The following is a 57671-nucleotide window of genomic DNA, read 5'->3' as shown; positions in this document are numbered from 1 at the left end:
GAAGACCTTTAAATGTTTTGATGAGATCTATATTGGGATTATTTCTGATGATTTCCTGAAAGCCGAGACTTCTTTCTATGGTTGGGGAAGATTGGTCATCGCCTCTTATTTCGATTACTTTTTTATAATTTTTAGAATCTGAAAGAATATAATTGGCCGCTTCTTTACCAATCTCCACGTTATCTGCGCCAATATAAGTTGTATATTTTTCTGAGTTGATCTTCCTGTCGAGCAAAATAACCGGAATTTTTTTGGCAGCCGCTTTTTCCACCACAGGAACTAAGGATTCAGGATCAATTGGTGAAATGATTATCACATCAACCTTACGATCAATCATTTTTTGTATATCCTGAACCTGCTTATTAACAGAACTTTCTGCTTTCTGGATATTGAGCTCCACTTCGGAATGAAGTGATGCCTGGATCTCCATAGAATGGTTCATTGCCAGCCTCCACGGATGATTTCCCAAGCCTTGAGAAAATCCGATAGTAATTTTGTCTGACGTTTTCTGAGATTTTTCACAAGAAAAAAAAACAAGGAAAAACAGAAGAAATAACATTCTATAAGCCTTTAGAAAACCGAAAACTTTCAAAAATTTTATTGTTGTCATATGAACACAATATTAATAAAGATGTTGCAGACGGGCAATTTTTATTGATGGTATTTTGTATTAAATCATCTCTATTGTGTTACCATTTTTAACGATAGTAAAACTGCTTTAATTGCTAACGAAAACGTTACGGTATCTTTTGATTCCGGCTAAAGTAATTTAACCTTACATAAAAAATGGATTATTGAGAGAAATTTTTTTGTTTTGATAATGAGAGAAGACTTTGTAGAAATTATGAATTACTAACGGAAAACACTAAAAACATGATCAAATTAACTGCTATAAAATATTATTGAAGAAAATTAAACAAGCTTTAACATAAATCACTATATTTATGTTACCAAACCGGTTCATCTTATTAATATGTACGTTAAATGTATCTTGTTTTTATGTCTTTTGGGACTTTCAGCAGTTTTATCAGCCCAGACGGCAGAGCAAATTCGAATCAATATCAGAATTTTTCCTTCTCAGGTTCTGTCGATTACAACTGCAGAAGATTCAAAAAGTAGAGATTACTCCCAAACTTCCAACAGTGCAAATTATAGAAATGAATTGACTGCATCTAATCTATACGGGTACCAGATCAAATTGATTAACGCAAAACAATCATCACAAACAAACATTGCTGACATTAAATATACTGAGAATAAAGACGACTGTTCATTTAATTCAAAGCTTGTCTATTCAAAAACCTCTTCCACAATAGATCAAAAAATCCCTACATCACATCTTTCTCATAATCAAAGAGAAATCCTTAACAAATGCTTTCCATCTGAACCTAATAGAATGCTTGTTTATCTGATCATTACACAATAGCAAATTAAAATTATATTAATTTCCGCTATGCGATAAATAACAATAACTTAATTTTAAAATTATTAATTCAATTACATAATATTAAAAACATTATTTTATTTTACATTTAATCAAATCAAAACATAAATTATATTTAATCATATAATATTATGTTTAAATTTATAAAAACGCAAAGAAAAACAAGTTTTAGTATTTATTTGTCAATTTTCACAAAAAATAAGTCATTTTTCACAATCTGTATTCCTCTCAGTCGTCATACTTTTGCAATCGAAACTTAGAAACAATATAACAACAACTTTAATGAAAAAATTCATTATTACATCAATAGCAATATTAGGTGTAGGAACCCTCAGTGCACAAAACGTTACACTTAACGTAAGATTGAAACCGATTCAGACACTAGTAGTGAACAACGCACAAAAAAATGTAGACTTAAATTACGTCACCAAAAATGATTATGCAAACGGTGTGAGCTCTATGAATGCAGATCACTTAAACATTTTCAGTACAGGTGGTTTCCAGGTAAAAGTAAAAAGCGGTAACTCTGCTTTACAAAACGGTAACAAAAGCATTGAAGCTAATACAATCCAAATCATAGCAACTGCAGGTTCTGATGCAGTAAATGGAGCACAATATGCCCAAAACGTTCAGCTTTCTAATAATGAAACTATGTTAGTAAGCTCTTCAAATGGTGGTGTAGATAAAAAAATCAGCATCGAATACAAAGGCGAAGGTCAGAATAAATATCTGGACAACTACATCGCAGGACAAGATCCTACAGTATATACTACTGAACTGACTTACACTATCGTATCTCAATAAGATTCCTGGAAATCTTGAATAATAAAAGAAGTGTTGCAGTTTTTTGCAGCACTTCTCTTTCATTACATACTTCTTCATGAAAAATATATTTCAGCTATTCTGTCTTTTCTTTTTTGTATTCATCTTCAACGCAAAAGCACAAACCGGAATATCAGTTTCTCCACCCAGAATTTATTTTGAATCAGGAGCCGGCATCAGTAATACCGAAAAAATAACCGTGACCAATGTAAGTGCAAAAAACAGTCTTGATCTTGCGGTAAGTCTCGGCGACTGGGAATATGATGTGAAGGGAGAAAACCAAACACATCCAGCAAATTCACTTCCGACTTCTTGTGCCGGATGGATTACTATTAAAAAAGAAGACACTTATTTTTCATTAGCACCCGGAGAAAGACGTGATATTGAAATAACAATCACCTCACCTACTCTTGCAAAAGATAATTTATCAGCTCACACAGCTTTATTGTATGTGAGCCAAATGAATCCCGTTGACGATGTCGACAGTAAAGGAGCGAATATAAAGGTAAGCATCCGTTCCGGAATTAAAATATTTCACAAAAAACCGGAAGCAAAAAAGAAAAAAATTGAAATAACAGATTTAAAATTTGATTCAGCAAAAAAAACACTGACCTTAAATTTTGAAAATCAGGCAGAAATATGGGTCGATGGTAAAGCAACCACCGACATTCTAAACACTAGCAATGGTAAGAAAATAGCTTTAGATCCTGTAATATTTTACACAATGCCCGGAAATAAAAGAGAAATGGAAATATCACTTCCAAATCCTCTGGAAAAAGGTAAATACACAGCATCTGTACTGATGGATTATGGAGATGCAGAAAATTTAGAAATGGGTGAATTAAATTTTAGTTATGAATAGAAAGTTCTGCTTTTTAATTATGATATTTTTTGCAACCGTTCAGATGCATGCTCAAATATCATATTCATCATGGGTAAATGGCTTTCTTCAAATAAATTCTTACCAGGGAAATACAGACCCTGAAGGATACACCATGATGCTTTCCGGAAACGGAAATTTCAACATTCCTAACTGGAAAGTGACCGCACGCCTAAAAAACACAATCACTGCTAACAACGGATTATACACCTTCCCTGCCAATAAAATATCTTTCCAACCTGTTTCTTCGACAGGTCAGGCATATCCTAATCCCGTTCCTACGATAGCCGAAATAGGAATCCCTCCCAATACCATTGTAACCGAAGGTTCAGAATTTTTTCTAATTCCGAAATCCAATGCGCCATTGCGTAACCAACCAAGCCAGCCAAACGGATACTATAGCTTGCAGCTAAAATTCAGCATCACGGTAGCTGGCGGAGCTTATCTTGGAAACTACCCTGCATGGACGACATTTAACGTTCCTATGGAGTTTACCGCTTATAATCAAAACAATACGATTATAGGGAAAATGGATCATAATATTCAATTTCAGATCGCCACACTTACAGGAACACCACCTACAAGCACAGAACTTTCCTTAAAAGTTAATGGAAATGCGAGTAACGGTCTTTTGGAATTTAGCAGTATGCAGGATTATAAAGACGGTAAAAGCGTTACTTATCCGAATGCACTTACCGTAAAAGCAAATACAAATTTTCAGATAACGGTAAAAGCCATCCAAAATAATTTCACATCAGCGAGCGGAAAAACAATTCCTGTCAGCAATGTTCAGATGAATTTATTGTCAACAACGCAAAATACAGGTTCATCTTTCAATACAGTTTTCCTTAATACAGCTTCACAGATTATTGCAAAAGGCTCTTCAACACAAGGAGCAAATCTTGATTATACAATCAAATATTTCACGAAACCCAATGATGAATATTTCATCAATGCAAAACCCGATGAATATTCTGCAACCCTACAATATGAGATAACTCCGCAATAATGTTATCAGTTTTTAGTCAAAATTTCATAAAAAACTTCGCGAATTGTCTGTTATTGATCTGTTCGCTTTTTTTGTCGGCTCAAAACAAAACAGGAAACATCCTGTTTGACATTCACGAAAAATCATTTAGTGCAGATTCAAGAATCCTTGACCTTGTTGTAGTTATTGATAACAACAGGAATGAAAGTTTTAAAGGAAAATTAAAAATATCCACTCCGACAGGATTCAGATCCATTTTAGGACAGGAAATTTTTGTTGATCTTCAGAAAAATGAAAAAAGGTTTGTTTCACTTAAATTCTTCGTTGGAAACAATGCAGATGCAGGAGACGCTCAGATCAATCTTATTTTAACCAACGAGTTTGATCAGAAAATTGGCAAAAAAACAGCCATTCACCAAGTGCAAGAAAGCAGTATTCTACAGATGACTGCCGAAAATCCTCAAATCTTCAGAGACAACAACCTTGATTCTTTAAAGATCAGAATAAAAGTTTCCAATAAAGGAAACAGAACGCAGCAAACGACATTGGTTTTTAAAATTCCTGATTATAGTGACAGCAATCATTTTATCGAACAACACGGAACACTGCGCCCACAGCAGGATTCTACGTTTACTTTCAGTTTTCTGCCTTCAAAAGAACTTCTAAAACAAAGTAATTTCACTATCAACGTTACCGGATTTAAAGATCCCGATAAGGAATTATTTGGCAACACAAGAATTTCTGTACAAAGTATTTCTCATACACAAAAGTTTCAGGACGAGCAGCAAAAGGGCTTCGCAAGTACAACAAGAAATTCAATCACAGCAAGTTACAGAAGAGTCGGGAATGATCTTGATATGTATCAGATTTTAGGAAATGGCGGTTTTAATGTTGCTTCGGGATATATTTTTATCAACGGAAATATGTTTATGATGAATTCGCAGACTGATCCTATCGTCAACAATACATACATTTCTTATCGTCGGGAAAAAAGCGAATTTACCCTAGGAAACATCAGTAGACTTCTTGAAATGTCACTTTTCGGAAGAGGAATAGAATACAGTTTTCTGAATGCTGCAAAAGACAAAAAAATTGAAGTCGGTTTTATCGAGCAGAGCTTCAGTTTATTTGAAAGAAATTCTTTTTTGCAAAACGGATACGGCTTTTATGTGAAAGGAATTCTTAACCCTTACAATTTTTCTCACAACCTGTCATCAATTTATATATTTAAGAATGATCCTTACGAAAAAGCAAAACATCATTTATTAGGTACGGAATTCACCCACAACTTCAACAATCTTTGGCAGACCTCATCAAAATTGTACGGAGGAATCAGCATTTATGATCAAAATGGAGCTACAAAACCTTCTTTGGCGTTCGAATCTCAATATTCAGGGATTATTAAAAAACTTAATTTCAACGGAAATATCTTCTACAGTTCAGATTATTACCCCGGAAACAGAAGAGGAAGTTTACAGATACAGCAAAACGCAAATTTGATGGTATTCAAAAAACACTATGCTTTTGCGAATGTTTTTTATTCTAATTATTCTCCTAAATATTATTTCTACCAGACTCAGCTCTCATCAGACAATATAAAAATGGAAGCTGGATTGAATTTTGCTAAAACAGGATCATTCGGGCATTCTTTTGCATATCAGTATCAATTTGAAAAGTCAAATTCCTACAACAATTTTCTGCCGCAACTTCAAAAAAATGATTTATCAATTCAAGCACATAGAATTGTAGAAAGCACCAATTGGATGAGTGTAAATAAAAAACATTCTGCCATTTTGGCTTTGGATCTTGGTTTTGCACAATATCCTAATGAAGAAGACCAAGAGTTTCAAGGGAAAATAAATTTCAATTACAATTACAAGAGAATAAATTTCACTTCTCAATATCAAATCGGAAGTTATTATTTATCTGAATACGCTTTCTCACAACTCATAGATAAAAACGAAAAATATAAAAAACTCAACACCTCTGTTTATTATAGCAGCAACGCATTTAAAGAAAAACTAAGCATCACATCCGGCCTTTCTTACACAGACGATAATATCTACGGAAAATCGCCTTCAGCTTTTTGCAATCTGAAATGGCAAACAAGATTATATGATTTTTTTGTGAATTCATCTTTGTACAATTATTCTTCGGCAAACATGAGAAATAATATTTTCACCATTGAAGCGGGAGTTACCTTAAACCTACAGAAAGCCACTTTAAGCACAAAGAAAAAATCAGACATTTACGCTTTTGCTTTCTATGACAAAAACAATAATAATATATTTGATACAGACGAAGAAACTGCTTCAAATTACTTGATTAACATCAACAATATCGCCTTTAAAACTGATTCTGAAGGAAAAATATTATATAAAAATGTCCCTTTTGGAAAATACCCTTTAAAACAATCCATTCAGGGAGGATGGTATTATGACGACCAAATGTTAGATATCAGCCAATACAAGCTTGAAATCGCTATTCCGCTACATCAGAATGGAACTGTCGCAGGACACATCAATTATGAATTTGACCATAAAACGGCTGTTGATTTCAATCCAAGAGCTAACGGAATTACACTTAATGTTTTCCGTGATGATATTTTAATTGAAACCGTAAGTACAGATGACAATGGTGAATTTATCTCTTTCTTACCTATCGGAAATTATACCATTGTACTCAATGCAAACTCGCTTCCTCAGAATACTTACTGCGAAACTGAGCGCACTCATTTTTCAGTGAAAGCAGGTGAACTTTACACACTTCCTAAGTTTGTGATAAAAGTAAAAGAGAAGAAAATACACTCAAAGAAATTTGGAAATTAAATGAAACAATAATATAAAATTCATCTAATTAATATCTTCACGCAACTCGAATAATACATACTAATTTCGTAAGAACCGTAAAATTACATCTTTCCAGAAAATAAATAGCGTAGATTCTTAACCTCATTTTTCTTTTAGCCACTAAAATCCGACAGTACTCACCCCACTTATCATATATTTAAATAATAATTGTTTATTATTGCTAAAATAATAAATTTAAAAATTAACACAGGCTATAATTTGCTTAGATTTAATTTCATAGGCGATAATTTCCTTACCTTTATTCACCACATAAGGAAAACTTCAAAACAGCCAATATCAGGAGAATGTCATATCTTATCACATTAAATAAAATCTACATTTAATTTACTAAACAAATCACACAAGCAAAGACATCATATTGAGAAGCCATATCTGCTTTACGATAAAAACACCTACAATAGAGGATTTGCCGCGATTTAATATTCTAATTATTAAATTCATTAAATAATTAATATTATATTAGCAATTTGAGAAATTAAATATTATTTTTGAGAATTAAAATAATATCTCCCACTTCGATGTATAAAATCACAGATCAACTTAAGAAAACAGGATTCAGCATTAATCTAATTGGTGATATTATCAGACGCAACAATTATAAAAATCAATTCAGCACCTTCGAATATTTCTGCATTTTGATTGCAGAAAATGATTTTGATTTATATGTTTCAGGAGTACTGCACAATGTGAAAGGAGGCAACTCTATCTACATTGGTCCACAGAAAGACATTGAAATTTTCAATGCATATGGAAAACATATTTATGTAATTGCTTTTTCTGCTGCTTTTTATGATAAGACATCCAAAGACAGCATTTTTTTAAATTCTCAGATATTTTTTAACAGTCATTCTGAAATTTTTATCGCCCCTTATTTTGGTACTAATAAGTACAATCAGGTCATTTTGATCGAAAGACTGATGAGGTTTCAGTCAAAAAATGAGAGCCTTTACATCTCAGCCGCTCACAACGCTATTGAAGGATTAATACTAGACGCCTATTTACATTTAGATAATCAAGAGTCAGAAAAAGATGACCGCTTAGATTACATTTCATTCGCAAACAGGTTTAGAGTTTTACTGCAACGCGACTTCCGTTCTAATAAAAAAGTTTTACACTACGCAGACGAACTTAATATTTCTGTTAGAAGACTTACCGAAATCACAGAACGTGCTTACGGAAAATCTGCTAAACAGCTTATTATTGACAAGGTAAAAACAGAATGCGAAAAAGCAATAAAATCATCAAGCTTTACCATGTCTGAAATCGCTTATGACCTAGGCTTTAGTGATGAAGGAAACTTTAGCAACTTCGTTAAAAAACACACAGGTAAAAAACCTTCTGAAATACGTGAACTTCAGGTATAACCGACATCTCTTCTATCAAAGAAAAACATTAAGACAAACTCTTATTAGATTTTCGCTTCAGCAGACCTGATGCAAAAACAATTGTTGTCTACAGTTATTTTTCAGATTGTGGTCTCTGTTTTTTTTCTTCAAACCCCATTAACCTTTTCAGACTAATACGATAATAAAAATCAAAAAAAAGAGACACTATATTGATAGTTGTCTCCTTTTTTCGATTTTAATCTTTTTTACAAATTAAATATTCATAAAAATGAGTTTTTTATTATTCACTCACCAACGAATACGGTAATTTTGTTTTATTGACGAAGAATTCTTTAATAATTTTTCCTATACGAAGTCTATCGTAATCAGAAAGATTAGATCCGGATGGTAAACACAAACCATCATCAAATAATTTTTCTGCGACATTCGTTCCATAATACGGCGCATCAACAAACACAGGCTGTAGATGCATAGGCTTCCATAAAGGTCTCGACTCAATATTTTCGTTTAAAAAGGCAAGCCTTAAATCTTCACGGTTTCTCCCTACGATTTTCTCATCAATAACGATTGCCGATAACCAATGATTAGAATAATAATCCTCGCCCGGTTCAGAAAAAACTTCAACACCCTCAATATCTTTGAAAATCTCCACATAGAAATCATGCATTTTTCTGCGTGCTTTTACCCTGTCTTTTAACACTTCCATTTGTCCCCGACCAATCCCTGCAATAATATTACTCATTCTGTAATTGTAACCAATTTGGGAATGCTGATAATGGGGAGCATCATCTCTTGCCTGGGTAGATAAGAAAATTGCTTGATCTTTATCTTCCTGAGTATGGCAAACCAACGCACCTCCTCCAGAGGTGGTGATAATTTTATTTCCGTTGAAAGACAGGATACCAAACCGTCCGAACGTTCCGCACGCTTTACCCTTATATGTTGATCCCAATGCTTCAGCAGCATCTTCAATTACGCAAATACTATATTTTTTTGCAATTGCGATGATTTCGTCCATTTTTGCAGGCATGCCATACAAATGAACAACAATGATTGCTTTTGGTTTTTTGCCTTTAGATATTCTGTCTTCAATTGCTATTTCCAAAGCAATCGGGCACATATTCCAAGTATCTTTTTCAGAATCTATGAAAATAGGTGAACCCCCACAATATGCAATTGGATTTGCTGAAGCCGAAAATGTCATGGACTGACAAATCACCTCTGTACCAGATTCTACTCCACATGCAATTAATGCTAAATGTAAAGCCCCAGTACCAGAAGAGAGAGCAGCCACATTTACCCCACCGCTCAAGAAGTTCTCTAAGTCTTTTTCAAACCCGTTCACATTGGGACCCAATGGCGCTATCCAATTTGCATCGAAAGCTTCTTTTACATATTTTGTTTCGTTTCCTCCCATGTGTGGCGAAGAGAGCCATATTTTTGAATTCATACTACTATATTACTAAATGATGTGATTTTTATTATTTTTCCAGGATTCCCTACAACTGTAGCACCATCAGGAATATCTCTTATAACTACCGAACCTGCACCTACGGTACACCATTTCCCAATGGTAATTCCTTCAATTACAGAAGCTCCCATACCGATATTTGTACCCAATCCCACAAAAACACCCCCAGCTAAAGCTGCATTTGGTGAAATATGCGTGAAATCTTCCAAAATACAATCATGGTCGATTGATGCATTGGTATTAACAATACAATGCTTACCAATTTTCACCTCAGAGTTTATTGTTGCCCCAGCCATTACTACAGTACCTTCTTCAATCTTCACTCTTTTAGAAATTACTGCTTTGGAATGAATTAATTTTTTAAAATTGAGATTCTTGTAATTGGCAGCAATCTTTTTTCTTATTTTATTGTTACCGATAGAAATGATTAATTCAACATTTTTGTTTGGAATTTCATGTAGAATATCATAATCTAAAAGTTGCCGCTTTGATAGATCAATATCAATAAAAGCATCGATTTCTACATTGACATCCTCTGCGATCTCTGCAATTACCTTTCCGTGCCCGCCTGCTCCGTATAAAAACATTATTTACTATTTAAATTAATTATTTCCCTTAAAAACTTCTACCGTAGCTTGATGCGCTTGGTTTATACCTTCTTTTTTATTACTTTTTTTAAGTAAGGAACATCACTTTGCAATCTGTTGCAAACAATACATTATCGATGTACCATAATATCTAATTTAAATTTCATCGTCCAGGAAATGGCATTTCTACCATTCAACTGCGCCCAGCCTGTAATTCCGGGGTATTTATTGTGTCTTTGTTTTTGAGATTCATTATATAAAGAAAGAGATAGCGTTGTAATACGTATTAATTTAGCTTTCAAACTCTGTAAGTATTTTATTTATCTTTTCTATTATATTTGAAATCGATTAATAAATTTCCTTTATATCTTTTGTGTATTTTTTTATTTTTTGATGACAAAGCATCATGTATCAAATAACAGCATCTATAATTCCTAATTTTGGGAATTTTTAAGATATTACATCAGATGTTACCAAGCAGTTTCAAAATCTCACCAAATTCGTATAGAATTTGGCTCTGAAATCAATACTGTTTCAATAATCTCAAAGAGATCAATAATTTTCCGTTCTTTCTTTGTGTGTGTTTTGTAGTAGTAATTCCTACCTTAATTCATAAATCATAATTGAAACTAATTATTGATTACACATCTATCATATTTTAGTTTTCAAATCTTACAAGAAAGCTTCTTATACTTTATAATTTATATGGAAATTTATAATGCCAGCCATCTCGCTTATTATAATCTCCACATCTGTTGCATCAAAAATCTTACCGTTTTCACTTTTTTGTAAATAAATTTTGTTTATTTCTAATCAAAATTACATTATTAATATTAATAATTCACAATAAATAAATTATAAATCCGAATTAATTATTAATAACGCTTTATCTTTGATTATTGAATCATTAACAATTTTGCTAACATGTTATCGTTTTGTTAATGATTTGATTTTATAATTAGTCTCAACTGACATATATCGCAAGAATTGTGGCCAACATTCATCAACTTGAATCCCATAATGTGCTATATACATATTTTATCTGAACTAGTTATTTCCTTTGAAAGCCTCTACCGTAGCCTGTTGTGCCTGATTGATGCCTTCTTTTTTTATTACTTTTTTTAAAGTAAGAAACATTACCTTGCAATCTGTAGTAAACGACACATTATCGATGTACCATATATCTAATTCAAATTTCATCGTCCAGGAAATGGCATTTCTACCATTCACCTGTGCCCATCCTGTAATTCCTGGGCGTATATTGTGTCTTCGTTTTTGAGATTCATTATATAAAGAAAGGTATTGTGGCAATAAAGGTCTCGGACCTATAAGCGACATGTCTCCTTTCAGCACATTAATTAATTGTGGAAGCTCATCCAGAGAAGTCTTACGTATAAAACTTCCAATTGGTGTTAACCTTTCCGAATCAGGCAAATAATTACCCTGTTTGTCTTTTTTGTCATTCATTGTCTTAAACTTGATGATCTTGAATATCTTCTCATTTAAGCCCGGCCGTTTTTGTAAGAAAAAGGGTTTACCATCGTTCGCAAAATATAACCCAATCACTACGATGATAAATACAGGCGATAATATCACTAATCCCAAGAATGCAACAAAAAAATCAAAAGCCCTCTTCAAGTATTTTCTGTATAGCATATTATAATTAGCCTTTATTAAGATTATCTGAAACACTTTCAATCACTTGTACAAATTGTTTGCATAAAATAGATTTATCATATACTGTCTCTGCCAACATTCTTGAATTGATACTCATCTCCGCTGAAATATCCGGATTACTCTTTAAAAACAAGATCTTGTCTGCAAGTTCCTGTGGATTTTTAGGATTTACATAATATCCGCAACGATAGTCTTCAGCAATTGCTTTCGTCCATCCTGCCGAATTAACAATAATAGGCTTACCTGCCGAAAGGGAATCGAAAAGTTTATTTGGTGAATTGGTATATAGGATCGGAAGATCTAAGAAAGAGATCAGAGAAACATCAGAAAAATTGACAATTTCTGAGACATCTTTCATGGGGAACTTTCCTAAAAATTTAACGTTCTCTAAATTATGTTTTTGTACTTCCTCTATTAGTTCTTGTTCCGTAGAACCTCCACCAACAAATAAAAACTCTACATCACCATGGTCTTTCAATAATCGGGCAGATTCAATGATTGTATGAGCTCCGTTGGCTAAGCCCAACGAGCCAAAATGCACCACTTTGAAAGAATCTTTTTGAAGCCCCAGTTTTTCCATGAGCAGATTGTTTTTCTCTCTGGGCCAAAATTCATCCATCTTTGCCATATTGGGAATCATAGAAGTCTTATCAATCGGAAGATATTGAAGAACTCCATCTTGCATTCCCGGTGACAAAGCAATGACATGAGATGCATTTTTATAGATTAGCTTTTCGAGCGAACGGGTCGCTTTAATCATCCACTTATTCTTAATGGCACCCATCTGAATAGGAACTTCCGGCCAGAGATCTCTTACTTCAAAAACAAAAGGTTTTTTCTTTAACCATTTTAAGACAAGTGCAGGAACACCAATAGTTAGCGGTGTAGAAGTTGCAATTACTAAGTCAATGTTCTTTTGCATCAGACCGATTTTCGAAGACTTATACATGAATTTCACGAAAGCTTTCAGCCTTCTCGCAACACTCATGTTCTGGTCATATTCTTCTTTAAGATAAATCACTTCAATTCCATCTACATTGATTTCTTTGATTTCTTCTGCAAATTTAGTTGATGAAGTAAGCATCGTGACTTTATGTCCGTTTTTTATCAGCTCCCGTGCAAGCCAATACGACCTGGTTCCTCCAGGTTCCTGCGGCGTAAGAAAATACTGATGAATGTATAGGATGTTCATTTTTATTATTGCATATATAGTTGTCGGTAAACTTCAGCTATTCTTTTCCAGTCATGATTTTTTGAAAATTTTTCTATACTAAAATTGTAGTGATTATAATTACTAAGTAAAAGTTGTATCTTATTTTCAATTTCACGCACGGATGTATTCTCAACTTTCTCACCTATCAGATCTTCGTACAATCCGTCTATTCCCTCATTCTTTGTATACAAGATGGGTAACCCTTGCAGGAGTGCCTCCATATATACGAGCCCGAACGTTTCAGCTTTAGAAGGCATCGTAAAAATATCGCTCTTCTGAAAATATCTTTTTAATTGGGTAAGATCATCCACTCTTCCTACATAGTTAAAACAACTTTGATCTTTGATGGCACTGAGTACTCTTTTTTCATCATTCCCCTTTCCACCTATAAGCGTTAATGCGAAATTGTTTGTACTATTTTTATTTAGGTTTTTTACAGCATTTACCAGATTAATAACATTTTTACCTTTATCAAATTTTCCAATGTAAAGTAATTGAATTACATCTTTATTCTCAATCTGCTTTCTGACTGAAACTTTTGAATCAATCCAATAAGGGTCTAGACCATTGGGAATAACAGTAATTTTATTTTTGATTTCTAAAATTATAGGTGCCAATCTTTCATCATCAGACATTCTGTTTTTATATACAGCTGATATGGTAATGATCTTATCAGCAGCTAAAAGTATCTCTCGTCCATAACTTCTTTCGTGCAAAAAATATTTTAGAAACAGGTTTAAATCGGTATTTCTTACAGCTACTATAAAAGGGATTTTATACTTTTTATGAAGCTCATATGCAACCCCTCCGTCACTGTACCAAGTGTGAGCATGTATGAATGTAATTTTTGATAAATCTACTTTTGTCTCTATATCCTTAACTATTTTTTTTACTTTTTTCTGATATAAGATACGATCTGCATATTTTGATAAAATATGGCTATAGATAATCTGTGATTTATCATTTATTAAATCAATCTTATTTTTCCCTATCCTACTAGATTCACGTACCGGATTATAAACAATCTGTTCGATACTGACATAGTCAAGTTCTCTGATTAAATTTTTATACACGGTTGATCCCGAATAATCGTTTGTAATATGAAGTATCATCTACATTAAATATTTTTTAAGAGTAGTATTCATTGAAAGTAATTTAATAACATAGTTGCTTAACAAAAAAATTATAAGAATACACAACAATTCTAAAAGAAAGAAGTTTTTGATATAATTAAAAAAAATCAATATTAATAACGGATGAATCAAGTAAATACCAAAAGTATTTTCAGAAAATTTTAAAATAAAAGAGTTTTTAATTGTCAAATTATCAAAATAACGATAAATAAAAAAGGATCCAGCTATTACAAAAATAGAGTTATAATTAAAAAAGGGTAATTTATTATTTATCAAAAAAGTATAGTAAGATAATATTAATATACATAAGGAAGAAAAAATATAACCTGCAAATAATAGATGAGGTTTTACAAATATCCTTTCTTTATAAATATAGCCTAGCATTGCATATCCAATATAGTCTATAAACCAAACGCCAAAAAAATCTTTTACATTATAAAAATAATTATATGATTGATGTATAAAAGAAAAAATAATTAGTCCCCATGTCAAATAAAGGATTTGCTTCTTCGTTAAAGATCCTAACATTTGATTAAAAAATGGCGCTACAATATATACCCCTAAAATCATATATAAATACCATAAATGATAATAGGGTTTACCTTTTATTAAGTTATCCAAAAGTAATTTATAGTCGATAGATTCATGTTTTATAAATTTAAATAAAACGTAAATTGCTATGTAAATAATTGACCAAAAAAATAATGGTCTTAAAATCTTCAATATACTTTTAAAATATTTTGTTTTATCAAAAACTCTATCTGTCTTGATTAAATACCGACCACTTATCATTACAAATAAAGGCACAGCGACTCTTGAAAAAGAATCTAAACCAAGATTAAATAAAAAAACATTACTGTTAATATCTGATTTAGTAAATATAGGTCCTGAAACGTGTATAATAATAACTAAAAAACAGGCTAATACTCTTAGAGCGTCAATATTTAGATCTCTTGATTTCATAAAATTTAATATAGATTAGCTAAATATTGTAATCCCCAAACAGAATTTTCAGTTCTGTTCTTATTTTTGGTATAATAAATCTGGTAAATTGGAAGAAGTTTTTTATTATATGGTATTAATTTCATCCAGCCATCTGTTTGCTTAAATCCCATATTCTGAACTTCTTTATCAATCGAAGAGGAACCATCTACATTATCTGAGAATGCAGATGTATTTTGATTCCAAATTAAATAGACAACAGTATTTGACAGCCTTTTTAGATCATTTTCGGCATAAATCCCTCTATTTAATTGGTAGGAGGTCAATACATATTCCACTATGTGATTTCCATGACCAACATCTTGAATAATATTTCCTAGTTTTTTAGATTTAAGTCCACTTGTAAAAGCATTAGTATAAGTGGAATCCCAAACATAACAAGTGCTTTCACCTACCTTCTTAACTTGTAGATTATCCTTTAGTTGTTGATCAAAAGAAGTGTAAAAAGATTTATACTTAGCATCTTTCGTGAATTCATAAAGATAAAGGCAGGCAGTGGCCCAATTAGCTGCAATATGTAATCGTTGATGAAACAGCATAGATGCATCATTATATTTGGTCATACTTTTATTATACCACTTGTTAAAACCCTGCTGTAAACCATTTAACAATTGTGCTTGAGCGTCCGGATATAAATTATTTTTTTTAATAATAAATAGATATTCACCCAAATAACGGTAAAAATACCCTTCAAATGTAACAGACTCGCTTCCATTGATCCAAGCATTTTGGTTCTTACTACTCACCTTCATAACTCTTGATTTTGGAGCAGATCCTTTTAGTCCTTTCAAAAACATTGGTCGTAAGATATCCATATTACAATCTAAATAATACTTGTCCTTCGTTTTTTCATACATAATATTGTTAGCATTCACAAAATATCCGATTGCCATATAATCATAAGAATTATTACCTTCTGCAAGAGCTTTAACAGCTTTAAAACTATAAGGGTAATCTGCATTAAGTCTTTGTTTATAATAAGATTCAGTTATTTGAGCATAGAAAAAGAGAGAGCCCAGACAAAACGTTAAACAAATTGTTTTTAAAAAAAAATTGTTCGTTGACTTCATAATATAATATTAAAATTATTTTAAGCTTATTAGTAATCATTTATGTTTATGACTACTAGTTAAACTTCTTTCTCAAGATCCTCAATCTTTGAGAGTGCTGCACGTCTGATACGCTATATTTACTCTTTTCATTTATAGAATATCGGTTGGAGAATTCGCATCTTTTTCCCCAAATAAGTACACAAAAATCCTTTATAGTTTGAAAACATAATAAAAATTGAAGATAAATGACTATAAGTTTTATTCACTTTCATCGAAATTCATTTTTGTAATCATTTTTTTGTAATTTATATCCGCATCAAATTTATTTTCCCACATATTAAATGCTTCTGTTCTCATTTTTTTAAACTTATCATGAATGAAAAAATATTCAATTTCATTAGCTATATCTCTATTATTAAAATCTTTTTTAATAAGTAGTCCATTATTATTATTTACAATTTCAGATGTTCCACCTACGTCAGTTGCCACTGCAGGTATCCCAAATGAGAAAGCTTCCATTATACTCACCGGTAAGCCCTCGTATTCTGAAGTATTAATAAAGAAATCAAAATAAGTATTTTCATAAATTTCTTTTATTTCATCTTGTGTTTTCTGACCCACAAAACTAACTTCTATATTTTCTTTACTTTTATTATCTATGGTTTTTTTTAAATCATTCAGTAAATCTCCATCTCCAATGTGTGTCCATTGTATACTAATTTTGTTTTTAATTAAGAGCAATATTTCATATATCAAATGAATTCTTTTAAGAGAGTATATATTACTACAACTGACTAATCTTAGCTTTTCATCAGACTTAATTTTACATGATTTTGAATTATTTGCTACTCCTAAATAACTTAAATTCATTTTTGATGGATTGGTCTTGTATCTTTGGATCAACTTACCATAAATATCATTCGAAATTGGCAATAGTAAATCTGCTGATTGGTAAATCTCTCTTATCAATGGTAAATATCCATCATTTCGTTCTTCATAGAAATCTCCTCCATGCATTCTTATTACTTTTCTAAATTTATTTAGTTTTTTTTCTATAAAATAGTTTTTACCTGTCCAATAAGAGTATAAAATAACTTCATTTTCATTAAAACCATAAGACATAAATGTATTTAATTCCTTTCCATAAGAAAGTACTGAGAGAGTCCATTTTTTTAATCTTGTCCTACTTTTATAAACTTTACGATTAAAAAATTCCTGTCTATGCTGTTTCTTTAATTTAAAATTCAAAAGGAAATCAACAAATCTCCTCCACCCTTGCTGCAAAACTGGATCATACACCGTAACATTGAACGGCACTACTCTCTGTTCTTTATTGTAAGGATTATATCCCGGAATTAGAATTATTTTCTCAAATGCTTGAGATAAATATTCTAACTCATTAGCAAAATAAGTTTCACGTGAACCGTATGGATACGATGCAGTAAAACAAACTATTGTTTTATTTATTTTCATCTATTAATTTTTCAAACAATACATAATCGAACCTAAAAATATCCAGACACATACGAAGTTAACATCCAAAGTATTAATCGTATTTATAACAGGAAGTATCGAAAAAAACTGGTATTCATTAAAAGTTAATGATTATATATATTTAATTGATCCCGAGTGAATTAGTTTTATTTATTTTTTTAGCTATTTCGTTATTTATCCCGAAAGCAATAAAGAATAATAATAAATATTGATTTAAATTGGCTAAACCTTTAAAATTCAAAACTAATAGCCACAAAAAAAGAATGAGACAAAAAGCTTTAAGAATCCTTGACTGACTTTTCTTTGATAATAAATAATAAAGGTATGCCTGATAAAGCATATATAGAACAGTTAATACAATACCAAAATAAAAAATCAACCTAACGTAGCCTATATCGGAACCCATATAATAAGAGCCGTTTGGATTTTGCATTTTACCATCTCCTATTACCCAGGTTTTTAGGGTATTCGGAAACTTGTACATACTTAAAGAGCCTTCAGTAGAAGAACTCGTTAATTTTCCGGTTTCTTCGTAATTAATATACAGTTCAAAAACAAAATTAAAAACTTTTTCAACTCGCTCTTTATTTCCCATTGAAATCATTACGAAATAAACCAATGTTGAAAAAATAATAACAGAAGGAATAACTTTATATATGACTTTAAGTGCATTTTTCACATCAATTAATAAATACAAAACCAAACCTAAACCTATCGCTATGAAGAATGTACGTCCTGTCATTAGCCCGGCAATTGTAATGAATACAAGACTAACCACATATAACCATTTATTTTTATACAAATCTGTCTTTAGGTAAGGTATTATAATTAATATGAAAAAAGCGATGGAATATTTAACAACCCCAGAAAAAAATGCACTTCCCACTCCAATCAATCTCTTTTCTATTTGTCCTAATCTACTTGTTAATCCTTGGCTTGTATTTTCTGATAATAAAGAGGTATATATCTCAAAAGTTGATGGTATAATAAAGAATATTAATGAAATTATTGCCTGGAAGAAGGAAACCATTACTATTGCATCTAATAGATTAACAATGATTTTATGTTTATCAATTTTATATAACAGATAAACAATAAGATAAGCTGGAAAAAAGTATAAAAAGATATCCAGATGATCTTTAAAATAATAAAAATCAACAGGACCGTAGTTCCAGTTTTGGACTATAAAAATTGAAAGCAAAATCAAAAATGATAAAAAGTAGAAAACTTTCAAATTTTTAATTTTAAAGACTAATTTTCGGTAGGGTACATCCAATAAAATAAATCCTAATCCTAATATCTGTATTATTCTATCAGTAGGAATGGGAAATAATTTTATATATATTGGATATATATAACAAAATAAAATTATAAACAAAAATATTTTATACTTCATGAATACACATTTAAAATCACTCGAAGTTTTTTTATAGATACTAAAATGTATAATGCAAAGTTTTTATTCACTAATTTTTCAATTTTAATGAAAAGCTTATTCATCTTGTTATTAATAGAGCCCGAAATCCTCTTCTGATAAACAAGATCTTTATCTACAAGATCTAATTTTTGATTATCTGCCTCTTTAATTTTAAGCATTTCAAAATAATCACTATCGAAAAATTTTCTTTCATTGATTATTCTTATCATAAATTTCGAAAAATTTTCTGATTTTATGGAGCTCATAATTGACCCCGGAGTGATCCGGTACTGTAACAATACTTTATTAAGAATTTGTATTTTGCCATGATGCGCGATTTCATTCCAAAGAAAATAATCTTCAAAGTACTTTCCTATCTTCTCATTATACCCACCTAATTTTAAAACAAGCTCTCTATCAAAAATAACAGTAGGATGTTTGAAAGGATTTCCTACTTTTTTCAAAAACTTTTTCAAAAAAACGTTGCCAGTATAAGGTACATCTGTCATTATCTTCTTACCATCTTTATCAATCAAATCAATTGCAGAACCAAGAAGTTTCACTTCTGGATGTATGGTTAAGTATGCTATCTGCTCTTCAAACCGATTAGGTAAAGCAATATCATCGGCATCCATTCTTGCGATGTATTTTCCTTGTGCTATCTTCAAACCATTATTTAATGAATTTGCGAGTCCTTGATTATCTTGATTAATAATAATCATTCTCTTATCATCAAAAGACTCCAAAATATTTAAAGAGTTATCTGTTGAGCCATCATTAATGATAATCAACTCAAAATCTTTGTATGTCTGATTCAAAATACTTTTTACAGCATCATAAATATACAACTCACCGTTGTAAACTGGCAACAAAACACTTATAGTCATTATTTCTCAATTAGTTCAACATTTTCAAAATCTTTTAGCCAGGTATTAAAAAAGTTTTTGTTTTTACCGTAGCTATTATCAAAAACATATACTTTTTTATTCAATAAAACAGATAAAATAAAACCGTGCAATCTTGTTGAATAAACTGTATCATACTGATTAATAAATTTAATTCCTTTTAGTATAAGTTTATCTTTATAATTTCGTCCTTTTAAGCCATGCTTATCATCAACGATTAGATTTAACACGGGAATTTGTTTAATTTTACTAGATAAGATTCTTTCAGCTTTAATTAAGTAGTGTTGAATTCTTCTCCTAAAAGTTTTATTTTCATAGAAACCTGGCCAATCTGCTATCTCCACCACATTGTTCTTTAAGCTCGCCTTAATATTATTAATCAAAGATTCATCTCCTAGTTCCTTATCCATCCTTTTTAAAATTAAAGTCTTTTTTATATCATTAACTTTATAATTTTCTTCAAAGTTCAGAAAGAAGGCAAGGTCAGGTAGTTTGTATACAGTACATTTATCAAAGTACTTAACACAAAAATCATAAGATTGGTTATCTCTTGCGCAAATAATCAGATTATTATGGTTGTTATATAAGATAGCATCTTTCTTAATAAAATCTTCGTTATCGTATTGTACTGTTTGAGGAAGAATTATTATTTTATTATTTGGAAAAGATGTTATAATATGATTTCTATATTCTTGATTAGATCTCCATACATCTCCAAAATTTCCTCCACCATGTAAAAGAATAATATCTTGTTCTTTTATTTTCTTATTATTATGTGTGTAATCATTACTGGAGTATACCATTTTAAAAGGTAATTCTCTTAAATACTCTAACTCTCCCTGCCATATTAATAAATCACCAATATTTCTATGATTAGGAACGTCCAGCAAAACATAATCACCATCAATATGATTATTTAGCTTTTCTCTAACGAGATTTCTAAGTCTTTCAATATTATCTGAGTTATTGAATGTTTTTTCCATTTAATTTCTTTTCAATTTTTTTTTGATGATCTGCTTTGTATATTGTAGTTCCGACTTGCTTAAACTGAACAAAATAAACATTACTAGCAAAATTTCTAGTAATAGAATAATACCAACACATTGTAATAGATTATTTGTCACAAAACTACCAGATTTATAAGTTATTCCCGCAACAAACAAAAAAGGTAAGATAAAACCTTTAAAATAATTTATAAGTTTTTTACTCCCAAAAGAAAGCTTACTGTTTACATAGCAAATTCTAAAAATAAAAGCTATGAAGTTCAAAAATACCTGGATAGCCATCACAAAAACAGGTGATTGATCATTTTTCAATAAGATATATGCTATTGGTAAATTAAATAATAGAATACAAGAAATTATTATCTGATAATTTCTAATATTACCTATAGCATTTGCAGACATCCAAAAAGGCCCTACAATTGAATTAATCAAAGAACCTACTATTACAATCTGTGTAAAACTTACTACATAAGGGGGCAAGTTATTGCCCAACCACAAATGCAATATAACCTCAGTATAAACAAGTATTGGCATTGCAAATAATAAAAATAAATAAGTTGAGTATTTCGAAGCATTTAAAACCAAATTTTTATGTTCATCGATTTGTCCTTCTGCATGAGTTTGGATAATTTTAGGATTAAATGCAACTTGCATATTTGAAATAAAATTATAAATTACACCATTTACTTGATTTGCAATACCTAATGCAGCATTAACTGTAACACCCACGAATATATTCAAAATCATGTTTATACCTTGTGTAGATCCTAGAACTGCCACTTGTCCAAATAAGTTCCAACCTGAGAAAGAAATCATCTGCTTGAATAATCCCTTATCATTTACAACTTTCCATTTTGTTTCTATTAGGAAATTTATTCTACAGTAAATTCTATAAAAAATATTTACAAGTAAATTTACCGTCATTAATAAAACACTATAAACAATAAGGTGATCGTATCTACTAAACCACAAAAGCATATACACGATTACGAGTTTCAATATAGTTTCGCCAATTCCTAAAAAAGCATAAAATGACATACGTTCATTTGCTAGAATAATTGCATTAAATGGAATTCTCATCACATTTATTACAGTTGTAATTATTGACATCTGATACACAATGTGAGCCGCATGCATTCTATTTGTAGGAATATTTAATTTATCATTAAGAAACCATAATCCAACCGTTTCAGACAAAATCAAAATCATAATTGATATGATTATGTGAATCTTCAGACTTATATTAAACACTCGGTTTATATTATTTTTCACCCCTCTTGCAATCTCTATGTTTAAAAACCGCTGAGTAGAGTTACTCATAGCATTATTTAAAAAAGAAAACAAGACTACAACACCACCAACAAGATTATAAATACCAAAATCTTCTACACCTAATGTCTGTAAAATTAGTCTTGAAGTAAATAACGAAATCCCCATATTAAAGAGCATTCGTATGTACAAATAAAGTGTATTCTTAGCTATTTTTGATGATGACATTTTAAGAATTCGTTCTAATCGTTTCCAAATAAATCTCTTGTATATACCTTATACTGTATATCTGATAATTCGGGAGCATTACGATTAGAAATGATTACATCACATTCTATTTTAAACTTTTCCAAATCTCTGACAACTTTTGACCCGTAAAAAGTATCTTCTTCTAATACAGGTTCAAACACTTCAACCTCAATACCTTTTGCCTTGATTCGTTTCATAACCCCTTGTATCGCTGAAGCCCTAAAATTATCAGAACCTGATTTCATAATCAATCGATAAACACCCACCTTCTTGGGGTTTCTTTCTAAAATAGAATAGGCTATAAAATCTTTACGGGTACGATTTGCATCTACAATGGCCTGAATAATATTATTGGGTACAGCATCATAATTAGCCAATAATTGTTTTGTATCCTTAGGTAAACAATACCCACCATAGCCGAAAGAAGGATTATTATAATGTGATCCGATACGAGGATCCAGACCTACTCCTTCAATGATTTGTCTGCTATCTAAATGATGAATTTGTGCATAACTGTCCAATTCGTTAAAATAAGCTACGCGTAAAGCTAAATAGGTATTTGAAAACAGCTTAATTGCTTCTGCTTCTGTAGGATTGGTAAATAAGATCGAAATATCATCTTTTATTGCTCCTTCTTTCAACAAATCAACAAACACTTTAGCTCTCTCACTTTGCTCACCAATAATAATTCGAGAAGGGTATAAATTATCATAAAGTGCCTTACCTTCTCTTAAAAATTCTGGTGAGAAAATAATATTATCAAATTCTAATCTCTTTTTTAAGTCTTCCGTGAAACCAACAGGCACTGTAGATTTAATAATGATTACAGCATTAGGATTATATTGCTTAGCTTCTTTTACTACAGCCTCTACACTACCTGTATTAAAATAGTTCGTTTTAGGATCATAATCAGTTGGCGTTGCAACAATAATATAATCTGCATTTTCAAAAGCATCTTTAGCATCTAAAGTTGCTCTGAAATTAAGATCTTTGTTCGTCAAAAAATCTATTATTTCGCTGTCTTCAATAGGTGATATTTTTGCATTAAGTATATCAATCTTTTCTGCAACTATGTCTACTGCCACGACTTCGTTGTTTTGCGCTAATAGAACAGCATTCGATAAGCCTACATAACCTGTGCCTACTACGGCAATTTTCATTTGTCTATTCATGCTTCTATAGGCGGTTATCACATTCTTCCAAAATTCCTTTTACATCATACACAACACCCCCATCTTTCAACAATAGCTTTAAATCTAAATCTATAAACTCTTGATGAGCTACCGTAAGAACGATTGCGTCAAATTTATCTTTGATCTCATCTAGAGAATTGATTGACCGAAATCCATACTCATGCTGTACCTCATCAGGATTTGCCCAGGGATCAAATGTTGTCACTTCAAAATCAAAATCTTCTAAGCTTTTAATGACGTCAGCAGCTTTTGTATTCCTTACATCAGGACAATTCTCTTTGAAAGTAATGCCGAGATTAAGAATTTTTGCTCCATAAATATTGACTCCTTTTTTGATCATTGTTCTTACGACCTGAGATGCTACAAAAGAACCCATAGAATCGTTCAGCCTTCTTGCCGTCAAGATTAGTTCCGAATAATAACCAACATCCTGAGCTTTCTGTGCCAGATAAAATGGATCGACCCCAATACAATGCCCACCGACTAATCCTGGTTTGAATGGTAAAAAATTCCACTTCGTACCAGCGGCTTCAAGAACTGCATGGGTATCAATATCCAGAAGATTAAATATTTTTGCCAACTCGTTGACAAATGCTATATTGATATCACGTTGGGAATTTTCAATCACTTTGGATGCTTCTGCTACCTTGATTGTCGGAGCTAGATGCGTCCCCGCTGTAATGACTGACTTGTATAATTCATCGACATACGTACCGATTTCAGGAGTAGAACCTGACGTTACTTTTAAGATTTTATCTACCGTACGTGTTTTATCGCCAGGATTAATTCTCTCAGGAGAGTATCCTGCGAAAAAGTCGACATTAAATTTCAGTCCGGAAACTTTTTCCAGAACAGGGATACATTCTTCTTCAGTCACTCCAGGATAAACGGTAGACTCATAGATCACTACATCCCCTTTTTTAAGTACTTTCCCAACGGTTTCTGATGCCTTGTATAAAGGCGTTAGATCAGGGCGATTATGCTTATCAACAGGGGTAGGAACGGTAACTATATAAATATTTGCTTCTTTAATGTCTTCAGGATTTGAAGAACAAAACAATCCTTTTTTATTTCCAATAGTATCTGTGGAAATATTTGATGAACTTTCCGCATTTTTAAAAGAACCGAACGGATTTTCGCTTACCAAAACAGCTTGGAGTATATCATCTTCCACTTCAAATGTAGAATCCTTTCCTGCATTAACCTCTTCAATTCGACGTTGGTTGATATCAAATCCTACAACAGAATATTTTGTAGCAAACAAACGAGCCAAAGGTAAACCTACGTACCCTAAGCCAATGATGCTGATTTTAATTTCTTTATCCATTTTAATATATAAAATTTTGCTCATTATGCAATTACATAAATTGTAAGCTTTACTTTAATTATTTTTTGAAAATTTTGTTCCACCATCTTTTTTCTTGATCAGTACTATAGCCGTAGCCATAACCGTAATTATACCCATATCCATAACCGTAACCTCCTGCATTTTTAGAAACATCATTAATAACAAAAGAAACATTTTTAATTTTGGATTCTTTCACCAAATTATTGGCAAAATCTACAAGTACATTTCTGGAAATACCGGATCTAATTACATATAATGTAGCATCTGAAACATCAGCAATACTGAGGGTATCTGAAACCAGCATCAAAGGTGCAGAATCAATGATTATATATTCATATTGAGATGATAATTTCTCAATCAGATTCTGATATCGACCATTAGAAAGCAGCTCTTGCGGATTAGGAGGAATTGTACCTGCGTAAATAACATCACAATATGGATTGGTGTCTGACGTATGGATAAGATTATCAACATCTACGCTATCATCATACAGATATTCTGTTAATCCTTTCCTCTTGACAGACTGACTGTCATATCGCTGAATTTGTGGATTTCTAACATCGGAACCGATCAACAAACTTCTTCCGTTTTTGTTTCCTAGGGTCAAAGCTAGATTTACTGAAACGAGTGTTTTACCTTCACCTTTTACTGAAGATGTGACCATGATAACTTTTGCAGAATCTTTTGCAGGAAGTACAAATTTAAGATTAGACACGAGAATCCTGAAGGACTCAGCTAATTCTGAAAAATCATTCTGCTGTACCAAATGAATATCTTTCGATTTCAATGATGGTATATCTGCTAGTATACCTAATGTAGATCTTTGTTTGATATCATCTCTGTTATAAATTTTATCATCCCAAATAAAAAGTAAATATAGTATTCCAAAAGGCAATAATAATCCTAAAATCATAGCACCTCCTAAAACGATAATTGGTTTTGGAAATACAGGTGTATCCTGCGTATATGCCGGATTTACAATTTTTGCTATAGGGACATTGATGGATAAATTAATTGCATTTTCTTCTCGCTTCTGCAAAAGAAAAAGAAAAAGCTGCTCTTTCAGAGTTTGCTGACGTTCTATTCCTCTGTATATTTTAGTTTGACCGGGAACTTTGTTCATTAACCCGTTACTGGAAGAAATTTCACCATTTAATTTCGCGATAGATGTCTGCACGGACTGTTTCTGCTCACGAATATTATCTTGTACAATTTCCTTTAGGGAAGCAATTTCCCTATTCATTTCCACTACAGCAGGGTTTTCATTCGTTGCCTGCTTAAGTGTTTTATTTCTGATGATCAAAAGATTGTTATACTTCGCAATAGCATCTTCTAGTGAGGGGTTGAGTCCTAAATTGGATGGCATAAGCTGATTGTTTCTGTTTCCAGACGCTTCTGCCGTCAGCGAATTAAGCAGATCCAGCTGCGTTTGCTGCTGTAGCAAAGCCTTCGTATTTTCACTGGTATTTTGTAACGCTAACTGTGCCTGTGCCTGAAGATCAAAAATTCGGTTGCTGTTCTGGAAATCCTCCTTTTGATTTTCAACGCCGGAAAGGTCACGGGTAATCACCTCCAGCCTTTTATCAATAAAATCCTGAGTATTCTTCGACTGCATATTCTTGTCGCGAAGACCATCCAGATTATACTGTTTGGTAACCTCATTAAGAATTGCTTCCGACTTTTCAGGAACTGCCCCCACAAGACTGATGTTAATAAGCATTGCTTTGGCGTCAGGAAGTTCCACCTTTATTTTTTGCTCTAATTTTTTAACCCTTTCAATCTGATTCCAAAACACGATAATATATTTTGATTTAAAAGGGATTGCATTATTTTTATTGAAAATAACGGTTCCGAAATCCAATTTTATAGGAACGTTATAAGAACCTTTGATAGTTCCATATTTTTCATTCCAAAGAATAAATGTTGTATTATCACTCTTTTTGATCAGATATTCTGAAGATACAAATTTTTTAGCCGGCTTTTCGTTATAAGCAATAATTTTAGCCGTGACAGGTAAATCCGTAAACAATTCTGAATCTTTGATTTCACCACCGCTAAAATATTGGACACTTAGGTTTAAATTTTTCACCACTTCTAACAGAATTGGTCTAGAAGTGATTACTGCAACTTCGCTCTTTAATTCATCCGCATTTCCAAGACCTATACCCAAATTATCAAGATCTGATAATGCTGAAGTAATATCTGATTGCTTTTTTTCGAATTTAAGATTGGTAATGGACTGATATTGAGGAACGGCATATCGTAAATACAAATAAGCAGTGGTTGTGATAAGTATAACTGATAAAATGAACCAGGGCCATTTTTGTAAGTATTTACCAATAATTTTTCTTAGATCCATAGATTCTTCCTCTAAATCATGAAATTCTGTATGTTGCATATTTATATTATCTTGTTAAAGCAATGATAAGAGTTCCTGCTGTCAATAATGCACCAATGATCTGGAATGTCAACGCTCTGTTCGGATTTGAATTTGCCTGCACTTGTTTATTTTTGTCTGGCTGTACATAGAGCACATCGTTCTGCTTCATATAATAATAAGGTGAACTTACTATATCTTCCCTTGACATATCTAAATTGATTACTTGTTCAGCTCCGTCATCGCCCGTACGGATAATTTTTACATTTTTTCGATCTCCAAAATCCGTCATATCCCCTGCAAGACTTAATGCCTGAAACACATTGAGCTTCTGTGATACACTCTGTTTCTGCCCGGGTATTTTAACTTCCCCGATAATGCTGACATTGAAATTTTTCAAGGTTACGGTCACCAAAGGATCTAATAGATATCTTTTGAGACGCATCTCAATATCATCTTTGAGCTGTATTTGAGTCATCCCTTTCGCATAAATGTTTCCTAAAACAGGAAAATTGATATACCCTTCATCATTGACAAGGTATTCACTAGGCTGTACATATTGATTAATTCCCGTTTGAGATTCACTTCCTACTTTATTGACAGTATTAAGATTGAAAGGTTTTACTGCGATTTCATCTAGTGCTGACACAAGGATCAAAAGCACATCTCCTTGCTGTATTTGGAGGCCCAGAAATTTTGCCTGCGCAACTTCTTGTTCCATATTATGTTGCGATGACATGTAAACCATATTCTGTTTTGGTTTGCATGATAATAAAGTAACCGATAACAGGATTATGTACGTAATAATTGTAGTTTTCTTCATATGTTATTTAACCTTCTGGAGTTAACACTCAATTTCATTAAATTAAATTAAATTATTATAAATGAGCAAACTCTGTATATTTTGCTATTTTTAAGAAATTTCACTCATTCGTGAAACGATAATTGTTGTAATATATTGTTTTAAGAACATTTCTTTTTGTAGCAATTTTCATTCCGTTTTATATCTAAAAATTAAATATATTTGTTTATTAATAGTTATTCTTTAACATAATTTAAACTATATTATTGATAATCTTCATGTTCCGGGATCTTATCTAAAATTTCAAATTCCGAATTATTACTTATAAACTCAGGTACGATGGTCTTTAACAATTTAACGACCTGCAATCCATCTTTTTTAATAGTTGATCTTATAATTTGTTTGCACAAGAACTCTATATCGTCAAATTCCATCAAAGGGTCTTTTGAAATCATGATTTTCTCATGATGCGTTGGGACAGTTGTCGAATGATGAGATAAAAGCTCCTCATAAAGCTTTTCCCCAGGTCTTAAGCCGATGAAATCAATTTTTATATCTACATCTGGAGTATATCCTGATAATTTTATCATTCTTTTTGCTAAATCTAAAATTTTAATTGGCTTACCCATATCAAAAACATAGATTTCACCTCCCTCTCCCATTGTTCCGGCCTGAAGGACTAACTCACAAGCTTCTGGTATGGTCATAAAATAACGAATGATATCAGGATGAGTAATTGTAACAGGACCTCCTTTCGCAATCTGTTTCCTGAAATGCGGTATCACGGAACCATTCGATCCTAAAACATTCCCAAAACGAGTTGTAATAAATTTTGTTTGATTACCGTACGAATTCTGCAAGGACTGCACAAAAAGTTCCGCCGTTCTTTTCGAAGCCCCCATTACATTGGTAGGATTCACAGCTTTATCCGTAGAAACCATTACAAAACGGTCGACGATATATTTTTTTGACAATAGCGCTAAATTTCTTGTTCCTGCAACATTTACAAAAATAGCCTCATGTGGATTATCTTCTATTAAAGGTACATGCTTATATGCAGCGGCATGATAAACTATTGAAAAGCTATACTCTTCGAATAATTTCTCAAGCCTGTAAACATTTGAAATATCTGCCAAAATAAATTTAAATCTTTGATTCGGGAATTTTTCTAATAACTCAAGCTTCAGTTCATGCAAAGGAGATTCAGCCTGATCAACTATAACAATAATTGATGCGTTTAACAAAGCAACTTGTCTTACAATTTCACTTCCTATCGATCCTGCGCCACCCGTTACTAAAATACTTTTATCAAAATGATAGTTGCCGACATATCCTCTTTCAATTTTTATAGGTGCACGTTCAAGCAAATCTTCAATCTGAATGGGGCGAATATCTCCTATTATACTACCTTCATGAGCATTATTAATCACAGGTGCCCTTAATACCTTTAACCCTTTACTTAATGCAAAATTCGCCCATTCTTCCATTTCAAAATTTAACATCCCCCCTTTCAAGAGCACTGCATCAAACTGTTTGCTTAGATTATTGATTTTAAGAAACTCCCTTTTATTATAAATTTTATGCCCTAGTAAGACTGCTTTTTTAGAAGTAGATTCTGTATTAACAAATCCTTTTAATTGGTAAGGATGTGTGGGATTGTGAATAATAGCATTTCCTAAAGACACAGATTCACCCTCTATACCTACAACCACAATCCTTATTTTGGATGAAGCCTCTTTAGGAACCATGAATATCTTAAATACTCGCTTAACCATCATTCTAAAGAAAAACATTAGAAAAACAGATACGAAAAAAAATAAAAAAAGCTCGTGATACAAATCTAAAAAAATACCCCATATCAATTTTGACGCAAGATCTATTGCCAGCATTACGACCATAGTACAGCCTGACGACCATACAATTTTAAAAAAGTCAAAAAAAGTAGAATACCTTATAATGCCCGCAAATGTCTTAAACACTAACATAAATAAAATATTCACGGCAATAGTTAGAAATATCTTTTGGTTCTGATATTCACTAAAATTTGTTGCTACGTCAAGATTTTCTAGAAACAGATGTGAGACTAAAATTGAAAAAGAAACAATTGAAACGTCGATAAAAAAAACCAGCCATCTAGGCACATATCCTAACTCCTTGATTCTAAATACATTCTCCATACTACAAAAGGCTTATTAATACATTATTTTATGTAATAATAGATTTTTCATCAATTTTAAGCAAAGATAAATAATTATTATTAATCTATCTGTTTATTTTTTTTATTTCCACACTATATGATTTTTATTATGTAAGAACCTATTGATACGTTTATTAGATTTAAAAAAAAAAAAAAATGACCTTCTATTTCGGCTGAATTTGATAAAAATCTACTTCCTGCAAGATGTACAATCCTTAGACTCCCTATTATGCAGCTTGTTTAGCGAAAAAATAAGACTTAGTAAGAAAATTTTACATCAACACTTAATCCTCCTGTAATAGATATTGATATGAGACTCTGTCAGTTTCTTCACATCAACATAAGCTAAACCTGTATAACAGCAGAAAAGAAAAACATCCCGCACCTGTGTTAATCTATCGGACACAAATTCCTTTTCATACATTGTCTGGATTTCTTCTTTAGATAGATATGGACGTTCTACAGCTTTGAGCTTTGCTTTATAACCAAGAAAAGGATCTTTGTTTAGCCAGCCATGTGCCATACAGAGTTTGATGATTTTTTTGAAATTCTTAATGTATTTTACAGCAGTATTGTTTCCGTATTTACGTACACTGCGAAGCCAGAAATCATAATCCATTATGAAAGCATGATCAATAGCCTTGATATCGATATCAGAAGTTTTGTACTTCCAGTTAATGAATTCTTGCGTATGCTTTAATGATGTTTTGTAACGCTCCAATGTTCCGGGAGCAAAATCGTGACCGACCAGGGCTTCCACTTTATCATTATGATCCTGAAAAATAGGAATGAGCATTCTTTGCTCAATATCAGTTCCAAGCAGTTTAGATTTTAAACCAACTGCCGTTACATTGTTATCCTCTTTTAACATGACGTAGTGTGAATCGTAAACCTGTTGCTCTAAAGTCTTAAGATAGACATTAAGCGTTCTAGCCTCCTGAGAGTTACCCAGCGCCTTATGCGCTTTACCATCCCATTTCTGCGGTTCGATATACCTTTTAGCGGCAATATCCGTCGCCTTGCCATCTATCATGATTCGTAAGTAGATGGGAGCGGTGCCGTTTGTTCGGATTTTATTCTTTTTTATAAAGAATAACTGATTGAATGTTTTGTTCATGATGTGGTAACTTTAATTGTTTAATAATTTAGTTTTTGTTACCACTTTTTGCAAGATGTTCAATCGTTAGACTGCCTATTAGTCAGGTTTCCCTGAATTTTTCGTGACCTATTTTCCAATTTTCACGATGGATCACTAAAAAGGTCATAAAAATCGTGACCTGTTTTGATTTTTTTGATTCTAGCACAAAACAAAAAAAACGCTGTAAACATTGATGTTTACAGCGTTTTAGCTTATTTTAGTTTCTCAACCAGCGGAGAGAGAGGGATTCGAACCCCCGGACCTGTTACAGTCAATAGTTTTCAAGACTATCGCAATCGACCACTCTGCCATCTCTCCAATAACTCCGATATGTCGTTGTTTTTGGTGGTGCAAATATAAAACTCTTTTCAATATCTGCAAAACAATTTTAAATTAAATTTTGTTTTAAATTAATAATCCATTAAAAATCAATTGGATTATTTTTAATGGAAATTAATTATTGTACCAAAACTTGAGATTTCATAAAGTATAAACGCACCTATTTTGGTGCGTTTATACTTATTTAATTCTAAATTAATGTAATTCGGCCAAGTACTTTTCAGCGTCCATGGCTGCCATGCAACCGCTTCCTGCCGCAGTAATTGCCTGTCTGTAGATATGATCCTGAACATCTCCTGCTGCAAAAACTCCCGGAAGATTAGTTCTTGTAGAACCTTTTTCAGTTGCAATATATCCATTTTCATCCAAATCAATTTGACCAACGAAAATATCAGTATTTGGCTTATGACCGATAGCAATGAAAATCCCGTGTACATCAACTGTCGACTTCTCCTGAGTCTGATTGTTGATCACCACTGCTCTTTCCACCAAATTATTTTCACCTTCAATTCCAATCAATTCGTGGTGAAATTTCACTTCAATATTCGGTGTGTTTTCAACTCTGTGAATCATTGCTTTTGAAGCTCTGAACTCACCTTTTCTCACCAACATGGTCACTTTATTCACCAATTTTGCAAGGTAAGTTGCCTCTTCAGCAGCTGTATCGCCCGCTCCTACTACGACTACATCTTTTCCTCTGTAGAAAAATCCGTCGCAGGTTGCGCATGCTGAAACTCCACCTCCATTGTATTTTTTTTCGTCGTCTAAACCTAAATATTTTGCAGTAGCACCAGTAGAAATAATCACAGTTTTAGCAAAAATCTCCTTATTTCCGGCATATAGTTTATGAACACCGCCAACCTCTTTAGAAAATTCGGCCTTGGTAATCATTTCGTAAAGAACTTTTGTATCAAACCTTTCAGCCTGTTTTTGCAGATCCATCATCATTTCGGGGCCGGTAATTCCTGCAGGGTAACCAGGGAAATTATCAACTTCAGTCGTTGTCGTCAATTGTCCACCCGGTTCCAAACCTGTATATAATTGTGGTTTAAGGTCTGCTCTTGCTGCATAAATTGCTGCTGTAAAACCAGAAGGTCCAGATCCTACGATCACACAATCTAAAATATTTTCTTCCATAATTCTCTTTTCAAAAAGATTTAAATTTTAAGACGACAAAGTTCGTGATTTTTAATGTTTTATTAAAGCAAAATTAATGATACTTGTCAATATTAAATATGTTGGTTTTCGATAACTGCATTTCTTTACTATGATTCTTTGCGACCCGACCTGAGTGGAGCTCTTTTTGCGTAGCAAAAAAGCGGGAACGGAGGGCGGAAAATGTCGCCCAAATAAAGAAATGACTACATTCAATCTAAACCTTCATTTTGATTTTATCAACATTGATAATCTTATACACCAATTCTTTAATCAATTCAGCTTCACTCATATTCACAGCGCCCAAGCCTTTCCCTTTCATATCAAATTCTCTCAAAATAGAAATCACTCTGGTAGAATGTTTTAATGGATACAGTCTTGCGGCCTCAGCATAATCTTTCAAAAAGTAAGGGTTCACACCCATTTGAGAAGCGATTACTTGCGGCGATTGACCAATCATCGTATTGTAAATAATTACGTTTGAGAAATAATTATACAAGCTCGAAAGCAACATCACAAAAGGATTGTTTTTAGGATTTTTACCCATAAAATGAGCAATTTTAAACGCTGCATTGGCGTTTTTTGTACCTAAAGCTTTCTGCAATTCGAAGACATTGAATTCTTTGCTGATTCCGATGTGGTTCTCAACGATGGTTCCGTCTAAAATCTGGCCTTCTTTCAGAATGATTTTTAGTTTACCTAATTCATTAGATATTCTTGAAAGGTCATTCCCAAGATATTCTGCCAAAAGATGAGAAATATTCGGGGCAGTTTTTATATTTAATCTGAGGCATTCATCGGCAATCCATTTTGGAAGATTGTGGTCTTTGAACGATTCGCTCAGAAAAAGCGCATTTATTTTCGTTAAAGTTTTAGTAACCTTTTTTCGGCTGTCTAACTTCTTGTGTTTGTGTGCAAAAACCAAAACCGTTGACGGAACCGGATTTTCAACATACGCTTCTAAAGCTCTGCTTTCCTCATCATTAAATTTTAAATCCTGCGCTTCTTTTACGATAATCACCTGTTTATCGCCCATCATTGGAAACTGTCTTGCCAAGGAAAGCACTTCCTGATAGGTTGTATCTTTTCCGTAGGTCACAGTTTGATTGAAGGCTTTTTCGTCTTCCTCCAGAAAGTCGTGTTCAAGGGCTTTTACAGCAACATCAATAAAGTAAGGTTCTTCTCCGTGGAAAAAATAAATCGGTAATACTTCTTTATTTTTAATATTTTTGAGGATTAAATCTAATTCTTTCATCTTAATTAATGGAACTTCCCAAACTCAATTTTCAGGAAACTTTTGATTTTAAATTCAAGAAAGACAAAGATAAGTTTTTTATCTATGACTTGGTACGCAAAACTTACCTTTTGCTCACGCCTGAAGAGTGGGTTCGACAGCATTGGATCCATTATTATCTCACGGTAAAATCCTACTCTGTATCCGCTTTGATTACAGAAAAAAAGATAGTTCTCAATGGTTTAACCAAAAGAATTGACCTTTTGGTAACAGAAAAAGCACAGCCTAAAATTCTGATTGAATGTAAAGCTCCGCAAATCAAACTTACTGAAAAAACTTTCGAACAAACTGCGCGTTATAATTCAATTATTGGTGCTTCTGAAATTGTTTTAACGAATGGTTTACAGCATATCAATGCGTATTACGAAAATGGGGAATATCAGTTTTACAGAGCTGAGTAATTTGTAGTAATAACCTGCATTTTAGATTTCTAAATTTTATTTTTATAAAGCGAATATCATATTTAAATATTTTATAGTTGAACGATATACTACTGCAAAAATATGGTTTGACCATGCAAAAATCATCCGAGAAATTTCATGGAATTATTTCAGGAAATCCCATTGCTAATTACATTTATAATTATAGACATCCTGATGATGTGGATGACATCATTGCTGATTTGGATTTAGCAATTTCTGGTAATTTTTCGCTAATTGAAGATCCAGATCATGGAGGCGGTATGGGAAATTATTGGTTTGCACATATAACGCCTACACATTTTGAACTATGGCAGGAAGGTTTTGAAAAAAGAATAATACCCCTAAACGATTGGAAAGAAATATTGCTTGCTTGGAAGAAATGTTTAGAGTAGAAAATTAAAGTATTTTAGTGATGCCCTATTCGTTTTTATTTACAAATTTAATTAGCTTTATACTATCAGCATTTTTTTGTGAAATTTGTGCATGGTATTTGCGTACATTGTTCTTAAATTAAATTACAAAATATGATACGTTCAATCTTCATCACCGCAACTTTGCTTGCTTCAGTAACAGTTTTCAGTCAGAATTTGAAAAAAGTCTCTTACCAAGACGGCACTCAAAAACTCAACGGCTTGGTCACTTCAAATGCCGGAAAAAAACTTCCCGGAGTTTTGATTCTTCCGGCCTGGAAAGGAATTGACGACGAAGCTAAAACAGCAGCAGCAGATTTAGAAAAGCAAGGTTATATCGCATTTATCGCCGATATTTATGGTGAAGGGAATATTCCTACTGACAATGCTTCTGCCGGAAAAACCGCAGGATTTTACAAGAAAGATTACGCAGCTTACCAAAAGAGAATTTCTCTGGCATTGGAACAACTGAAAAAAAACGGAGCCATTCCTGAGAAAATTGCAGTAATTGGATATTGCTTTGGCGGAACGGGAGCTTTAGAATCTGCGAGAGGAAAATTGCCTGTTGTGGGCGTAGTTTCCATTCACGGAAGCATTGGAAAAGATCAGTCGAGACCGAATGAAGCTATTTCAACTAAAATTTTAGTAGAAAACCCTGCGGAGGATAAAGGGGTAACTCCAGAAGATTATAACAACCTGATAAAAGAAATGAATGATGGAAAAGCAGATTGGCAAATCATTACTTATGCTAACTCAAAACACACTTTTACTGACCCAAAATCTGCAGATTACAATCCAGTGATGGCAAAAAGAGCATGGAATCACACGCTTTTGTTTTTGAAAGAAATTTTGAAGTAATTGAACTATAATAAATTAAAAACAACCTCATTGATTGAGGTTGTTTTTGTTTATAAATCGCTGGTTGTGCTACAATTAGAACACCACCAATACTCATTTTCTTTATCTTTTAACTTTATTTTTGATTTCTCTTCGCAGTTTTCACATATTTGCTCAACATTGTCTGTTTGCTTCGCTTCGTAATCGCAACTAAAGCAACTCCAACTCGTCAAATGAGTTTTCCCGTTGATAAACCAAGTAAATGAATTTTCTTTGCATTTGGGACAAATTTTTAACGCCATATTTTAAACTATTTCTTGTTCTCTATTCACTAATTCCATCGAAAAAGCAGGAAGACAAATTGCAATGTATTCACACGGTTCTGGGAACGGATTGCTATAACGAACTCTTGCTCCTTTTTCAATTAAAATACTTTGTCCTTTTTCTAAAATAACATTTTCACCATCAATTTCAAATTGCTTTTTACCTGAAATAATAATGGTAAATTCATCAAATTCCGGAGTTTGATGAGGCTCGATCCAATCTGGTGGAGCTACCATGTGTGCAATTGAAATATTTGGGTTCTGGGTTGAGTTTCCCCAGTGTTCTTCTATCAATTTTCCGTCGTTTGTAGGAACTACAAAAGGTGATTTTTGAATTTTATATTTTTTCATTTTATTACTAATTATTTTTTAACACAAAGGCCGCAAAGATTTTTTAACTACTAAATGTTTTTAAGTTACACAAAGCCGTTTCACTTATAAAAGCTCACAAAGTTTTTTATATAAAACAAATTGTTGACAAACTATAATTTAAATCTCTCGCAGATTTTGCTGATATATTTTCAGCATTCAAAATCTACTCAATCAGCAAAATCTGCGTGAAACTTACTTAAAAATGGTTTTCTTTTTTGATTTCGTACACAAAATTAGTTCTCGTCGGTTCCCCAAAATAAGCCACTTCTTCTTCAGCAATCTTTTGTCCGCCCAATCTTTCTAAAGCAATTTGCGAACGGAAATTTTCTTTCCCAATATGGAAATACACTTTATCTACAAACTGAAAAACATAATCCATCATCAGTTTTTTAATCTGTGGATTGATGCCCTTTCCCCAAGAATTGGTTCCGTAGAAAGTATAGCCGATGAAAATGCTGTTTTTGGATTCATCAAAATCATAAAAACGGGTACTTCCTAGAATATCTCCGGTAGATTTTTCTACAATTTTAAAAGCACCTTGGCTTTCTATTGCACCTTTAAAAAAGTTTTCAAAGACTTCTCTTTTGTAGCGGTCTTTATTCGGATGTTGCTCCCAGACTTTTGGATTAGAAGCCACTTCATACAACAATTCAAAATCCCCTTGCTGTAAGGGGATTAATTGATATTTTTCGTTTTCTAAAACTGGTTGAATAGAAAAATTCATCTTTTAAATCTTAGCCTTTTGCTTTTGCAGCGTCAGATTCTATTTTTTTGATTTCCTTCAATTTCTCAGCAATTTTGGTTACTGCTTCAGGTTTTGCAGGTTTCAAAGCTACCTCAGCCTGAGCCATATCCCATTTGATTACCAAATTTCCTGAGTTTTCATCAGTTGGGTTTAATGTAATTTCAAACCACTCTTGTTTATCAGCTAATTTATTAACAGGAACAGTTACATCTACAACATCTTGTTTTGGATCGTATGTGTAAGCTCCCCATTGCTGGAAATCTTTATTTAAAATCACTTTCCAATCTTTTTCTGTTGGTACGATGAACAAACCGTAAGTTCCTGCAGGAACCATTTTTCCACCGAAGTTCACAGCCTGACCGAACGTTATTTTTGTAGAAGAGTTGGCACCTGCTCTCCAAACCTGTCCGTAAGGAACCAATTCTCCGAAGATTTTTCTTCCTTTCACACCTGGTCGTCCGTAATCGATACTGATTTTAGACATAGAAAATTGCTGCTCAACCTTCTGACGCGGGCTTGCTGCCGGTACAGAATAATCTTGTGCAAAACTGAACACCGAAGCCGATATGCAAACTGCAAATAATAACTTTTTCACTTATTTTAAATTTTGCTAAAATTACGAAATGGATGTCAGAAATAAGTTTTTGAGTTTGATAAATTTTGTTAAAGTATTATTCGCTTTAAATATAAAACCTCACAAGAAAACTTGTGAGGCTTAGATTATTTTAAATTTATTCAGATCTGGCTTTCCATTTTTGGAGAATAGTGGTATAAAAATAGGTGAATATGAATCCTATCACTAAAAGAATATAACTGAGGAAAAGCCCAAGTGAATCTATAATTGATTGGCAGTCTTCATACCCTACTCCTTTTACAGGATCGTAAACGGTTCCTTGGCAAGCATCTCTTTGATACATTGAAATGATTATAAAAATCAGCAATACAAAAAGTACAAATCCATTCAACGAAATATTGACAAAGATTGAGGTAACCAGTTTATTAAATTTATTCATCATCAATAACGGAATCACCAAAATAACTATTGATATCAACAAACCTAACTGAGAGACAAAATATTCCTCTTTTCCTATGTGAGAAAATGAATATAAAACGGTAATTAGAACAACAGCTAAAACTAAGACTCCCGCACTGATAATACTGAATAACAGCGATTTTAAACCTGTAATTCTAAAACTAAAGATCAATGTTGAAAGGAAGAAAGCAATCCAAAGATAAATGTGAATATTTTGCGAAAAGAAATCCTCACTTTTCACATAATCAACATTATTCAGAAGATCTTTCAAGTTATCTTGATAATAGTAAAACTCAGAAACGTTATTATAAAAATATTTTTCAGGCGAAATCTGTTGATTGATTTCTGGGTTAAATTCTGTGATAGAAATCGAATCATCGACAATCGTTCCGTTTGCATCAACATACGATGCCGCTGCAGAATCAACCGCAATTGCTGTAGCTTCGGCAACTTCATTATTTTCTCTGTCAGAATAATATGAAGAATTGTTTGGGTTATATTTTTCCCCTTTTTCAGGTTTATAGGTTTTAATAAAATACCTGACTTCAAAATTCTGTGGAGAATACACCATATTAGTCCATTCTTTTGCCTTTAAATTGTTTCTGATTTTAAATTTTTCAGAAATATTTAAAAATTGGGAAAGCAGTTTCTCAATTTCTGCAGGATTATTTCTATTAAGAAGCTCAGAGGTTTTCCTGTTGATTTCAGCTTGTCTGGATTTTAAATCGCTCTCTGAAACATTAGTATCATCATAACGAGTATAATATGAATCTTCATAATCATGAACTGCGAAATTATTTTCATAAAAAACGTCAGAAAAGTTATAATAACTTGGCGCTGTGCTTTTTATATAAGATGACAAATCAACTACATCTTTTTTGAAGTAAAAAGTTTCAAAATTATCGTTTCGGTCAGACTTTACAGCTTCAATTCCTCGATTTCTTTCATAATCCGGAAGAATGTATGCATGATTTTCATCTTTTTTGTAAGATTTTTTAGAATACATCGTATAATACTGATAAACCCTGTTATAGTAGACAAAATATTTCTTATTTCGGTCTACTTTTTTAATCTCGGTTTCGCAGTAAAGATCATAAAAAGGTTTTGGTGAAAGTCTGTTTTCTAAAGTGTATAATTCTAAATTCTGAGAAAGAAAAGGATAGCTTCTGTTGACGATATCGATATTTTCTTTCATTTCAGAGTCGGGATATTTGTGATTAACAAATATCTTAAAACCAGACATGTATGAAAAATAGAAAGTAGTACTCGCAAAAATAATCACAAAATACTGTACAAACTGCAAAAAGAGTTTACCTCGTGATGAAGGATAAAAGTTTTTGAACGCATTGTTTTTAAACATCATAATCAGCCACCCCACAATCATCAAAATAGAGATAATCAGATGAATAAATATCAGTCCGTTTTTGAAATAATCATCTCTCACTGTACGAGTCTGCAAAGAAACAGGATCGAGGTGCGAAAGATAACCGATAATGAAAAAGAGAATGTGAACAAGCAAGCTTGCCAAAAGCATCCAAACAATTTTGGTGTTCCAAACGGTAGGATATTTCTCTAATAAATATTGATTAATTTGATTAATTTTATTTATTTTTTGCATTTTAATTTGAATTAAAGAATATTAATTAACGAAAAATCTTCTCGTAGAAGATGAGATATTCCTGATGTAGACCAAGTCTGTTTTCGCTTGCCCCAAAGCTGTGATGACTTTATGAAACTCAGTTTCGGCAGAGAAATAAGCTACATAAACTCCACCATTAAAATTCAGTTTTTCTAAAGGAAAATCTTTGAAAACTTCAAGCAGATGTTCTCTTGAATTGGTGGTATCAATTTCTATAATCAAGCTTGCATTTTCGGTATCTTTCAATTCAGAATTATCTTTGTACTGGCCGTTTTTCAGGAAAATCACTTTATCTGAAACTTTTTCGACTTCATACAATTGCTGAGAGCTTAAAATCAAAGCAATCGGATGATTAACGGAGTTGGCAATCGATTTTAAATCTTCCAGAATAACCTGCTGAGCCAAAACATCGAGATTTGCTAAAGGCTCATCCAATAAAAGAATTTCTGGTTTTCTTAAAAGAGTTCGGGCTAATTCAAAACGCATTTTGTAGCCGGAAGAAAGCTCGTTCCATTTCAAATGTTTGTAATTCCAAAGTCCCAATCTGGCGATCATCATCAACGTCCGGATCTCATTTTCTTCAGGTTTAACGCTGTAATTTGACAGAACGAATTTCAAATTATCTTTTAAACTTCCATACCATTTCTCAGTACGCTGCGGGATGTACACCAATTTTGTGCGGAGGTCATATTCATCTTTCGGTTCAGAATTGAAAGAATAATTGAGTTCACCTTCATTAAAAGAAATTTCTTTGGCTAAAATTCGCAGAAGTGTAGTTTTCCCGTTTCCGTTCTCTCCTACCAAACCGTAAACCTGGCCTTTATTGATTTCCATAGAAACCGGGCCGAGAGAAAATCTATTACTTCCGTAAGATTTCAAAATATTTTTTGCCCGAAGCACAGGTTTCTCAACCGAATGTTCCTGCACCTGAATTTTTTCAATTTTTTGAAGAAGGATTTTACACTTTTCAATAAACTCGCTTATTGCGTGGCTATTTGTTTCTTTCCAGTCTGTCAGGTTGATGGCTTCTTTAAAGATTTCCATTTTCTGCGTATCGATAGCGCAGTCTAGCAGTTTTCTAAAACCTAATACAGTATCTTTATTATCAAAGAAATGATAAACCTCGTTCACACGATGTTGGTGTTTCGTCATTTGGGATATTTATAAATCGAAGATAAATAAAATAAGGATAAGTTATAATAATTTAATGAGAAAAATAAACCACTATATCTTTCTGATTATAAGTTGCTAAAACGAAGTCTAGGTTTACATCCCATACCCATCATTATCGACATGTAAACCAGTTTTTGTAGTGCAGTTCCCCGATTATCTGTTCGTTTTTTGTTATTTTGAAAGTTGTGAATTTTTCTGAAGTTGCAAAGTATTCCATAATATGTTTTTTCCAACTGTATTTTATTCTAAATTACATTTTTTTTAGTTAAAATCATTTCAATATGGTTTATAAAAGTTATATTTCTTATTATAGAATTAATGCGCTCGGTTATTGCTTGAAATTAAAATCAAATTAACAAATCATTAATAAATTTCAAGATTTCTTAACCATCTTGTACTATCCTGCACTCCCAATTTTTTATTCGAAAAATTATTATACTTTTAAAAATCAGAAAACGTTTAAGTTTTGTAGAAGAAGTGATAAATTTTGAATGTAAAAACAAAATGCAATCGATTAACCTTTTCATTTGAAATGTTGAAAAGAAACAATTAATAAACCAGCCAGATCAATGAATAATACCCAACCCGAAAACTCCTTTTCTTCTTCAAAAAAGAAAAATTACTACTTTCCTCTGATCCTTATCACGAGTTTGTTTTTCTTTTGGGGATTTATCCATAACCTTGATCCGATCTTGATCAAACACCTTCGAAGTTCTTTTCACCTGAACCATTTTCAGGCTTCGTTAGTAGATTCATCTGTTTTTGCAGCGTACTTTTTATTGGCCATTCCTGCAGGAATGATTATTCAGAAATATGGTTACAAAACCGGGATTTTGGTAGGTTTGTTCTTTTTCTCGGCTGGATGTTTTTTGTTTGTTCCGGCTGCTAATACGATTAGTTATCCGTTTTTTCTCGGGGCTCTTTTTGTTTTATCTTGCGGTCTTGCGATTCTGGAAACCGCAGCAAATCCTTACATTACTGTTTTGGGCATACCTGAAAAAGCAACACAAAGATTAAACTTTGCACAGTCTTTTAATGGTTTGGCAGCTTCAATTGCTCCTATCGTTGGCGGAATTTTCATTCTGAGTGAAGAACCAAAATCACAGGAAGAACTTGCCGGACTTGATCAGGCTGCAAAACTGGCCTACATCCACGCTGAAACTTCGCTCGTAAAAGGACCTTACATGATATTGGGATTAATTATTCTACTGGTCATGTTCTTATTTTTATTCGTAAAACTACCGGAAGTAACGGAAAGCAAAGAAAAATCAACAAAGAATTTTCTACAGGTTTTAGGCGTAAAAAATGTAGGATGGGGAGTTCTTGCGCAGTTTTTTTATATCGGTGCACAAATTTATGTCTTCAGTTTTCTCTTGGTTTTTGCTGAAGATGCAATAAACATGAAAGGTCAGGAAGCTAAATATTATGCAGGTGTGGCGGGATTATTATTTATGATTGGGCGTTTTGCAGGAACTTTTTTCATGAGATATATTTCACCACAGAAATTATTGAGAATTTACAGTGTAATAAGTATCATTCTCAGTCTCTGGGTTATTGCAGGATCAGGAATTTCAACATTATATGCATTGGTTGCGCTTACATTTTTTATGTCCATAATGTTTCCAACTATTTTTGCCTTAGGAATTGAAGGAGCGGATGCAGAAACAAAACCTGCCTCAAGTTTATTAATAATGTCTATTGTCGGAGGTGCTATTATACCACCGATTGCAAGTAAAATTACAGATATTTCAGGGAACATCCACTTTTCTTATATCGTACCTTTAGTCTGTTTTATCACCGTATTTTTATTTTCATTAAGATTCAGAAGTAAGAAATCCTTGCAATAAATATGGAAAAATCTTTGGGGACTTAGCTAAGTGAAACGCCTTTGCGAACTTAAAAACAGTTAGTACTTAAAAAAATCTTTGTGCTCTTTGCGTTAAAAAAGCATTTCACAAAAAAATCCAATTTTAAAACTAGAAATGAGTAAATTAATTTTAAAAATAAATCAAAAAGATAATGTTTTGGTCGCTTTGCAGGATATTCCGGCAGAAACCGAAATTATTTTCGAAGGAGTTACTTATACCACTTTAGAAGCAATCCCCGCTAAGCATAAATTCTTTATAAATGACATGAAACAGGGCGACGAAATCTTTATGTATGGCGTTTTGGTAGGTAAAGTACAGTACGACTTGGCGGCGGGAACCCGAATGACGACCGACAATACAAAACATGCTGCCGAGCCTTGCTACTACAGAGATGTTGACTATGATTGGACAAAACCCGATGTATCAAAATTTTTACATAAAACTTTTAAAGGATATCACCGCTCAAACGGCGATGTGGGAACGGCTAATTATTGGCTTTTTATCCCTACCGTTTTTTGCGAAAACCGAAATTTGGATATCATTAAAGAATCCCTCTACGACAATTTGGGATATGCGGTCGATGCGAAATATAAAGATTACACGCATCAATTAGTGGAAGCCATTTCTAAGGGAGAAAACTTGGATGAAATTGATTTTTCGCCATCCAATATTCCCACACAAAAACGAGTTTTTAAGAATGTGGATGGAATTAAATTTCTCAATCACACCGGCGGCTGCGGCGGAACAAGACAGGATTCGGATTCTTTGAGTAAACTGTTGGCTGCTTATGCCGACCATCCCAATGTGGCTGGAGTTACTTTGTTGAGTCTGGGTTGTCAGCATCTTCAAATTGATAATTTTAGAAGAGATTTATACAATCGGAATCCTGATTTTGATAAACCTTTACTCGTTTTTGAACAGCAAAAAGAGGTAAGTGAAGAAACAATGATCAAGAACGCTATTTTTGAAACCCTGAAAGGACTCTTAGAAATTAATAAAATTGAACGTGAAGATGCACCGATAAGCAAACTTTGTGTCGGTGTAAAATGTGGAGGAAGCGATGGATTTAGTGGTATTTCAGCCAATCCGGCTGTAGGACATCTCGCCGATATTCTTTCAGTTTTGGGAGCTAAAGTTTTACTGGCAGAATTCCCGGAATTGTGTGGTGTCGAACAGGAATTAATTGATCGTGCTGTAGATAAACCAACCGCAGAAAAATTCATCAAGTTAATGACGGAATATGATGAACTTGCTCATGCAGTCGGTTCAGGATTTTATATGAATCCGTCACCAGGAAATATTAAAGACGGATTAATCACAGATGCCATAAAATCCGCAGGCGCCGCAAAGAAAGGAGGTTCCGCCCCTGTTGTAGATGTTTTAGATTATACAGAACCTGCAACAAAACCAGGATTAAGCCTTGTCTGCACACCGGGAAATGATGTGGAAGCTACCACGGGAAAAGCTGCTTCAGGCGCAACTTTAATTCTGTTTACAACAGGTCTTGGTACACCTACAGGAAATCCGGTTTGCCCTGTCATCAAAGTGGCTACCAATACTGTTTTAGCAACAAAAATGTCAGATATTATTGATATTGATACTGGTGCGGTTGTGCGTGGCGAAAAAACCATTCAACAGATGGGTGAAGATATTTTGGATTTCTGTATCGACGTTGCCAGCGGAAATATCATTACTAAAGCTGTAGCATTGAATCAGGATGATTTTATTCCTTGGAAAAGAGGGGTAAGTTTATAGGAAGAGCCAAGTTAAAAGAAAAAAGAGCCAAGTAAAAATTCCCCTCCTTTGGAGGGTGGCGAAAAATCTTCGATTTTTTGACGGGGTGGTTTATACAAACAATATCATCAAAGCTAAAAGTTATTAGTAAAATTGTAAATAAAAATATATAAATGTTTTCATTAAAAAATAAAAAAGCCGTTGTGACAGGCGGAGGAAGCGGGATTGGGCAGGCTATTGCGGTTCAGTTGGCAGCTAATGGCGCGGAAGTTCATATCCTTGAAATTACAGAACAAAACGGACAGGAAACGCTTGGGAAAATTAAGTCTGCGGGAGGAAATGCTAAAGTTTATGCCTGTGATGTCTCAAAACAGAAGGATGTTTTGGAAGTTTTCGGGCAGATTGGAGCAGTAAATATTCTTGTCAATAATGCCGGAATTGCACACATCGGAAAGGCAGATACGACTTCGGAAGAAGATTTTGACAGACTTTACAATGTCAATATTAAAGGGGTTTATAACTGTCTGTTCGCAGCGATTCCGCAGATTAGAAAATCAGGTGGCGGAGTGATTATCAATATGGCTTCCATTGCTGCGTTGGTGGGAATTCCTGACCGGTTTGCTTACAGTACGGCAAAAGGTGCGGTGAAAGCAATGACGATGAGTGTTGCCAAAGATTATATCAGTGAAAATATCCGTTGCAATTCGATATCTCCGGCAAGAGTGCATACGCCTTTTGTGGATGGATTCTTAAAGAATAATTATCCCGATAATATCGAAGAAATGTTTGTCAAATTATCGAAAACTCAACCTATCGGAAGGATGGCTCAGCCTGAGGAAGTCGCTTCCTTGGCATTGTATTTATGCAGTGACGAAGCTTCATTTATTACTGGTGTGGACTATCCAATTGACGGTGGTTTTACAACTTTGAACAACTAAATTTTGTAGTTTTATACAAATTTGAAAGGAGGAAAAACTACCCTAGCCCCGATAGGAACGGCATCCTTTTTTGTCATTGCGATGGCAAAAAAGTAAAACAATTGATCACGTTGATCGCAATGACAAAAAAGATATAGTGGATAGCGGGATTAGCTTCAAATAATAATTTGGCTTTTAAAAAATATAAAAATAATATGAAATTAATAAAATTCGGACAGCCGGGACAGGAAAAACCAGGAGTTATTATTGACGATAAAAGATACGATGTTTCTCATCTGGTAAAAGATTATGATGAGAACTTTTTTTCCGGTGAAGCCATAGAAAATTTAAAATCTGAAATACACACCCATAATTTGCCTGAAATTTCTGCTAACGAAAGACTGGGAGCTCCTTTGGCAAGACCTTCAAAAATTATCTGTGTGGGATTGAATTATAAAGATCATGCCGCTGAAACCAACGCGCCGATTCCGCAGGAGCCGATTTTGTTTTTTAAGGCGACTTCTGCGATTGTGGGCCCAAATGATGATTTAATCATTCCAAAAACGAGCACCAAAACCGACTGGGAAGTTGAGTTGGCCATCGTGATCGGAAAAAAAGCGAGTTATGTTTCTGAGGAAAATGCCCTTGAGCACGTTGCCGGCTATGTTTTGCACAACGATTATAGTGAAAGAGCCTTTCAACTGGAAAGAAACGGACAATGGGTAAAAGGGAAAAGCTGCGATACTTTTGCGCCGATCGGACCGTTTATTGCAACGCCTGATGAGATTGAGGATGTTCATAATCTGCGTTTGTGGCTGAAGGTGAACGGGGAAATTCTGCAGGATGGGAACACTTCAAATCTTATTTTTAATGTACCGTTTATTGTGAGCTACATCAGTCAGTTTATGACTTTGCTTCCGGGTGATATCATCAGTACAGGAACGCCTGCGGGTGTTGGTTTGGGACAAAAACCTGAGCCCTGGTATCTGAAATCCGGCGACGTGGTGGAATTGGGAATTGATGGTTTGGGGAGCAGTGTCCAAAAAGTGAAAGCTTACGACGAATGAAAAAATTCTGTCTTGCTCTTGACTTGATTGATAATCCTGAATTGATTGCGGAATACGAAAATTATCATCAAAATATCTGGCCTGAAGTTCGGAAAAGTATTTTGGATTCCGGAATTATAAATATGGAGATTTACAGTGTTCAAAATCGGTTGTTTATGATTATTGAAGCTGAGGACAGTTTTTCTTTTGAGGCTAAAAATGATTTGGATCAAAAAAATCCGAGAGTTCAGGAATGGGAAGAATTGATGTGGAAATTTCAACAACAGTTGCCCAATTCGAAAGCTGGAGAAAAGTGGCGGTTGATGGACAAAATATTTTCTTTATAAATTACATTTTAGAAAAAAAATAATTAGATATGATTATTGATTCTCACGTTCATTTTTGGAAGTTTGATCCGGTTCGGGATGCATGGATTTCGAATGAAATGGCAGCGATCCAGAAAGACTTTTTGCCGGAAGATTTTTCGTTCTATTTAAATGAAAATCGGATTGATGGCTGTGTTGCAGTTCAGGCGAGTCAAAGTGATGAGGAGACGGATTTTTTGGTGAATTTAGCTAAAGAAAATCCTTTTATTAAAGGTGTTGTCGGTTGGATTGATTTAACTTTAACTTCTGATAAACTTGAACAGTCACTTCAAAATTATCAATTTGAAAAGTTGATTAAAGGTTTCAGACATATCGCTGAAGGAGAAGAAATCGGTTTTTTACTGCAAAAAAATGTACTCAACGGAATCTCTGCACTTCACAAATATAATTATACTTACGATATTTTGTTAAGACAGGATCAGCTTTTGGATGCCGTAAAACTTTCGGAAAAATTGCCCGATCAACCCTTTATTCTGGATCATTGCGGAAAACCGGATTTGAAAACTAATGATTTAAAAGAATGGAAATCCAACATTTCCGAACTTGCCAAAAATCATAACATTTATTGCAAAATTTCGGGACTTTTAACACAAGGAAACTGGAATAATATTAATGAAAAATCAATATTTGAAATTTTAGATTTCATTTTTTCGCAATTCGGAATTAAGCGTTTAGTTTTCGGAAGTGATTGGCCTGTCATTTTATTAGGTGGAAATTATGCTTTGTGGGTGGAATTGATTTCAAAATATGTAAGTCAGTTTTCAAAAGAAGAACAAGAACTTTTTTTCTCTGGAAATGCGGTGAAATTTTACAAACTATAATTTTTCATTACCATAAAACTCACGAATTTTTTTAACACTTAAGAATATTTAGGATTAAATTCTTTGCGTATAGAAGAACACTTAAGTTTTTAAAAATCTAAGATTTTTATTTTAAAATGAATGTAATTAAAAACTTTATGGTCTTTGTTAAATGAAATGCCTTTGCGAACTTAAAAACAGTTAGTAGTCAAAAAAAAATCTTTGTGCACTTTGCGTTAAAAAAAACATTATGAATTTAAATTTAGATAATAAAATAATCATCGTAAGCGGCGGTGCAAAAGGAATTGGAAATGCTATTGCAAAAGTTTTGGCCGAAGAAAATGCGTTACCGATAATCATCGGAAGAAATGAAGACGACAACAAAAAAGCCATTCAGGAAATACAGGATCTTGGAGGAAAAGCTGACTTTGTTACCGCCGAACTTTCCCAACCCGAAGAATGTAAAAAAGCCATTGAGGAAGTCGTAAAAAAATACGGTAAAATCGATGGAATTGTCAATAATGCGGGTGTAAACGATGGTGTTGGACTGGAAAATGGTTCGTATGAGAAATTCTTAGATTCCTATCATAAAAATGTGGTTCATTATTATCTTTTGGTGCATCACGCACTTCCCTATCTTAAAGAAAGCAAAGGTTCCATTTTAAATATCGGCAGCAAGACAGCAGAAACCGGACAAGGCGGAACGTCTGGATATGCCGCAGCGAATGGGGCGAGAAATGCTTTGACTAGAGAATGGGCGGTTGAACTTCTGCCTTACAGCATCCGTGTGAATGCTATTATTGTTGCGGAAGCCTGGACACCACTCTACCAATCATGGATTTCTACCTTTGAAAATCCGGATGAAAAATTGAAAAGTATTACTTCAAAAATCCCTTTGGAAAACCGCATGACGACTTCTGAAGAAATTGCTAACATGGCAGCGTTTCTTTTATCAGAAAGATCTTCGCATACAACAGGGCAGTTAATTCATGTAGACGGCGGATATGTTCATTTGGACAGGAGTTTGGGTAAATTAGAGTATTAATGTTTAAAATTTTTAAAAATCATTATCGATTGTTTTTTTTCAAAAAGAATAAATTTTTAAACATAGAATTTTTCAAAAGAAATACTTAATATTCCATTTAATTCTTAAATTTGACCAATGCAAAAGAATCTTTATCTCATCATTATATCATTTTGTCTTGTAAGTTGCTACACCTATCAGGTTAAAAAACAAGCAGATACAACAACCGACAATAAACAAGACTCCAAAAAGAATGCAACTCTTGCTGATAATACTCTTCCGCAAGCAAAAAGTACAACAGTTAAATCCCAAAGTCTGAATCCACAACAAATACCTGTCAACATTCAGGAGAAACTTGCACCTAATAAAAATGTTAGAATTGACGTTGATGGCAAGACCTATAAAATAATAGTTGACAAATGGGAAAATGACAGTCTGGTTGCACACCTAGTTCATAATCCTAAAAAAATTCTGAAATTTCATAAGAACCAGATCAATGGCGAGAAAATTGCTGAAAAACGCTTTTCACAACCCATTGCTGATATTATCACTGTTGCAGCTTATGCCGGCATTGGTGTTTTAATCTATTCTCTCGTCAAATAATTTTTTAAATTTTCCAGATATTGCAACCATGCATTTGAACATCCTTCATAGCATTCAAATTGTGGTATCAAACCGTTGTGAGTGAATGTAAATTTTGTTTGATTGCCTTCAGTAGAAACATCAAAATTAATCTTAGTTCCCGTCCATTCATCTGGCATTTTCAGAAATGTCAGATTACTGCCAATAACTTCCCAACTTATTTTTATTAGGATTTTTTGAACGGAATTATGCGCTCCATTTCCTGCGCTGAAAGTGAATTCGTCGTTGATCTCTTCAGAATTTCCTGTGATAATTTCATTATGCAAACCAATCCACCATTTTTAGGATCAATTAAAATATTGAAAACTTCTGAGGGAGGTTTTGAAGTTGTAAAGGTGTATGAAAAATTTTGTGTTGACATTTTAATTCATTTATGTAAATATGAAAATACGATTATCCTTTAAGTTATACAAATGATAAGAAATTTTCAAAGTATAAAATGATCACTAAATAAATATTTTATAAATTTGTTTTAAACAAAATAGATGGAATCTGTAATTTTAAAAAATATCAATGAAATTCTAAAAAATGCTCCTGAAAGTATTTTGGAGAGAGTCCTAGGCTATATTGAAGGAATTTCTGAAGATGAAAAATACAATTTCAAACTTTCTGAAGAACAAAAAGAAAGTTTGAAGAAAATAAAAGCAAGACCTTATGATCAGCATACCGAAATTGATACTTTTCTAAATGAAATGGATTCAAAATATGGTATTTAAGGTTATTATTTCGAATGAAGCAAAAATTGATATTGAGAATTCATATCTTTATTATCAAGCGAAAGTAAACAAAAAAGTTGCAAAGAATTTTCTGAAAGAATTCAGGTCTTCGGTTAATATAATTTCTAAAAATCCTTATTTTAAAAGACACCGTCCCATTAAGTGTGTAAATTAAAAAGTTAGGGCTTAGATTTATAATCTGAGCCTATTTTCAAAAATAAGCATAAATTGGTTTAAAATCAATCCCCAATTTTGGATGGGCATGGTCCATTTTTTAGTTGCTTCTTTCAATGCTAAATAAACAGATTTTATAACTGCATCATCTGTAGGGAAAGACATTTTGTTTTTGGTGTATTTTCGGATTTTCCCGTTTAGATTTTCAATTAAATTGGTCGTGTAAATTATTTTTCTAATCTCGATTGGAAACTCAAAAAAGACGGTTAATTCGTCCCAATGAGTTCTCCAGGATTGTATTGCATAGAGATATTTACTTTCCCATTTGGTTGCAAAGTCGTCCAAAGCTGCTTTTGCCGCTTCTTTTGTGGGGGCAGTATAAATGTGTTTCATATCTGCAGAAAATTCTTTCCTATCTTTCCAGACAACATATTTACATGCATTTCTAATTTGGTGAACTACGCAGATTTGGGTTTGAGATTGCGGAAAAACCGAGCGAATGGTCTGGGTAAATCCATTCAGATTATCGGTAGCAGTGATGAGAATATCTTCTACGCCACGAGCTTTTAAATCGGTCAGAACATTCATCCAAAAGCTGGAGCTTTCGTTCTTTCCGAGCCACATCCCGAGAACTTCTTTTTTACCTTCACGATTGAGTCCTACGGCTAAATAAATGGTTTTGTTGATGACCTTGGAGTTTTCACGAACCTTGAAAACAATCCCGTCCATCCAGACAATCAGATATACTTCATCCAATGGTCGGTTCTGCCAGGCAACCACTTCGCTGGCAACAGCATTGGTGATTCGTGAGATGGTGGAAGTCGAAACGTCAAAATCATACATTTCTTTGATTTGCTCTTCAATATCACTTACACTCATCCCTTTAGCATAAAATGAGATGATAATGTTCTCCAAACCATCGATGATATTGTGTCTCTTTGGAACTAATGCTGGTTCAAAACTGCCTTCCCTATCTCTGGGAACTTTTATTTCTGATTCGCCGAATGAGGACTTTATCCTCTTGGTTGCGTGTCCGTTCCGATAGTTTCCATTAATGGTTTTTTCGTGTTTTGAATTATCCAGATGGCTGTCAAGTTCAGCATCCAACATATGTTCTACTGCTTTTTTGTGCAGCTCTTTAAAGAATGAGGTTAAATCTTCCCCGTTCTTAAAGGATTTGTAGAAATCCTTATTGTTTAGTAAATCTTCTTTGTCGATCATAACTATGTAATGGTTAAAATAATAAAAAGTTATTTCCGTAAAATTTTTTGAGCTATAAGGGCTCAAAATTTTACAGAATAACTTTTTAACTTACACAGTTAGTGAGATACTACCTTTTAAAATTTGGTTTGAGGATTTTCATGGAAAATTAATGAAGAAATATCCATTTCTGATATTTTACACAATTGATAAAATTGCTAAGGTCATTGTTATTACAAGAGTTTTTCATACCTCACAAAATCCTGAAAAATATCCTTAAGATTAAATAAAAACCATCTGAATTAGTTTTTACTTCAGTTCATATTCGCTTTTTTTAAATTATAGAAACTAGACACCATAGTTGAGAATTTTCACCATAATTTGTTTCTTCTGAAAAATGCACTTTATTAAGATAATTTTTAATCCTTTTAACCATATATCACAAAGCATTCAAATTAACACATCACCTTCGTCATTTACTATTGTAGCGTAATGTTGCCTTTTTTGAGTTCAATTTGTTTATATCTAAAATGATCAATGTAACCAAAATACCATTCTTTATTTTCATAAACAAACGTCATAGGTTCAGGTAAAAAAGGTCTGGAATGATTTTCAACTTGAGGATATTTATAGCTTACACCGATCAGCAATTCATCTCCATCCTCAGGGCTGTACTCAAAATCAAATTCAGCATTAGTATTCAGTACGTCCACAACAAATTCGGCAGTAAGCTCTTGATCAAGTCTTTTAGAAGGTCTAATAATCTGCCCCATAATCTTACGTGTTTCTTCAAATGTTAATTCCCGAACTGTTTTTTCCAATTTCCAATGATAAATCCGTTTATTATACTCTTCCTTATTGTCAAATATTTTAAACGATTCCATTTTTAAATTTAGAGTACTTTTCAATTCCTGTTCTTTACAAGTACAAAAAGTTATATTTTTTTTATTTTCACACATAGTATTGGATTTTGCTATATAAAATCTAAATTAATGCTTTCTTTCTGTCAAAACAAAAAACCTCGCAAGAAAACTTACGAGGTTTTAAAAATATTTTAAATCCTAAACTACATCGTTTCCATCTTAAAGCTCATACTCTCAATAACTTTCAAGATTGCTTCAACCGTATCCATTGATGTTAAACAAGGAACACCGTTTTCAACGCTCATTCTTCTGATCTGGAAGCCGTCTCTTTCAGACTGTTTACCTTTCGTCATCGTGTTGACAACATACTGAACTTTTCCTTTTTGAATCAAGTCTATTAAGTTCACACTTTCTTCTCCTATTTTGTAGCCTATTTTACAAGGAATACCTTTTTCTTCAAAGAATTTTGCCGTTCCTTCAGTTGCCCAGATTCTGAAACCAACTTCATGGAATCTTGATGCCAAATCTGCAGCTTCCTGCTTGTGCTTATCAGCTACCGTGAACAAGATTGAACCGTGCATTGGAACTTTTCTTCCTGCTGCAACCAATCCTTTGTAAAGTGCTTTTTCCAAAGTCGTGTCTTTCCCCATCACTTCTCCTGTAGACTTCATTTCTGGTCCTAAAGAGATATCAACCTTAGTTAATTTTGAGAATGAGAAAACAGGAACTTTTACGAAAACACCTTCTTTATTCGGAACCAATCCGTTTTTGTAACCTAAATCTTTAAGTTTCTGACCTAGAATTGCTTTTGTAGCCAAGTTTGCCATCGGAACATCGGTAATTTTCGATAAGAAAGGAACTGTTCTTGATGAACGTGGGTTTACTTCAATCACATATACATTTCCTTCAAAAAGAACGTACTGAATATTCATTAAACCAATCACATTCAATCCTTTAGCTAATCTTTCTGTGTAGTCAACCAAAGTATCGATTTCTGCCTGAGAAACATTCTGTGGCGGATACACGGCAATTGAGTCACCGGAGTGAACCCCTGCTCTTTCGATGTGTTCCATAATTCCAGGAATGATTACCGTTTCGCCGTCGCAAATCGCATCGACTTCTACTTCTCTTCCCGTTATGTAACGGTCAACCAAAACCGGCTGATCCGGACTTGCGTCTACCGCAAATTCCATGTAGTGAGCCAATTCTGCTTCATTGTACACAATTTCCATGGCTCTACCTCCTAAAACATAGCTTGGACGAACCAAAACCGGATAACCAATCTCGTTGGCAATCACAATCGCTTCTTCTTTTGAAGTCGAAGTTTTTCCTAAAGGCTGAGGAATTCCCATTTCCTGAAGGGCTTTTTCAAACTTATTTCTGTTTTCTGCTCTGTCAAGATCTTCCAATGAAGTTCCTAAAATCTTAACTCCGTAAGCTGCTAGTTTATCTGCTAAATTGATCGCTGTTTGTCCACCGAATTGTACAACAACACCTTTTGGTTTTTCAAGGTCGATGATGCTCATCACATCTTCTTCCGTCAAAGGCTCGAAGTATAATTTATCTGAGATTGAGAAGTCTGTAGAAACAGTTTCAGGATTATTGTTGATGATAATCGCTTCGTAACCCATTTCTTTGATTGCCCAAACCGAGTGAACGGTTGCGTAGTCAAACTCAACTCCCTGCCCGATTCTGATCGGACCAGAACCAAGAACGATGATTTTTTCTTTATCGGTTACTACAGATTCGTTTTCTTCTTCGTACGTACCGTAGAAATAGGGAGTTTCGCTTTCAAACTCAGCAGCACAAGTGTCTACCATTTTGTAAACCGGAATAATTCCGTTTTCTTTTCTGAAATTGTAAACTTCTCTTTGAGTAGATTCCCATAAGTGAGCGATATTCTGATCTGAGAAACCTAATTTTTTAGACTGAATTAAAATTTCTTTATCGAATCTATTAGCTGCAATTGTCTTTTCGAAATCAACTAATTTCTTTAATTTCCAGATGAAGAATTTGTCTATTTTACTCCATTCTACGATTTGTTCCCAGTCGTAACCTCTTCTTAAAGCATCACAGATGATAAACAATCTTTCGTCGTCACAAACCTTGATTCTTCTTTCGATATCTTCGTCGGTTAAAGCTGCAGCTTGTTTTGTTTTTAAACCTAAATGTCTCAAGCCTGTTTCCAACGAACGAACTGCCTTCTGTAAAGACTCCTCGAAGTTTCTTCCGATTGCCATTACTTCACCAGTCGCTTTCATCTGAGTCGACAATCTTCTGTCAGCTGTTTCAAATTTATCGAAAGGGAATCTTGGGAATTTAGTTACCACATAATCCAAAGCCGGCTCGAAACATGCGTAAGTTTTTCCTGTAACCGGATTCATGATTTCATCCAAAGTTAATCCTACAGCTATTTTAGCAGCAATCTTTGCAATCGGATAACCTGTTGCCTTACTTGCCAAAGCAGATGAACGGGAAACTCTTGGGTTCACCTCGATGATGTAATATTCGAATGAATGTGGGTCTAAAGCCAGCTGTACGTTACATCCTCCCTCAATTCCTAAAGCTCTGATGATTTTCAGTGAAGCGTTTCTCAACATCTGATATTCTCTATCAGAAAGCGTCTGAGAAGGCGCTACAACGATTGAATCTCCGGTATGAACCCCCACCGGATCTATATTTTCCATGTTACAAACCACAATTGCGTTGTCGTTTGCATCACGCATTACTTCGTATTCAATTTCTTTGAAACCTGCGATCGATCTTTCGATCAGACATTGCGTTACCGGGCTGTATTTCAGACCTAATTCTGCAATTTCTTTTAATTCGGCTTCGTTGGCAGCGATTCCACCACCTGTTCCTCCCATTGTGAAGGCAGGACGAACGATTACCGGATAACCGATTTCTTCAGCAAAGCTCAATGCTCCTTCTACCGTTGTTACGATATCTGATTCAGGAACGGGTTCATTCAATTCTCTCATCAATTCACGGAACAAATCTCTGTCTTCCGCTCTGTTGATGGCTGAAAGTGTAGTTCCTAAAACTTCCACTTTACATTCTTCAAGAATTCCTGATTTCTCAAGTTCAACCGCCATGTTCAAACCTGTTTGTCCACCAAGCGTTGGTAAAAGTGCATCCGGACGCTCTTTTCTGATGATGTGACTTACAAACTGAAGTGAAATAGGCTCGATGTAAACCTTGTCTGCGATTTCTACATCCGTCATAATCGTTGCAGGGTTTGAGTTGATCAAAATCACCTTGTAGCCTTCCTCTCTTAGAGAAAGGCAAGCCTGCGTTCCTGCGTAGTCAAATTCCGCTGCCTGACCGATGATGATGGGTCCGGAACCGATTACTAAAATTGTTTTTATGTCGTTTCTTTTCATTTTTAAATTTTCCTTTTTTAATGTTGAACCCCTTCAGGGTTCGGTGATGATTGTGTTCATCTTTGTCCACGGATTTCATCCGTGGCTATTTTTGTTGAACCATTTCATGGTTCTGATTATAATTCTATTTTACTATGGTCATTAATTTTGAAAAAGCTCAGCATTAATAATTTTTCCATTTAATTTCTTCAAAAATCACATTCTTTTTTTGTTTGCTTTTGACAGCCACAAAGTGGCTGAACATGACTAGCCATAGGTGAAACCTATGGACTGAACATTGCCATCACAATTTAACAACCCATGAAATGGGTTGAACTACGCCCACAAATATTTTCCATCAAATTCAATCCCATTAGCTCGCAACAAATTTTTATATTCATCCTCAAAAGACTCATGTTTGTGATGTTCTTTTTGATTTTTAATATAATTAATGACTGCGTCTTTATCTTTTTCAGAGTATGTAAACACACCATAACCACTCTGCCATTCTTCAAAATCGGGAAATAATCCACTTTGTTTAATCCACTGATTGCTTGCAATTTTAATATCTTTAACAAAATTACTCAGTGAAACTGAAGGATGTAAATCTATAAACAAATGAATATGATCTGGCATTCCATTAATCCTATAAAGTTTGCAATTTTTATTCTTGACAATTCCCCAAATATATTTATATAATTGATCTTCATGCTCAATACTCAACACTGGTTTTCTATGTTTTGTACTAAAAACAATCTGATAATATATTTGACGGAATGTTGACATTTCTATTTAATTTTAAAATCCTCCATCAACGTGATGAAATCATCAAATAAATAATTCGCGTCTTCAGGTCCTGGGCTCGCTTCAGGGTGATACTGAACTGAGAAGCAAGGATGAATCTTGTGTTTCAAACCTTCATTTGTCCTGTCATTCAATGCGATATGAGTTTCTATTAAATCTGTTCCTTTAAGACTCTCCTGATCAACTGCATAACCATGATTCTGAGAAGTGATCGCCACTTTATTCTTTTCTAAATCTAAAACAGGGTGATTTCCTCCTCTGTGACCGAATTTTAATTTAAAAGTTTTTGCGCCGCAAGCCAGTCCAATCAACTGATGACCAAGGCAAATCCCGAAAATTGGAACTTTTCCTAATAACCCGCGGATCATGTCCAAAGCGTGTTGATTGTCTTCAGGATCTCCAGGACCGTTGGACAACATAATTCCGTCCGGATCCATAAGCAAAATTTCTTCTGCTGTTGTATCCTGTGATACAACAATAATATCACAATTTCTTTGAGATAACTCTCTGATAAT

The 57671-nt window shown here is 33.4% G+C and carries 50 protein-coding genes, 1 tRNA gene and 1 pseudogene (2 of these 52 running past the window's edge); 18 read left to right on the top strand and 34 right to left on the bottom strand.

Translation table 11 applies throughout. The annotated features are described in order from the left end of the window. Positions 1-610, bottom strand: partial view of a substrate-binding domain-containing protein gene (locus tag LNP04_RS00755; RefSeq protein WP_229984683.1) — the 5' end (the start) only. It extends 2162 nt beyond the left edge of the window; 610 of the gene's 2772 nt are visible here — the first part of the coding sequence; it begins with the start codon at positions 608-610; the stop codon falls past the left edge of the window. A 363-nt stretch (positions 611-973) separates the two neighbouring features. Between LNP04_RS00755 and LNP04_RS00750 the strand changes: the two genes are divergently transcribed. From LNP04_RS00750 to LNP04_RS00725, 6 genes are all read left to right on the top strand, one after another. Next, positions 974-1426, top strand: a complete 453-nt coding sequence (locus tag LNP04_RS00750; protein ID WP_229984682.1) for a hypothetical protein — start codon at positions 974-976, stop codon at positions 1424-1426. Positions 1427-1726: 300 nt separating this feature from the next. Beyond that, positions 1727-2248 (top strand): hypothetical protein, encoded by a 522-nt coding sequence (locus LNP04_RS00745; protein ID WP_229984681.1) that lies wholly within the window; start codon positions 1727-1729, stop codon positions 2246-2248. 76 nt (positions 2249-2324) lie between these two features. Then, positions 2325-3128: a molecular chaperone gene (locus tag LNP04_RS00740; RefSeq protein ID WP_229984680.1), complete on the top strand. Its 804-nt coding sequence runs from the start codon at positions 2325-2327 to the stop codon at positions 3126-3128. After that, positions 3121-4155 (top strand): hypothetical protein, encoded by a 1035-nt coding sequence (locus LNP04_RS00735; protein WP_229984679.1) that lies wholly within the window; start codon positions 3121-3123, stop codon positions 4153-4155. Before LNP04_RS00740 ends, LNP04_RS00735 begins: the two co-directional genes overlap by 8 nt. Before the next feature lie 53 nt (positions 4156-4208). Further along, on the top strand, positions 4209-6962 hold the full coding sequence (locus LNP04_RS00730) for a hypothetical protein (RefSeq protein ID WP_229984678.1): 2754 nt from the start codon (positions 4209-4211) through the stop codon (positions 6960-6962). Positions 6963-7492: 530 nt separating this feature from the next. Next, complete coding sequence (locus LNP04_RS00725; RefSeq protein WP_229984677.1) at positions 7493-8368, top strand: AraC family transcriptional regulator; 876 nt, start codon at positions 7493-7495, stop codon at positions 8366-8368. 262 nt (positions 8369-8630) lie between these two features. Here the strand turns inward: LNP04_RS00725 and LNP04_RS00720 are convergent, their stop codons facing one another. The 22 genes and pseudogenes from LNP04_RS00720 to holA form a co-directional block, all read right to left on the bottom strand. Continuing rightward, positions 8631-9800, bottom strand: coding sequence for an aminotransferase class I/II-fold pyridoxal phosphate-dependent enzyme (locus LNP04_RS00720; protein ID WP_229984676.1), 1170 nt, complete (start codon positions 9798-9800; stop codon positions 8631-8633). Then, a complete protein-coding gene (locus LNP04_RS00715; RefSeq protein ID WP_229984675.1) occupies positions 9797-10408 on the bottom strand; it encodes an acetyltransferase in 612 nt (203 codons plus the stop codon). The genes LNP04_RS00720 and LNP04_RS00715 overlap by 4 nt, the downstream gene beginning before the upstream one ends. Before the next feature lie 15 nt (positions 10409-10423). Further along, positions 10424-10674 (bottom strand): annotated as a pseudogene (locus LNP04_RS00710) (sugar transferase); the annotation flags it as partial. A 781-nt stretch (positions 10675-11455) separates the two neighbouring features. Then, on the bottom strand, positions 11456-12064 hold the full coding sequence (locus LNP04_RS00705; protein ID WP_229984674.1) for a sugar transferase: 609 nt from the start codon (positions 12062-12064) through the stop codon (positions 11456-11458). A 7-nt stretch (positions 12065-12071) separates the two neighbouring features. Further along, positions 12072-13277, bottom strand: coding sequence for a glycosyltransferase family 4 protein (locus LNP04_RS00700; protein ID WP_229984673.1), 1206 nt, complete (start codon positions 13275-13277; stop codon positions 12072-12074). Positions 13278-13282: 5 nt separating this feature from the next. Further along, positions 13283-14410 carry a glycosyltransferase family 4 protein gene (locus tag LNP04_RS00695; protein WP_229984672.1) on the bottom strand — a complete coding sequence of 376 codons (1128 nt, stop codon included), beginning with the start codon at positions 14408-14410 and terminating at the stop codon, positions 13283-13285. Continuing rightward, the gene (locus LNP04_RS00690; RefSeq protein ID WP_229984671.1) at positions 14411-15394 is read right to left on the bottom strand and encodes an acyltransferase; all 984 of its coding nucleotides are present in this window, start codon (positions 15392-15394) and stop codon (positions 14411-14413) included. Positions 15395-15399: 5 nt separating this feature from the next. Next, positions 15400-16503, bottom strand: a complete 1104-nt coding sequence (locus LNP04_RS00685) for a hypothetical protein (RefSeq protein ID WP_229984670.1) — start codon at positions 16501-16503, stop codon at positions 15400-15402. 240 nt (positions 16504-16743) lie between these two features. Continuing rightward, entirely contained in the window at positions 16744-17958 is a 1215-nt protein-coding gene (locus tag LNP04_RS00680; RefSeq protein ID WP_229984669.1) for a glycosyltransferase, read from the bottom strand. A 142-nt stretch (positions 17959-18100) separates the two neighbouring features. After that, complete coding sequence (locus LNP04_RS00675; RefSeq protein WP_229984668.1) at positions 18101-19375, bottom strand: hypothetical protein; 1275 nt, start codon at positions 19373-19375, stop codon at positions 18101-18103. Continuing rightward, the gene (locus tag LNP04_RS00670; protein WP_229984667.1) at positions 19372-20283 is read right to left on the bottom strand and encodes a glycosyltransferase; all 912 of its coding nucleotides are present in this window, start codon (positions 20281-20283) and stop codon (positions 19372-19374) included. The genes LNP04_RS00675 and LNP04_RS00670 overlap by 4 nt, the downstream gene beginning before the upstream one ends. Then, entirely contained in the window at positions 20283-21284 is a 1002-nt protein-coding gene (locus LNP04_RS00665) for a polysaccharide pyruvyl transferase family protein (RefSeq protein WP_229984666.1), read from the bottom strand. The genes LNP04_RS00670 and LNP04_RS00665 overlap by 1 nt, the downstream gene beginning before the upstream one ends. Then, complete coding sequence (locus LNP04_RS00660) at positions 21285-22802, bottom strand: lipopolysaccharide biosynthesis protein (RefSeq protein WP_229984665.1); 1518 nt, start codon at positions 22800-22802, stop codon at positions 21285-21287. Positions 22803-22816: 14 nt separating this feature from the next. Beyond that, the gene (locus LNP04_RS00655; RefSeq protein ID WP_229984664.1) at positions 22817-23983 is read right to left on the bottom strand and encodes a nucleotide sugar dehydrogenase; all 1167 of its coding nucleotides are present in this window, start codon (positions 23981-23983) and stop codon (positions 22817-22819) included. A 16-nt stretch (positions 23984-23999) separates the two neighbouring features. Next, positions 24000-25343, bottom strand: a complete 1344-nt coding sequence (locus LNP04_RS00650) for a nucleotide sugar dehydrogenase (protein WP_229984663.1) — start codon at positions 25341-25343, stop codon at positions 24000-24002. A 58-nt stretch (positions 25344-25401) separates the two neighbouring features. Beyond that, positions 25402-27762 carry a polysaccharide biosynthesis tyrosine autokinase gene (locus LNP04_RS00645; protein ID WP_229984662.1) on the bottom strand — a complete coding sequence of 787 codons (2361 nt, stop codon included), beginning with the start codon at positions 27760-27762 and terminating at the stop codon, positions 25402-25404. Between the two features lie 7 nt (positions 27763-27769). Next, positions 27770-28480, bottom strand: a complete 711-nt coding sequence (locus LNP04_RS00640; protein ID WP_229984661.1) for a polysaccharide biosynthesis/export family protein — start codon at positions 28478-28480, stop codon at positions 27770-27772. A gap of 326 nt (positions 28481-28806) precedes the next feature. Further along, complete coding sequence (locus tag LNP04_RS00635; protein WP_229984660.1) at positions 28807-30720, bottom strand: SDR family NAD(P)-dependent oxidoreductase; 1914 nt, start codon at positions 30718-30720, stop codon at positions 28807-28809. 297 nt (positions 30721-31017) lie between these two features. Further along, positions 31018-31857, bottom strand: a complete 840-nt coding sequence (locus tag LNP04_RS00630) for a site-specific integrase (protein ID WP_229984659.1) — start codon at positions 31855-31857, stop codon at positions 31018-31020. A 254-nt stretch (positions 31858-32111) separates the two neighbouring features. After that, a tRNA-Ser gene (locus LNP04_RS00625) sits at positions 32112-32196 on the bottom strand. Between the two features lie 216 nt (positions 32197-32412). After that, positions 32413-33354: a thioredoxin-disulfide reductase gene (trxB, locus tag LNP04_RS00620; RefSeq protein ID WP_229984658.1), complete on the bottom strand. Its 942-nt coding sequence runs from the start codon at positions 33352-33354 to the stop codon at positions 32413-32415. 235 nt (positions 33355-33589) lie between these two features. After that, positions 33590-34627 carry a DNA polymerase III subunit delta gene (gene holA, locus LNP04_RS00615; RefSeq protein ID WP_229984657.1) on the bottom strand — a complete coding sequence of 346 codons (1038 nt, stop codon included), beginning with the start codon at positions 34625-34627 and terminating at the stop codon, positions 33590-33592. An 8-nt stretch (positions 34628-34635) separates the two neighbouring features. On the opposite strand from holA, the gene LNP04_RS00610 reads away from it, so the two are divergent. The 3 genes from LNP04_RS00610 to LNP04_RS00600 all read left to right on the top strand — a co-directional run bounded on the left by LNP04_RS00610 (position 34636) and on the right by LNP04_RS00600 (position 36356). Continuing rightward, positions 34636-35067, top strand: a complete 432-nt coding sequence (locus LNP04_RS00610) for a type I restriction enzyme HsdR N-terminal domain-containing protein (RefSeq protein WP_229984656.1) — start codon at positions 34636-34638, stop codon at positions 35065-35067. Between the two features lie 77 nt (positions 35068-35144). Further along, a complete protein-coding gene (locus LNP04_RS00605) occupies positions 35145-35480 on the top strand; it encodes a hypothetical protein (protein ID WP_229984655.1) in 336 nt (111 codons plus the stop codon). A 132-nt stretch (positions 35481-35612) separates the two neighbouring features. Continuing rightward, on the top strand, positions 35613-36356 hold the full coding sequence (locus LNP04_RS00600; RefSeq protein ID WP_229984654.1) for a dienelactone hydrolase family protein: 744 nt from the start codon (positions 35613-35615) through the stop codon (positions 36354-36356). 284 nt (positions 36357-36640) lie between these two features. On the opposite strand, the gene LNP04_RS00595 is transcribed toward LNP04_RS00600, so the two are convergent. The 5 genes from LNP04_RS00595 to LNP04_RS00575 all read right to left on the bottom strand — a co-directional run bounded on the left by LNP04_RS00595 (position 36641) and on the right by LNP04_RS00575 (position 41599). Next, positions 36641-37009: a cupin domain-containing protein gene (locus LNP04_RS00595; protein WP_229984653.1), complete on the bottom strand. Its 369-nt coding sequence runs from the start codon at positions 37007-37009 to the stop codon at positions 36641-36643. Positions 37010-37226: 217 nt separating this feature from the next. Further along, positions 37227-37754 carry a GNAT family N-acetyltransferase gene (locus tag LNP04_RS00590; protein ID WP_229984652.1) on the bottom strand — a complete coding sequence of 176 codons (528 nt, stop codon included), beginning with the start codon at positions 37752-37754 and terminating at the stop codon, positions 37227-37229. Positions 37755-37764: 10 nt separating this feature from the next. Then, complete coding sequence (locus tag LNP04_RS00585; protein WP_229984651.1) at positions 37765-38370, bottom strand: DUF2911 domain-containing protein; 606 nt, start codon at positions 38368-38370, stop codon at positions 37765-37767. A 136-nt stretch (positions 38371-38506) separates the two neighbouring features. Continuing rightward, positions 38507-40426, bottom strand: a complete 1920-nt coding sequence (locus LNP04_RS00580) for a hypothetical protein (RefSeq protein ID WP_229984650.1) — start codon at positions 40424-40426, stop codon at positions 38507-38509. Between the two features lie 21 nt (positions 40427-40447). Then, positions 40448-41599, bottom strand: a complete 1152-nt coding sequence (locus LNP04_RS00575) for an ATP-binding cassette domain-containing protein (protein WP_229984649.1) — start codon at positions 41597-41599, stop codon at positions 40448-40450. A gap of 590 nt (positions 41600-42189) precedes the next feature. Here LNP04_RS00575 and fucP point away from each other — a divergent pair. The 8 genes from fucP to LNP04_RS00535 all read left to right on the top strand — a co-directional run bounded on the left by fucP (position 42190) and on the right by LNP04_RS00535 (position 49998). Further along, positions 42190-43467 (top strand): L-fucose:H+ symporter permease, encoded by a 1278-nt coding sequence (gene fucP, locus LNP04_RS00570; RefSeq protein WP_229984648.1) that lies wholly within the window; start codon positions 42190-42192, stop codon positions 43465-43467. Positions 43468-43602: 135 nt separating this feature from the next. Then, positions 43603-45243, top strand: a complete 1641-nt coding sequence (locus LNP04_RS00565) for a UxaA family hydrolase (RefSeq protein ID WP_229984647.1) — start codon at positions 43603-43605, stop codon at positions 45241-45243. A gap of 152 nt (positions 45244-45395) precedes the next feature. Further along, the gene (locus tag LNP04_RS00560) at positions 45396-46160 is read left to right on the top strand and encodes an SDR family NAD(P)-dependent oxidoreductase (protein WP_229984646.1); all 765 of its coding nucleotides are present in this window, start codon (positions 45396-45398) and stop codon (positions 46158-46160) included. 194 nt (positions 46161-46354) lie between these two features. Then, the gene (locus LNP04_RS00555; protein WP_229984645.1) at positions 46355-47206 is read left to right on the top strand and encodes a fumarylacetoacetate hydrolase family protein; all 852 of its coding nucleotides are present in this window, start codon (positions 46355-46357) and stop codon (positions 47204-47206) included. Continuing rightward, the gene (locus tag LNP04_RS00550) at positions 47203-47532 is read left to right on the top strand and encodes an L-rhamnose mutarotase (protein ID WP_229984644.1); all 330 of its coding nucleotides are present in this window, start codon (positions 47203-47205) and stop codon (positions 47530-47532) included. Before LNP04_RS00555 ends, LNP04_RS00550 begins: the two co-directional genes overlap by 4 nt. Positions 47533-47561: 29 nt before the next feature. Continuing rightward, positions 47562-48392, top strand: coding sequence for an amidohydrolase (locus LNP04_RS00545; RefSeq protein ID WP_229984643.1), 831 nt, complete (start codon positions 47562-47564; stop codon positions 48390-48392). A 229-nt stretch (positions 48393-48621) separates the two neighbouring features. Then, positions 48622-49416, top strand: a complete 795-nt coding sequence (locus LNP04_RS00540) for an SDR family oxidoreductase (protein ID WP_229984642.1) — start codon at positions 48622-48624, stop codon at positions 49414-49416. A 117-nt stretch (positions 49417-49533) separates the two neighbouring features. Continuing rightward, on the top strand, positions 49534-49998 hold the full coding sequence (locus LNP04_RS00535) for a hypothetical protein (RefSeq protein WP_229984641.1): 465 nt from the start codon (positions 49534-49536) through the stop codon (positions 49996-49998). Here the strand turns inward: LNP04_RS00535 and LNP04_RS00530 are convergent. Then, a complete protein-coding gene (locus LNP04_RS00530) occupies positions 49980-50303 on the bottom strand; it encodes a hypothetical protein (RefSeq protein WP_229984640.1) in 324 nt (107 codons plus the stop codon). The two genes, LNP04_RS00535 and LNP04_RS00530, sit on opposite strands and share 19 nt — an antisense overlap. Positions 50304-50522: 219 nt before the next feature. Here LNP04_RS00530 and LNP04_RS00525 point away from each other — a divergent pair, with 219 nt between their 5' ends. Continuing rightward, positions 50523-50753, top strand: a complete 231-nt coding sequence (locus tag LNP04_RS00525; RefSeq protein WP_229984639.1) for a hypothetical protein — start codon at positions 50523-50525, stop codon at positions 50751-50753. Positions 50754-50945: 192 nt separating this feature from the next. On the opposite strand, the gene LNP04_RS00520 is transcribed toward LNP04_RS00525, so the two are convergent. The 5 genes from LNP04_RS00520 to LNP04_RS00500 form a co-directional block, all read right to left on the bottom strand. Next, positions 50946-52148, bottom strand: a complete 1203-nt coding sequence (locus LNP04_RS00520; RefSeq protein ID WP_229982814.1) for an IS256 family transposase — start codon at positions 52146-52148, stop codon at positions 50946-50948. A gap of 458 nt (positions 52149-52606) precedes the next feature. Further along, positions 52607-53086: a hypothetical protein gene (locus LNP04_RS00515; protein ID WP_229984638.1), complete on the bottom strand. Its 480-nt coding sequence runs from the start codon at positions 53084-53086 to the stop codon at positions 52607-52609. A 107-nt stretch (positions 53087-53193) separates the two neighbouring features. After that, positions 53194-56373 carry a carbamoyl-phosphate synthase large subunit gene (gene carB / locus LNP04_RS00510; protein ID WP_229984637.1) on the bottom strand — a complete coding sequence of 1060 codons (3180 nt, stop codon included), beginning with the start codon at positions 56371-56373 and terminating at the stop codon, positions 53194-53196. A 315-nt stretch (positions 56374-56688) separates the two neighbouring features. Continuing rightward, positions 56689-57138: an IS200/IS605 family transposase gene (tnpA, locus tag LNP04_RS00505; protein WP_229984636.1), complete on the bottom strand. Its 450-nt coding sequence runs from the start codon at positions 57136-57138 to the stop codon at positions 56689-56691. Between the two features lie 2 nt (positions 57139-57140). Then, positions 57141-57671: the final stretch of a carbamoyl phosphate synthase small subunit gene (locus LNP04_RS00500; protein WP_229984635.1), read on the bottom strand. The gene runs 546 nt beyond the window's last position; the window shows 531 of its 1077 coding nt (coding positions 547-1077); the start codon falls outside the window, past its right edge; the stop codon is at positions 57141-57143.

Source organism: Chryseobacterium sp. C-71, assembly GCF_020911865.1.
Lineage (GTDB): Bacteria > Bacteroidota > Bacteroidia > Flavobacteriales > Weeksellaceae > Chryseobacterium.
Note: the sequence above shows the minus strand (reverse complement) of the source record. Positions and strands in the feature narration are given on the sequence as shown.

Excerpts from the sequence above, each read along its gene's own strand:
- LNP04_RS00550 (WP_229984644.1), top strand. The coding sequence starts at position 47,203 with ATGAAAAAATTCTGTCTTGCTCTTGACTTGATTGATAATCCTGAATTG.
- LNP04_RS00560 (WP_229984646.1), top strand. The coding sequence starts at position 45,396 with ATGTTTTCATTAAAAAATAAAAAAGCCGTTGTGACAGGCGGAGGAAGC.
- LNP04_RS00635 (WP_229984660.1), bottom strand. The coding sequence starts at position 30,720 with ATGGAGAATGTATTTAGAATCAAGGAGTTAGGATATGTGCCTAGATGG.
- LNP04_RS00690 (WP_229984671.1), bottom strand. The coding sequence starts at position 15,394 with ATGAAATCAAGAGATCTAAATATTGACGCTCTAAGAGTATTAGCCTGT.
- LNP04_RS00675 (WP_229984668.1), bottom strand. The coding sequence starts at position 19,375 with ATGAAGTATAAAATATTTTTGTTTATAATTTTATTTTGTTATATATAT.
- LNP04_RS00540 (WP_229984642.1), top strand. The coding sequence starts at position 48,622 with ATGAATTTAAATTTAGATAATAAAATAATCATCGTAAGCGGCGGTGCA.
- LNP04_RS00745 (WP_229984681.1), top strand. The coding sequence starts at position 1,727 with ATGAAAAAATTCATTATTACATCAATAGCAATATTAGGTGTAGGAACC.
- LNP04_RS00665 (WP_229984666.1), bottom strand. The coding sequence starts at position 21,284 with ATGGAAAAAACATTCAATAACTCAGATAATATTGAAAGACTTAGAAAT.
- LNP04_RS00610 (WP_229984656.1), top strand. The coding sequence starts at position 34,636 with ATGGAACTTCCCAAACTCAATTTTCAGGAAACTTTTGATTTTAAATTC.
- LNP04_RS00590 (WP_229984652.1), bottom strand. The coding sequence starts at position 37,754 with ATGAATTTTTCTATTCAACCAGTTTTAGAAAACGAAAAATATCAATTA.
- LNP04_RS00575 (WP_229984649.1), bottom strand. The coding sequence starts at position 41,599 with ATGACGAAACACCAACATCGTGTGAACGAGGTTTATCATTTCTTTGAT.
- LNP04_RS00640 (WP_229984661.1), bottom strand. The coding sequence starts at position 28,480 with ATGTCATCGCAACATAATATGGAACAAGAAGTTGCGCAGGCAAAATTT.
- LNP04_RS00515 (WP_229984638.1), bottom strand. The coding sequence starts at position 53,086 with ATGTGTGAAAATAAAAAAAATATAACTTTTTGTACTTGTAAAGAACAG.
- LNP04_RS00670 (WP_229984667.1), bottom strand. The coding sequence starts at position 20,283 with ATGACTATAAGTGTTTTGTTGCCAGTTTACAACGGTGAGTTGTATATT.
- tnpA (WP_229984636.1), bottom strand. The coding sequence starts at position 57,138 with ATGTCAACATTCCGTCAAATATATTATCAGATTGTTTTTAGTACAAAA.
- fucP (WP_229984648.1), top strand. The coding sequence starts at position 42,190 with ATGAATAATACCCAACCCGAAAACTCCTTTTCTTCTTCAAAAAAGAAA.
- LNP04_RS00565 (WP_229984647.1), top strand. The coding sequence starts at position 43,603 with ATGAGTAAATTAATTTTAAAAATAAATCAAAAAGATAATGTTTTGGTC.
- LNP04_RS00750 (WP_229984682.1), top strand. The coding sequence starts at position 974 with ATGTACGTTAAATGTATCTTGTTTTTATGTCTTTTGGGACTTTCAGCA.
- LNP04_RS00645 (WP_229984662.1), bottom strand. The coding sequence starts at position 27,762 with ATGCAACATACAGAATTTCATGATTTAGAGGAAGAATCTATGGATCTA.
- LNP04_RS00685 (WP_229984670.1), bottom strand. The coding sequence starts at position 16,503 with ATGAAGTCAACGAACAATTTTTTTTTAAAAACAATTTGTTTAACGTTT.
- trxB (WP_229984658.1), bottom strand. The coding sequence starts at position 33,354 with ATGGAAGAAAATATTTTAGATTGTGTGATCGTAGGATCTGGACCTTCT.
- LNP04_RS00700 (WP_229984673.1), bottom strand. The coding sequence starts at position 13,277 with ATGAACATCCTATACATTCATCAGTATTTTCTTACGCCGCAGGAACCT.
- LNP04_RS00600 (WP_229984654.1), top strand. The coding sequence starts at position 35,613 with ATGATACGTTCAATCTTCATCACCGCAACTTTGCTTGCTTCAGTAACA.
- LNP04_RS00535 (WP_229984641.1), top strand. The coding sequence starts at position 49,534 with ATGCAAAAGAATCTTTATCTCATCATTATATCATTTTGTCTTGTAAGT.
- LNP04_RS00695 (WP_229984672.1), bottom strand. The coding sequence starts at position 14,410 with ATGATACTTCATATTACAAACGATTATTCGGGATCAACCGTGTATAAA.
- LNP04_RS00660 (WP_229984665.1), bottom strand. The coding sequence starts at position 22,802 with ATGTCATCATCAAAAATAGCTAAGAATACACTTTATTTGTACATACGA.
- LNP04_RS00555 (WP_229984645.1), top strand. The coding sequence starts at position 46,355 with ATGAAATTAATAAAATTCGGACAGCCGGGACAGGAAAAACCAGGAGTT.
- holA (WP_229984657.1), bottom strand. The coding sequence starts at position 34,627 with ATGAAAGAATTAGATTTAATCCTCAAAAATATTAAAAATAAAGAAGTA.
- LNP04_RS00715 (WP_229984675.1), bottom strand. The coding sequence starts at position 10,408 with ATGTTTTTATACGGAGCAGGCGGGCACGGAAAGGTAATTGCAGAGATC.
- carB (WP_229984637.1), bottom strand. The coding sequence starts at position 56,373 with ATGAAAAGAAACGACATAAAAACAATTTTAGTAATCGGTTCCGGACCC.
- LNP04_RS00520 (WP_229982814.1), bottom strand. The coding sequence starts at position 52,148 with ATGATCGACAAAGAAGATTTACTAAACAATAAGGATTTCTACAAATCC.
- LNP04_RS00735 (WP_229984679.1), top strand. The coding sequence starts at position 3,121 with ATGAATAGAAAGTTCTGCTTTTTAATTATGATATTTTTTGCAACCGTT.
- LNP04_RS00630 (WP_229984659.1), bottom strand. The coding sequence starts at position 31,857 with ATGAACAAAACATTCAATCAGTTATTCTTTATAAAAAAGAATAAAATC.
- LNP04_RS00650 (WP_229984663.1), bottom strand. The coding sequence starts at position 25,343 with ATGGATAAAGAAATTAAAATCAGCATCATTGGCTTAGGGTACGTAGGT.
- LNP04_RS00705 (WP_229984674.1), bottom strand. The coding sequence starts at position 12,064 with ATGCTATACAGAAAATACTTGAAGAGGGCTTTTGATTTTTTTGTTGCA.
- LNP04_RS00680 (WP_229984669.1), bottom strand. The coding sequence starts at position 17,958 with ATGAAAATAAATAAAACAATAGTTTGTTTTACTGCATCGTATCCATAC.
- LNP04_RS00545 (WP_229984643.1), top strand. The coding sequence starts at position 47,562 with ATGATTATTGATTCTCACGTTCATTTTTGGAAGTTTGATCCGGTTCGG.
- LNP04_RS00580 (WP_229984650.1), bottom strand. The coding sequence starts at position 40,426 with ATGCAAAAAATAAATAAAATTAATCAAATTAATCAATATTTATTAGAG.
- LNP04_RS00720 (WP_229984676.1), bottom strand. The coding sequence starts at position 9,800 with ATGAATTCAAAAATATGGCTCTCTTCGCCACACATGGGAGGAAACGAA.
- LNP04_RS00655 (WP_229984664.1), bottom strand. The coding sequence starts at position 23,983 with ATGAAAATTGCCGTAGTAGGCACAGGTTATGTAGGCTTATCGAATGCT.
- LNP04_RS00525 (WP_229984639.1), top strand. The coding sequence starts at position 50,523 with ATGGAATCTGTAATTTTAAAAAATATCAATGAAATTCTAAAAAATGCT.
- LNP04_RS00740 (WP_229984680.1), top strand. The coding sequence starts at position 2,325 with ATGAAAAATATATTTCAGCTATTCTGTCTTTTCTTTTTTGTATTCATC.
- LNP04_RS00595 (WP_229984653.1), bottom strand. The coding sequence starts at position 37,009 with ATGAAAAAATATAAAATTCAAAAATCACCTTTTGTAGTTCCTACAAAC.